Here is a 57,671-nt window from a genome sequence, read left to right on the forward strand (position 1 = left end):
TGGGTATGGACGAGCTGTCTGAAGAAGACAAGCAGACCGTAGCCCGCGCCCGTAAGATCGAGCGTTTCCTGTCCCAGCCGTTCCACGTTGCGGAAATCTTCACCGGTGCACCAGGTAAATACGTTTCCCTGAAAGAAACCATCCGTGGCTTCCAGGGCATCCTGAACGGTGAATATGACCACATGCCGGAACAGGCCTTCTACATGGTGGGAACCATCGACGAAGCTGTGGAAAAAGCCAACAAAGCCAAGGGCTAATCGAGAGAGGCATATACTATGGCCATGACAGTACATTGTGACATTGTCAGCGCCGAGCAGTCTCTCTTCTCCGGGCTGGTAGAGATGGTGATTGTGAGCGGTATCGAAGGTGAGCTGGGGCTCTCCTACGGTCACGCCCAGTTGCTCACCGCTCTGAAAGCCGGTCCGGTGCGCATCATCAAGCCCGGTGGTGAAGAGGAAGTACTGTTCGTCAGCGGTGGCTACGCCGAGGTACAACCTAATATGGTGACTATCCTCGCTGATGTAGCCGAACGTGAGATCGATGAAGACGCCGCGCAGAAGGCCCGCGAAGAAGCGGAACACGCCCTGCACAAGGCACCGTCTGAAGTCGACTACGCGCGCATCTCAGCCCAGCTGGCCGAAGCCGAAGCGCGTCTGCGTACCCTGCAGGCAATTCGCAAGGCGGCCGGTAAGTAAACAGTTCTTACTTTCTCGTAAGGCCTGTTTCCAGGCGACAAAAAAGCAGCTTCGGCTGCTTTTTTTATATCTATTTTTTCGAGTGGCTCTTATAAAGTGAAGGGGGTTAGCTTTCCCGCCTATATATGTGCCGTTACTCCTCTACATCAAAGAGCATTTATGTTGAAAACCTCTTTTAGAAACTACTTATTAATAACCTTCCTGATGTACTTAATGGTTGGATGCGGAGGGGGTTCTTCTTCAGGGGGCAACGACTCTTCGATACCGAAAGAGGAAACCGATAGTGAATACCCAAGCGCAAGTATTATCTTTCCCGCTAGCGACGGGCTATGGAGTGATAAAGAGCAGCTGGTTGTGCGTGGTAGTGCAAATGATAATGTTGGTGTTGCCAGGGTATCAGTAAATGGAATTGACGCAACATCGGATGATGATTTTGCAACCTGGCAGGCTGAAATAACGCTTGAGGAAGGCACTACGACTAGCATTAATATTGAGGTAACAGATATTAATGGGAATACCTCCCCAGCTGCTGCCTCAGTGAGTGTTAATAGCTATGACGGATTTAATAGCTACAGATTTTGCGGTCCGTTGGCATTTGATAGCGATAGAAATCTAGCGTACGCCTTTAACCCTACTAGGGTATTAAATCTGGAAAGCATGCAGGAAGATTATATTTCCTCAGAGTTCTCCGATGTGGTCGGAGCTGAATTTGACCACACTACGGGTAATTTCTTAATAATCCAAAATGACCAGCTAATTTCTATCGATCGTGAATTTAATAGCTTAAATATCATTTCCGAGTCAGGGGATGATTCACTGTCATTTGGGAGAAGACCACAAATTTCTATTGATATCAGTTCTGGTGATATCTATGTGCAAAATTATTTTCCGAGCTATTTAATAAAAGTAGACCCTATCACCGGGGACCGTGAAAAAATATCCTCTTTTAATTATGAAAACGGAAATTCAGTAGGCTATTTCAATCAAGGTTTCGAAATTGTCGACGGACGATTTTTTGTTGTAAGTGAGGATGGATTACTGGAGTTAAATCCTGCTACTTGGCAGGCAACCGAATTATCAGGAGTGAGTGTAGGCTCGGGAGAGTCTCTACAAAACTTGACAGGCTTAACGATTGATTTGGAAGTCAACTTAGCTTATGTCAGTGATACCCACAGCAGGTTGATTGAGATCGACCTAATTAGTGGTGATCGAAAGCTAGTGTCGTCAGAATTAGACATAGGTGATGAAAACCTCAATTTTGATGAAGCGAAGAATGGTATCATTGATACGGGTGAATCAATTCTAATTAGCGCATGCTCAACAGGGCATACTCTTTTGGTTAATAAGGAAAATGGAAGCCGAACACTAGTATCAAAAAGAATAAGAGGAAAAGGTCCCCTACTCTCGACAAATTTTGACCTAACATATGATGAGTACAATCAAAGACTTATTCTACTCAATCATAACTATGCAGAATCCCGATACTCTAAATATGAATATGATGATATTCACCAAGTAATAGCGATAGATCCACAAACTGGTGATCGGGAGATTATATCTGGTCCAAATAATGGAGAAGGGCTAGTCGAGGGTCACTTTCAAGATTTGGCAGTAGATAGTCGAAACGGAAATATCTACGTACAAGAAATAAATTCTCAAAGTATAATTAAAGTAGATCCAGAAACAGGGGAAAGATTGGTTATTTCTGGTCCTGGTGTCGGTATTGGAGAGAATTTTAATGGCCTTACAGGACTATCTATAGATACTACTCGAGATAGAATACTCGCTATTTCTAGTAGCTCACTGATATCGATAGACTTACAGTCTGGCGATCGAACTGAAATCAATTCTTTCCCCGATATGGGGTTCTGGTATCCAAACCATATCTCAATAAATGCAGAATCTACAGAAATATACATTTCAGATATTCATGGGAAAGTTGTTGAGTTTAATCTGGAAAATGAAATAACAAAAATCATATCAAGTAATGAAATTGGCGCTGGAGAAAGTGTCCATGAATTAGGGGATTTGGCGTATAGCAGTGAAGGTAATCTAATATATGTAGAAGATTACAATCACACAGACAGCGATGATGAACCAGTTAACATGGAACTTTTGGCTATAGATAGAGAAACTGGAAATAGAACCCTGCTTTTAAGTGCCATACAACAAGAGTGGGAGGATATGCTGCTTACTCCAGCAGTAGATCAAGCTAAAAATGTTCTGTATATCTCTATGCCAAATCGAGGCGTTGCTGTTTTTGATGTTGAAACAAAACAGTATCTAATGGTGTCACAATAATTTATTTAGCAGGTATAAGCTATATGAGCTAATACCTGCATATAAAGGACGATAAATATAATAACTGTCTCACTTGATAGTTAAGTTCACATATAAAATAGAAAGCTATATAGAGTACCTTGTTGCTACACTAACTAATGAAACTTTATGGATTCATATTAAAGATGTTTTCAACGATGAAGCACTTGGCATTTGGCGTATTGATTTTCACTTTTGTTGTTTTATATGCTCTTTCTAAAAATACACATGCTGAGGGCAGCCCCCCTACTTTGGGCGCTAACTTGAAGCAAACAGAACGCATTTTTTTGCATGGAAACATTGTGTCATCGACAGCTATAAATCCAGGTAATATTGTGCCAGAGCATCTAACGGATTTTGGATTTTTTCATTCCGGTTGGACAATAGATGAAATTGCTCAAGTTGCGTCATTCACCACTTTTGTAGACGTATATTACTATGACATAGATATAATGAAAGAAGCCAGAAGTCATGGATTAAAGCTTTGGATACAACTAGCACCTATATTTTTTGATGGTTATCCTACCTATAGGAAAAGAGAGGATTATCTTGAACGCTGGGAAAGAGCAAAGAGGCAGTTAGAGCCATTTAGCGATATTATAATGGCCTTTGACCCGCTAGATGAACCATTTTATCGCTCAAAATTAAGTAACATAACGCTTAAGCTCTATCTTGAAGAGATCGCTCAACTAGTTAAAGATAGTTTTCCAAAAGCAAAAAGAGCAATTACATTTATGAATGAAACGGTCAGAAGATCACGTTTTGAGGAAATGGTACCAAAAAAATATAATCTATTTGCTGTAAATTATTACGTAGGAGTAAGTTTTCAAAATAAGATAGTCGAAAAACTAATGAGAAGAACATCACATTTAGATGCAAAATATTATCTTATCCCGAGAGCTTTTAAAACATCGAATAGAGCCTTCGGTAGCATTACAGAGCCACAATTAATTAGCCAGGCTAGGCAAGCTTATGACTTTGCGATAGGAAACCCCAAGGTAATTGCCATATACCCTTTTGTTTGGGAGAGTATGTTTGGCGATGGTGAAGAGTACTACCTTGGGGTTGATAACCTAAATCGAATACAAGAAGAATACCGAAAAATAGGTAATGCGATATCAAGTTCTAGATGAACTATTTTCTATTTCCCATTATATATGTGCTATGTATAGCCCTGTCATCACCGAGTACCTGAAGTGCAAATAATTTCTCTTCGAGGGTTCTAGCCGACTTCATTCTAAATTTCATTAAATCGGTGGCTTTTAAATCAATTACGATAAAATCAGCTTCCTTACCCTTCTCAAAACTCCCGACTTTGTCATCAATATCTAATGCCTTGGCAGATCCCAACGTAGCAAGGTAAAGTGCTTTTAATGGAGAGAGGGTTTTCACTCCGGTGTTATTGCCGATGGATTTTTGTAGCTGAATCACCTTATAGGCCTCATCCATAGTCTCTAACATCGAGAAACTGGTGCCAGCTCCTACATCGGTTCCCAGGCCCACACTAACATTGATTTCTTCAGCTTTATTAAGCGGGAATAATCCGCTCCCTAGAAACAGATTAGACGTTGGGCAAAAAGCTATAGCGCTACCTACTGAAGCCATACTTTCCATCTCTTGGTCATCCAGATAAATACCATGAGCAAACACTGAGTGGTCCCGATTTAATCCATATATGTTATAAACATCAAGATAACTGTTTACTTCTGGGAACAATGATTTTACCCAATTAATTTCATCCTTATTTTCGGAAACATGGGTATGCATATACACATCGGGATATTCATCTAGTAACTTAGCTGCCTGCTTAAGCTGTTCAGGAGTACTTGTCGGGGCAAATCTTGGAGTAATGGCATAGCTCAATCGATCCTTATTATGCCAACGTTCGATTAGCTTCTTGCTATCGGAATAAGCACTTTCGGGCGTATCTTGCAGGTATTCTGGAGCATTGCGATCCATCAGTACCTTGCCTGCAATTAGTCGCATGTTTTCCCGTTGGGCAACTTCAAAGAGAGCATCTATAGACTCTGGGTGAACGGTACCAAATACAAGTGCTGATGTTGTGCCATTCTTTAGCAACTGACTAATAAAGAACTCTGCAACTTGCTTCGCGTGTTCTTTGTCGGAAAATTTACTTTCAGTTGGAAAGGTGTATTCTTTAAGCCACTCTAATAATTGCTCGCCATGAGCCGCAATCATCCCCGTCTGTGGATAGTGAATATGAGAATCGATAAAGCCGGGAAGTATTAACTTGCCACGATAATCTACAATCTCTGCGCCTCTTTGTTTTTTCGAAATTTCTTCTTCAGAAATTATCTCGGCAATTATTCCATCTTTGACAATTAATCCACCATTTTCAATATATTCATAAGCTTTACTAGTCTTCGCCGGGTCGGCAGTAAAATGAAGTATGTCACCTTGATATATAGTTGTCTCTGCATAAACAAAGTTGCTAGAGGCTGAGAGTAATAGAAATAATTTAGCTAAATTGGACTTTATATTGCTGCTTAAGGATAAAGTTTCGACCACCAGTTCACTCCGTTAAAACAATAAGCAAATCTATATATTTAGCATTTGAAAGATAATGTGACAAATTTATTTCGGTTGTCTCTAGAAGAGCTGGAATACAAAACAACAAATTAACTTATATATTGAGTAATAATCTACTTAAAAATACAGAAATTTGATTTGTATATTTTGTATTTGGAAAAACCTTAATAAATTCCATCTAAACTTGTACTTAAATCTAGATTGAAGGCTCTCAATCCATGTTTAAACATCCAGATCACGTAACAGTAGTTGTTACGAAATTAGAGGAAAGTGTCAGTTTTTTTGAATTGCTGGGTTTTGAGCTTCTACTCAAAAATTTTCTAACTGGCGAGAAAGCGTCACGGTATCTCCAGGTGGATAATGTAGAAGCAGATCACTTTACGATGGTACTAAAGCAGTCATCTCCGAAATTCGAGATACAGCTACTTCACTACCGAAATCCAGTGGTTAAAACTAATCCATCACTAATTGACTTGGCAAGGCCCGGTTATAACCATTTGTGTTTGAAGGTAGATAATTTGAATGAGGCTTTAGAGTATTTATCGAAGCAAGGAATTAGCACAAGAAGTGGAATATTGGAATATCAAAATAAAAAATTAGCATTTATCTTGGGGCCAGAGAATATAACTGTGGAATTAGCCGAGTGAATTGTCCAAGCAAATAGATAGTACTTCTACTAAACAACTTGACATGTAAAGCTCTCGAATAAATGATACTAGCCTAGCTAAAATTTATGTCTCCATATAAATTCGAGATATTGAAATGGCAAATAAAATCATCTTTTATACGAACCCTCAATCGAGAGGCTGTATTGTTCGATGGATGCTAGAGGAGATATCGGTATCCTATCAAACTAAAGTACTTGAATATGGCGAAGACATGAAATCGCCACAGTATCTTGCTGTGAATCCTATGGGAAAAGTTCCAACACTAGTGCACGACAACAAAATAATAACTGAAGCAGCAGCAATATGTGTCTACTTGGCAGATGTATTTTCCGGTTCAGGTTTGTCTCCGATAAATAACGAAGAGCGTGCCAATTATTACCGGTGGATGTTTTATTCGGCTGGACCTCTGGAGTCCGCCATTGTGAATAAATATATCTTTGATGAAGATGTGGCTAAAGATAAACAGCAAATGTTGGGTTACGATAATTATAAATTGGCACTAGATACGCTATCTAGTGCGATTAAATCAAACCCGTATATTGTTGGAGAACGTTTTACAGCAGCAGATGTATATATTGGTGCACAGCTGGGGTGGGGGTTACAGTTTGGAACTATAGATAAACGTGAAGAGTATCAGGAGTATGTAACTCGTTTATCTCACCGTAAAGCATTTCAGCGAGCTCATGAACTTGATGTAGCTTTGGGAAAAGATATGAATATAAGTCCCGCTTAAATTTAAATATATTTTGTTTGAACTAAAAGGTCAGAAATTATACTTCTGACCTTTCTAATTTATCCCAAATACTAGTTTTCAACTAAAAATTCCGCTTTTTATTTGCCGAACAGCTCTGTTGAATCGAAAACGATCATTTCTGTCTATAGAAGTATTTTCATCCATCATATGCTCATAATCACTTTCAACTACTTTGAGATAATCTAGTGCTTCATCTTTATCCCCTTTCATTGCAATAAGGTATGAGCGAGACAAACACATTCTCAATTTATGAGCATCTGTTAGATGTTCTTTAGGATGATTATCGTGGAGCTTCAAGCATTCCTCTAGGCTAGCCTCGGTGAATGGGTCGTATTCTGCTACTTCCTTAGGAATTGGTTTTTTACACTTATAGATCGAACTTGAAAATACTTGCCCATACCAGTCGAAATAATCTTCAAGATATCCCATGGTTACTTTAATCCATGGTAAACGGTCAAAGAAAAAATCCTGATTAATGAAAAATGATTCTCCCTCAATAAGCTTTGGCATAAACTCTGCTGAAACATGTTTATTTAGGTCCTGAGTTTTACATACGTCAATAAAACAAATTTCAATTGGATTATCAGGCCAGGAAAACTCATTAAAATCACCGATATTTAGTTCTATCAATGACTGAAATGGAGAAATGCTATTTTCTAGAATAGGAACAAAAGATTCTCCAAATTTATAGGTTAGTGAATCACACTCCCAAACACGATCCGAACCATTTGCAGGCTTAGGTAGAAAACCCAATTCATAACTACTAATAGGTTTACTATCCAATATATTTGAGTTTCTGTTGTTTGAAAAATCTGAGTTACTCATCAACCCATGTGCGAGAGAAACCACAGACGCTCCCATAAAGCTTCCGGCATCAACAATATACCCTTTTTGCTGGAAGTTTTTTGACGCCAATGAATAGAGTAATTTACGTTCCGCAATCGAGACCATCCCTGGTGTCTCAAATACGCTCTGGGGAACTTTAGTTTTAGAAAATGAAATTTCTGGGTGTACATAACAACCCCTTGCAATTTCCGCATCATCAATTTCGTACATTATTTTGCTCCGAAAAAAATTGATTACTTAGCGTAAGCTACACAAAAAACAACATTTGTCTTCATTTCATCCAGTGTAATATCAGGAATTTCTTCTCTTACTCTGGTCTCTATTTCCGGAGTTAAACGCTCTAAAACATTACTATGGGAAGGCTGTAGCTCCCAGGTTTCGATATTAAAATACTTACGTGTTAATGCGCGTAATTCATCGATTCGAATTCGATTTAGATGTGTGTGTAAATAGTGATCGTGTGGCAAATGGCGAACAATATTAATATGGTTCCAGTCACAAAACTTAAGATGATCTGGATTTCCCTCGTCTAAAACTGATGGATTATGAGGAGGCATATGGTGCCCACTCCATCCATAAAAGTTGTGATGCAGAAATATAATTTTTCCTCCTTTGGTTAACAACCCCGCAATATCCTCGAATACACCCTCAATTTCCAATAGGTGCTCAGTGACATTGTGTAGGCAAACCGTATCAAAAGTCTTTATACCGACGAGATCGCGGGTAGAGCACTGGCGTAGATCAATATCCGGGATCAAATCCATGATGTCCTGGCCGGACATTGGAGCGTTAACCCACTTTCTTATCCTTTTATTGCGAACCCTCCTGGAGTCTAAAGACATTGCAGGGTCTACACCGGTATAACTGTTCGCCCCAGCACAGAGGTAGCCCATGGCATAGCCGCCAAAACCACAACCGACATCTAAAACATTGCACCCTTGTACATATTTATGTAATTTTCTTGGCCATGAGCAGTAGCCGAGTTCAACGGCACTAGTGATGAGATCCGAATCAAAATTCTTTAGTGCGTGGCGTATATTAGTGCAGTTGTGGAAAAATGCGATTTTAGCCTGCAATTCATGATTGTCCCAATCTTCTAAAGGTTCTATTTTCTTCAGTTGTTTTGCTGCCTTTGAGCGGGAAAGTTTTGAAAATGCAGGGTGAGAACGGGAAGTGTCTAAAATTTCAATCGCTTCCCTGGCGTTATTTTCGATTCGTATCAGTTTGACTTGGTCAAAGACTTTCAGAGCTCGTTTATGTTCTGGGTTGCACTTGATTGCTATTTTTATATCTTTTTCAGCTTGATCTATGTCTCCTTTAGCTATATTTAGCATAGCGGAGATTATTCTCATGCCTACATGGTGTGGATGTCTTGAGATGAAGGTCAGCGCATACTTATCACAATTTAGAATCGAACCATTTTTTGATTCGGCATAGCACAGAAAATAAGTAGCCGGATGAAAAGGGTTGAGATCGGCAATTGGACGCAATAACTCTCTCGCCAGGTCTATTTCTCCAGCTAATGCAGCTTGCTTCCCTTGTTCAAAGTTATCCAGCTGATTGATTTCTAAAGTAGACATTTAATTTTCCAAGTAATGGTAACCAGGTTTTTTGGCGTGGATATTGACTTGCATGCTGCAAATAGGTGCAGTTGCGCTCGATTTAAATCAAATATAATAAGATTGCTTATTATTGAGTACATGCTCGCAGCTAGCACTGATTTTCTTAAGCTATGAAAATATTCATAAATGTGAAAGTTGGAGCTGTCAAATAATAAATTTATTTTCTCTGAGAAAACTATTCAAGGTGCAATCTATAAAAGTTGGCGCGGATGCTAACTCGTATAATCGGTAAAGCTGGAAAGCCTGTGTTATAAATTGGATTTTGTAAGATTCACGTTATCCAATTAAGCAGCAGACGATAACACCTCAATCCTGAATAAATTGATCTGCCAACGGCCTGGTTGGCAAAACTTGTGGAGGTGGCTCTTTGAAACTGATAATAGTCGGTGGCGATGGCTTTTGTGGATGGCCAACCTCATTACATCTGAGTAATTTAGGTCATGAAGTTATTATTATTGACAATTTTTCTAGAAGAAAAATTGATAGTGAGCTCAATGTAGAATCATTAACACCGATTCGAGAACTGAAAGAGCGTATTGATACCTGGTTTGAATTAACGGGAAAGGTTATTCGCTTTGTGGAGTTGGATGTTTCCCAGAAATTTAACGATCTTGTAAATCTCCTAGAGGAGGAAAAGCCAGATAGTATAGTTCATTTTGGTGAGCAGCGCGCTGCGCCCTATTCGATGAAAAGCAGCTCTACTAAAAATTATACGATCGCTAATAATATTTGTGGTACTCATAATATTCTCAATGCGATTGTAGAGACGCAGCTTGATATTCACTTGGTTCACCTCGGTACAATGGGAGTGTATGGTTACGGCCATGAGGAGCCCATACCAATACCTGAAGGTTACTTGGATGTAAAAATAGAGACAGTTGATAATCGTCAAATTTCAGACTCTATCGTTTATCCGCCTAATCCTGGCTCCATTTACCATATGACCAAGACGATGGATTCGCAGATGTTTCAGTATTATGCGAAAAATGACAGGCTTCGTATTACTGACCTTCACCAGGGGATTGTTTGGGGAACGCAGACTGAACTCTCTAGTTTGGATGAGCGTCTGATAAATCGATTTGATTATGACGGGGACTACGGCACAGTCCTAAATAGATTTCTAATGCAAGCGACTGTCGGTTTCCCACTGACTGTTCATGGCACAGGTGGTCAAACTCGCGCATTTATCCATATCTCTGATACTTGCAAATGTATTGAGCAGGCACTTTTACATCCACCGGAGCTCGGTGAACGGCCACTGATTCTCAATCAGATGGCGGAAACGCAAACACTTTCCGATCTTGCACAATTAGTTCAATCACTGACAGACTGTGAAATAAGTTATCTGCCAAACCCGAGGAAGGAGGCAGAGAGAAATGATCTCAATGTAAAAAATGATTTACTTCGTTCATTTGGATGGCAGCCGATTCTTATTAAAGATAGTCTTCTACAAGAAATTACAGATATAACAATGCAATATCAAGATCGGGCTGATCATACAAAAATACCTTGCGTTTCTTATTGGACAAAGGGTAATAAACTTGCCGATATTTCCTATCGGGAAAAAACTAGTGAAGTTACTGAAACCATTTCCTAGTGGGTAGCTTTAGCTATGTCTACGCGAATCCTTATTACTGGTGGATGTGGATTTATAGGTTCAAATTTAGTCAAATATCTCAGTACTTTGAGTTTATATGACGAAATTTTAGTTTTAGATAATGAGGTCACTGGCACTACCGCAGCATTAGCCGGAATACCTCACCAATTTATTAGAGGAGATGTTAGAAATCAACGGGATGTAGATGAAGCTGTAAAGCAAGCTGATGCTGTTATACATTTAGCTGCAGATACACGTGTTATTAATTCAATAAATAACCCCGTCTATAATTTTGAAGTAAATGTACAGGGGACTGTTAATCTTCTGGAAGCAATGCGAAGGTATGAGGTTAAACATCTCATTAATGCTTCTACAGGTGGGGCGATCATTGGAGAAGCTGATCCACCAGTACACGAATTAATGCCAGTGAATCCCGCATCGGCTTATGGTGCGTCTAAGGCTGCAGCAGAGGCCTACTGTTCTGCATATTCTCAAAGTTATGGATTATCAATAACTTCTTTACGATTCTCTAATGTTTATGGTCCGCTTTCCTTTCACAAAGGAAGTGTGATAGCAGCCTTTATTAAAAATATTCTGAAAGGACAGGTCTGTGATGTCTACGGAGATGGCTATCAGACTAGAGACTTTATTTTTGTAGGCGATCTCTGCCAGGGAATAATTAGGGCTCTGGAAAAGAGAGAAAATGGGGTATTTCAGCTGGGTAGCGGCCAGCCGACGTCAATTAACGAAGTAATTAGTTTACTAAGGGATGTCTCGGGCTGCCATGAAGATCTTGAAATAGCTAACCACCCTTTCAGGGCAGGTGAAGTGCGCCATAACTATACGGATATTACTAAAGCAAAACAGTACTTGGGCTTTAGGCCGGAGGTATCATTAAGAGACGGTATTCAAATTACATGGGATTACTTTGTCAATAAGGAGGATGTTCTGAAGCCTAGCCTCTCGCAGAGGGCCCTACAGAATGCAGATTGACAAATTTTCAGTAGATTCATTCCCTGATTTAAATGCTTATGCAGGTTTTGAGTCGGACCAGAAGCTCAGAGTTTGTATAGCCACAGAAGAAATCCTAGGTCCGGTGAGAAATGGAGGGATTGCTTCAACCTACTATCACCTAGCGAAAGGACTGGCAGCACATGGGCACGAAGTACATGTGCTCTACTTAAAAGGTGAAACAGTTGAGAATGAAACACCTGAGTATTGGGTTGAGGAATATTCCAATTTTGGTGTTTCACTGCACTATTTGGTGCACACGGATGAAACAATAATTGGCCCCTCACAGAGTTGGCAGCGACGATATAGTGCGGCATACCGCTGGTTAATTGAACAGAGACGTTTTGATGTTATCCACACTTCCGAATGGCGAGGTGGATTAATTTATGCGTTGATGGTTAAGAAGTTGGGATTGGCGTTTAAAGATACATTATTTATTGTAAAGACATCGTCCCCGCACCTCTGGAATCGCCATTATCAAATGCAGCCATTGGTAAAAAGGGAGCTGTTACCAGCGAGTTTTGCTGAGCAGAAATGTGTTGAATTTGCCGATATGGTAATTGGTGGTAGCGCACATCTACTTTGCTTTATGCGCTATGTCGGTTATAAGCTGCCAACATCAACTTATGTTCAGCCAAATATTCTCGATTTTTCTGAAGTTTCCGTTGATGATAAACGCATTAATCGACAGCCTGGTGATGTAGTTCGCACTAACGAATTGACCTTCTTTGGTCGTTTGGAAATGCGGAAGGGATTGGAGCTCTTTTGTACCGCTCTGGATTTACTTGAGCGGACGGGGAATTGTCCTACCAGAGTTAATTTCCTAGGTAAATATGGTGAAGCCTTACCTAATCAAAACAATGAGAAGGTTGCGGACTATATTGAGCGAAAAGCATCTACTTGGAGTTTTGAAGTCAATTGCATCACAGATTATAACCAGCCGGAAGCTCTCTCGTTTTTATGTTCCAGGGATATGATAGCGGTAATGCCCTCCCTGATTGAAAACTCCACCATGGCAGTATATGAAACACTAGAGAATAATATTCCTTTTATTGCAACGCGAGTAGGGGGAACTCCAGAGCTTATCGCAAAAGAAGACCATGAAAGTTGTCTTATCGCACCCTACGCATTTGAGCTTGCGAAAAGGCTAGCAGAGGTACTGAAGAATGGGCATAAGATTGCGCATTCCAGTTTTGATAACAATTATAACCTTCAAGTTTGGTATGGTTTTCATGCCTACTTAGCAGATCTTTTTAAGCAGTATAGTGGCGCTGAAGCGATCACCAAGATTACAGGCTCTCCCACCTTAACAGCTTCTAATGAGATGGAGCTACCGACCCTAGAAGTGGTTGTTCTATTGCGGGATACTGAGAGTGTTATGGAGTTTTCTGAGGCACTTTTAGTTGATAGACCCGACTCCATCAAATTTTTATTAATTGATCCCTATCTTGAAAATATTGCTGAGAGAGCTTCTAACTTTCTATTGGAAGCCGGTCTCAATTGTAGTTTGGTGGATTTCATTGGATTTCCAGCAGGGATTGCACTGGCAAAAAGTCTTTCTGAAAGTACTCTAGATGCTTGCATTCTCTGTGATGGTACATCCTCTAGATTAGGTGGAAAATTTTGTAGTGAGTTACGCAAAACTCTTCAAATAAATCATGAATTCATAATCACTAGCTTTTTATCTCTACCTGAAAACAAGGTGGTAATGCCGATAGGTGGAGATATCGTCTCTGAGATCAGCTTTGGAAATGCAATAGGCACAAATATTATTTGTATCCCAAAACTGGTATCAAGCAAGGTGGGGTCAATACTCCCTTATGATATTCGCTACGGTTTGGTACAAGAATATATTTTAAGGGCGAACAAAGAATTTGGGTTTGAATTGATGGTTATTCCTGAGTGCCATCTTCGTAGTGATTACTATTTAGAGGAATTGGAAGAATCTCGAAATAACGCTAACTCAGTCTACCTTCGCTCAATGTCGTTGATTGAAAATGATAATATTGCCTATCGTAAACTAGCCCTTCTTCCTTCAGCTCAGCCTATTGGAGCTAAATTAAGACCAGCACTTTATCGGGATAAGAATCGTTTGGATGAGGAACCTGTGTGGCTTTTACATGCCGACCGGCCTCGTAAAATGAAAAATCGTAATCCGAGGGTAGTTGTTGGTTTGGACGAGAGAAATTCCCATTTGCTCTGTGTAGCTAAAGGTCCGGGAAATAGGCAATTAATTGTTAATGGTGAGCCCCAGTCAATTTCTTTGGAGCTACAAGATAATGAACTTACTTTACATAGATTCCCAATTCCAGATAAATGGGAAGAAGGTGAAAAATTTAATATTAAGTTTCTGTTAGAAGATCAAGAAATGACTTACACCCGTTTTATACGGGTTATAAAACTATCTAAAAATGTATTTGCAGCTATCTCTGGAAGTCCAATACTTAATGAGGTAGCTGTTGAGGAGATATTTAACCAAAAATATACCTGGAGTTTCTTCTCTAAATCAGAAAATAACACACCTGAAAACATTCAAGGGATAGATACTGAAGATACCACTTTATATGAGCAAGGTCACGCAGAGGTAGGAGAGTTTGTAGACAAGGATTATACAGTAGAAGGTAAGGATGAGCCTGAACATGATATTGCAAAAATTATCCATGAGCAGGGAAAAATCAATGAAACTGAATTTAAACCCAAGTTTAGTTTTCAGGCTGTGATTCAAAAATCAGGTACTACCTTGCAACGTATATTTAAGGGATATACTGGCTCACCTATTAAGGGGTCAATTCCACCACGAGAGCTTTTTGCACTCGATCCACGGGTTCTTGAGGGATGGGCATGGGATAGAAGCAATATAGCTAAAAATTTAGTGATTGTCTTAGAGGTAAACGGAAACATTGTAGCTGAAGCCACGGCGAATCGTTATGTGGAACGTTTCGGTACTCGAAACCCGAAACTAGCTTGGTATGGATTCCGGTTCTCATTAACCCCTGAAATAAAGCAGGAAAACTCAGAGATTACCGTACGTGTTAAGGAAAATGGACTTGTCTTACGAAATGGCCGATTGCGTTATCTTAAACAAATGCTAGTTGCGATCTAAGGTGGCTTGAATAATGAAAGAGCTTCACGAGGATTTACGCCTTGAAGCTGTTCAGAAACCTAAACGTATATGCATCCTAACGGAGGATATGTTTGGTCCAATAAAAAATGGTGGCATTGGAACGGCTTACTTTCATTTGGCTGTTTTTCTACAGAGATCTGGTCACAAAGTCACCATCTGTTTCGTTAATGGTTTAGCAAAAAATCCTGTGAAAATGAAAATCACAAAAAATTTTTTTGCAAAACTTAATGTTGAATTTCATGGTGTTGCACCGCAGGCACTAGCTAAAACGACAATGGCTCGCACTATGGCAATGCCCTATGCAGCCTATGAGTGGCTCAAGAGAAATGATCGCTTTGATATTGTCCATGTTTCAGAATGGCGTGGAATGGGTTATATAGCATTACTTGCCAAGAGTCTTGGTATTTCATTCCAAGATATACATTTTGCTGTTAAAGGTTCTTCCCCAACACTCTGGTCTGCCGAAGGTAATCAACAATTCCTTAAAGAGGAACGGCAATTGGGGTGGGTATTTATGGAGCGTAGAAGTGCTGAGATGGCAGATACTCTGATCTGTGGGAGTCAGCATTTAGTCTGCTGGATGAAAAATAATAAATACCGCCTGCCTGACCGCAGTTACTATTGGCCAAATGTATTTTTGGACGATCTATTACCTGATAATGAAGCCATAAAAAATAGTAACTTAGAGACAAAAGAATGGGTTTTTTTCGGGCGTCTTGAGCCTCGTAAGGGGATTATTCTTTTTGTGAATGCATTAAACACTCTTGCTAAAAGAGGAGTTAGATTACCATCGATTACTTTTTTGGGAGGGTACTCTTATCGATTTGATGCTCGAAAATTCATAGAGGAAAACCAGAAGCATTGGAGTACAGATGTCTCCTTTATAAGTAATTGTAATGCTATACAGGCTGTAGAGTATTTGAGTGGAGAAGGACGTTTGGCTGTGATCCCAGCTTTGTTAGAGAATTCTCCGATTTCTGTCTACGAATGCCTTGCAACTAAAGTACCATTTATTGCTGCTGATACTGGTGGTACTCGAGAATTACTTGATGACGAAAATGGAAAAAAAATCCTCTTCAAGCCCAATCATATTGCTTTAGCGAGAAAGTTAGAATTACATGCAAAGAAACTGCCTGCGCCGGGTATAAAACACCAGAGGCTTAAGAAGTCGTTAGATGTATGGAATAAATGGCATGGCCAAGAGCATTTAATTATTAAAAACGCCCGATCTTCCAATAGACATGATCCCTTGGTTTCTATATGCGTAACTCATTTTGAGCGTCCAGACTTTCTCTATCAAGCGTTAAAAAGCATTGAAGATCAGACTTATAAGAGCATAGAAGTTATTGTGGTTGATGATGGTAGCCATTCACAAGAAGCGCTACACGCGCTGGAAATTTTAGAAAGTCACTATCAGAAGAATGGCTGGCAGTTTGTATACCAGGAAAACCGATATGTAGGGGCTGCTAGAAATACTGCAGCACAAAATGCAAGCGGAGATTATCTACTTTTTTTTGACGATGACAATGTCATGATGCCGGAAATGGTAGATAAGTTGGTTAGCGCGGCAACTTTTGCAGATATTGATTGCCTGACTTGTAGCTCTATCCGATTTAGCGGCAGGGGCGCACCTAATACTCCAGAAGGTAAGCTCGGAACTCAAATTCGTTTTATGGGGCCAGCTAGAGCTTGGGCAACGAAAGTAAATATAGTCGGTGATGCGACATGTCTGATAAAAGCTACTAAGTTTAGAGATCACGGAGGTTATACAGAGAGATATAGAACAGGTAAGGATGATATTGAATTCTATAGCAAGCTAATTTTAGCAAAGGAAAATGTATCCTATTATCCTGATCCTTTATATTACTATCGCACCGGTGACAACTCTATGAAATCCAGAAATCACCTTCAAGAAGAAGGAGATTTCAGGCAAATAAGTCCTTACCTTGAAGGGCTCGACTCGGAAGAGAAAAGCCTCCTACTACTAAGAAAACAGCAAAAAGAAGCCAAAAAAAATAAAGGGGGAAAATATAAGCCAGGGTTTTTAAAGCGAACGATTCGAAGGCTGCGTAAATTCGCTAGGGTGAAAGTTTGAAAGTAGTTAAGTACATTGAAAGTGCTAGTGAAACACGCTTCCCTCTTATTTGTATCTTCCGAGATGAATTGGATATTCTCCCAGCTTTTCTTGACCATTACCGGTCTTTAGGTGTGACATGTTTCCATTTGGTGGATACGGGAAGTAGCGATAACTCGGTAAGCTATCTACTGAAGCAGAATGATGTCCAGCTATACGAAGTTGATTGTGGCTACCCCCAGGCAAACGCAGGTGTAGATTGGGTTAACCGAATTGCCCGGAATTATTGCCAGGGAAAATGGACTCTTGTGGTTGATGCTGATGAGTTTCTCTGGTTACCTGAAATTTCAGGTAAAACTTCCCTGAAAGTTATGACTCAGCTTATGCAGGGTGAATTAGCTTTTGCTCTATATACTCCACTAATAGATTTCTTTAGCGACAACCTTCAAGGGAATACATATGATATAAGAAATCTTTCCGAGTTAATGGAATCAACGCCTAACTATGTATCTTATAAAAGCTTTAAGAAAAAAAGCATATTAGCTTTTCCTTTTTTTGAAATTCGCTCCAAAGCCAGAGCGCAAATATCTGGTATTTCTGATTACTTTGTTAAATCCTATAAAATTCCGCTGGTTTATTGGCGGACGGGTTTTCAATATTTACGTTCAACCCACTCATGTACGCCGGTTCCTCTCAGTAAAAATTGCGCTCATCTTCTCCATTTCAAATTTCGGTCAGGCTTTCAGCAAAGGCTTAGTCGGGAATTGCAGAACCCTGACCGGATGAATGCTGATGTATATCGTATTTCCAAGGCCATCATTAAAAATCAGATAACTATCCCTCAATACACATCGGATCTGCGCAAGATAGATGGATTCGGGGAAAGCGATTGGCTAACAAAGATGGATTTTGATACTGATTGGCAGAATGAAAATAAGTCCAAAAGCCACTATTTCGAACTACTCACACAGCAAAAGATAGCCTCTGAGAGCTTTCTCGCCGATAACTTAAACCGTATAACCAAGTCTTTTAGTTGGCGACTGAGCCGGCCTTTACGCAGATTTCTGTTTCATCGAGGCATATTACGACACGATCACTATCCAGAAAGGCTCGACCAGGATCATCCATTAGTGGATCAGACGATTGCCATCTATGAGTCATTTTGGTGGTTGGTTACGGGAATCTTTAGACTGCCTGTCGCAATCTATCGCGCCATTCTCTGGCATAAGCTGGGAGGACGTCGCCGGACTAGGTAGGGCTTTATACAAAAAAGGCCGGGGAGGTTTGTCCCTGGCCTTTTGTTTGCATCTCAGTTTGTGCCTGAGGTTAGTGTACCCAGTGGTGGCGTTCCATCTTCTCCTGTACCGCTTCTGCCGTAGGAGCGGGCATAGCGCTGATAGGCAGGCGTTCGTGGAAGAATGCCAAGCGTTCGCTAGCCCCTACTTCGTTCATGGTTTCCGCCTCAAACACACGGCCATTAATTACCGTGTAGGTAATGTTCTCTGACAGGCGCAGGTTATCCAAGGGGTTGCCGTCAACCACGATCAGGTCAGCCAGCTTACCAGCCTCAATGCTGCCGATATCACCGTCCATACCCAAGTAGCGGGCACCATCGATGGTACCGGCGCGGAAGGCTTCCCAGGGAGTAAAGCCGCCCTGCTCCATCATCCACATTTCCCAGTGGGCTCCAAGCCCTTCGCGTTGGCCGTGGGCGCCGATATGTACGGTGACACCTTCGTCGCGCAGCTGCTTGGCCTGACGGGCCACATTAAAGTGGTTGTAGTGGGCATCCGGCGCAGTGGGGCGACGGATAGAGCGGGGGTTAACGATAAAATCGGGGGTAAAGCGGGTCAGGCGCTCGTTCTTCCATACCTCCGTGCGGTCATACCAGTACTCCTCACCCCAGAGACCGCCGTAGGCCACGACGAAGGTCGGTGTATAACCTACTTGGGTTTGGCTCCACAGCTGCTCCACATCGCCGTAGACATTGGCGATCGGTAGTGAGTGCTCGATACCGGTGTGCCCGTCCACAATCATGTTCATATTGTGCTGATACTTACCGCCGCCCTCGGGCACTACCATAATGCCGGCTTCGCGGGCTGCCTGCAGCACTTGCTGGCGCTGGTCGCGGCGGGGCTGGTTGTAGCTCTTCACCGAGATGGCGCCCATTTCCTTGAGGCGGTTCACGTGGAACTGAGCGTCCTCCAGGGAGTTGATCTTGGCTTTGTAGCCTGGACCTTTGGCGCCATAGAGGATGGTGCCGGTGGAGAAAATACGCGGCCCAGTAATCAGGCCGGCCTTTTGCATTTCAGCGGCAGAGAAGATCTCGCTGCTGTCATTGGAGGGGTCGTGAATAGTAGTCACTCCAAATGCCAGGCTGGAGAACAGGTTCCAGTTCTGCTGCGGGATAATTTCTTCGCGACCCTGAGCACCGTGGGCATGAGCGTCAATAAGCCCCGGTAAAACGGTTTTGCCGGTGATATCGATACGCTTCGCTTCGGTGGGAATCTCCACTTCCGTTGCGGGTCCCACGGCGACAATGCGGTTGCCCCGGAACAGAACCACACCATTGTCGATAATTTCACGGGTGTTTTCCGCATCACGCATAGTGACAACCTTGCCGCCGGTGAGGGCAACGAGGCCTGCGCGATTGTCGAAGGACTGTTCAAAGCTCAGGTCGATGCCTTCAGAAACTGGCTCTGGCAGTTCCTCCGGAGCGCCGGCGATAAATTCGAAGGCGTCCTTCAGTTCACGCTCGAACAGTTTGGGGCCGTGTGCCCAGCCCAAAGTGTCGCTATCGGCAGACCAATGCAGGTTTTCACCGGCTCGCTTGGATACCTGGGTGACTTTGACTGCTTTGCTATCGGGGCCGATAACCTCGGATTTGCCAGTATGCATAAAGGGCGCGACAAAGGCTTTGAAGTCCTGGGTGAAGGCAACCCACTTGCCGTCTGGAGACAGGCGGAAGGAAGTAATCTCAGCGCCGTGCAGGTGCTCGCGCTCATCCTTGCCTTCCAGGTTGGTGCTCTTCAGCACGCGCTTGCCGCCGTCAGCGTTTTGGTACTCGGAGAAGTAGATACGATCTTCGCTGGCGCCGAAATGAGGCTCATAGCCAGACTTCACGACCCGGCGTTGCCAGTCGCCGTCGGCGTCTGCCAGGTAAATGCCCGGTTCCAGGGAGTACTCAGGGCTGAGCAGATAGCCACCGGTAAAGCGACGGTAGGCCACTGCGTCACCACTTGGAGAAAAGCTTGGTTCAACGTATAGGCCTGGCTGCTTGGTGATGTTTTTACCGCGACCGTTGCGAGCGGAAACTACCCTCACATGGCCCAGGTTTTGGTCGTCCCAAGAGACATAGGTGATCTCGCGACCATCGCGGGACCAGCTGGGATAGAACTCAAAGTGGTCGTCCTGGCGGGTCAGACGATGGCGCTCACCACTGGCGATATCCTGAATATAAATCTTGCCCAATGCCTGGAAAGCGACTTGCTTGCCGTTGGGGGATTTCTGCGCCCAGCGGATCATCTTCACATCGAAGGTTTCCGGCGCTACGTCTACCGGGAAGCGCACCGCATCTGCTACCTGTTTCTCAACTTTCACATGGGCCGCAATCGGTGCGACGCTGTCGCCGTTGATGGAGATGCGCAGGAACTTTCCGCCAGTCCAAACGACCAATGATTCACCATCGGGCATCCAATCGTATTGAACGTAGTTGCCATGGGGGCCAAAGATTTCCTGCAGGTCGCGTTCGAGGCCGGAGTAAACCGGTGTTTCCAGTCCTGTATCCAAATCTTTCAGGAATAGGGAGGTCTGGTTGTCCTGGCGGCGAATAAAGGCCAGTTTACTGCCATCCGGGGATGGTGCAGGTGCCACTGCGCCACCGGGACCGGAGACAAAGGTCTCCTCTTCACCATCCTGGAGGTCATAGCGGTTGATGGCAAAAATTTCCTGGGTGGAGTTTTTGTTGTACTTCCACACGGTGCCGGGGGTGGTATCGATGGAGTAATAGACATAGCGCCCATCTGGGGAGAAGGCCGGATCGGCAATATTTTTCTGGGCGATATCGCCACCGATGCGCTCTTTCAGTTGGCGACCTTCACCCCCACCGTAGTGGTACATCCAGATTTCACCGGCGGGGATACTGCGGCCAGACATAAAGCCTTTACGCGCTACCAGGTACTGGCCATCGGGGCTCCAGTTGGGCGAGTGCAGCAAGTTTTCCTTCTCTGTCGTGAGCTGGCGAAGGTTGTCGCCATTGCGATCCATCAACCAGATGTTGTCGGCGCCGTCACGGTCGCTGATAAACACGATGGTCTTGCCATCTGGGCTGAAGCGCGGCTGCATATTCCAGGCGATTTCATTGGTCAGGGCTACCGCCTCGCCGCCTGCTACCGGCACTGTGTAGATATCGCCGAGCATATCGAACAGGATGGTTTTGCCATCTGGGCTGATATCCAGGTTGCTCCAGGTGGTCTCGCGGGTGTCCAACTGGATCGGTTTGAATTCGTAGGGTGGCTTGTTGATATCCCAGGGTTGGGCTTCTGCCTTTTCTACTTTCTTTTCTTTGGTAGCTTCGAGAGCGCTTTCGGCTTCTGCCACAGCACCCATCGGCAGGGTCAGTGCCAGGACAGTCAGAGCCAACAAATGGCGGCGCGGCTTGTTCTGCTTGGTGGTGTTCATTGAAATATCCCTCCGCCCGATTCTGTGTTTGGCGGCTATATTTGTTTTGTTGGGTTGAGTAACCGGTTGATTTCACAGGGGGTAAATTACCGGGATCAAAGCGGCGCAGCAATCTTAATGCGTTGAATACCAGGGCCCCGGGGCGAACTGTTGTTCGCTTGAGTAAACCGGGTCTAGTGGCCACAATGCACTCAAATTTTGTAGACGATTGGAATATCGACCCGTTATGACTATCGATGTTGTTATTTTGGCCGCCGGAAAAGGCACCCGCATGCACTCTGACCTGCCTAAAGTGCTGCATCCTATTGGCGGTATTCCCATGCTTGAGCGGGTAATTGATACCGCCATGTTGTTGGGAGAGGTGCAGATTACTGTAGTAATCGGGCATGGTGCAGACCTGATACGTGACCGCTTCGCTGATCGTGGTGTCAGGTTTGTGGAGCAGGAGCAGCAATTGGGTACCGGACATGCAGTTGCCCAGGCCGTGCCCCATTTCCGCGAGGGAGCTACCGTTTTGGTGCTCTATGGCGATGTGCCTCTGGTCAGGGCCGGCAGTTTGCAATCACTGCTATCGGCAGCGGATCACGGACCTGCCCTGCTGTCAGTTGAAATGGCCAATCCCGCCGGTTACGGGCGCATAGTGAGGGATAACAGCGGCTGTGTGCAGTCGATCGTAGAGGAAAAGGATGCCGATGCGGATACCCTGGCTATCCGTGAGGTCAATACCGGCATTTTGGCGACTCCTGGAGCACTGTTGGCTCGCTGGTTACCGGAGTTGTCCTGTGACAATGCTCAAGGTGAATACTACCTGACCGATATTATCGGTCGTTCGGTCAGTGAGGGGATTCCTGTAACGGGAGTAATTGCCAGTGATCCGCTGGAAGTGGCGGGAGTAAATAGCCGTGCGCAGCAGGCTCAGATGGAGCGCGCTTTGCAGCATAACCATGCGACCAGTCTTATGAATGTGGGGGTGACTTTATTGGACCCCATGCGTATAGATGTTCGCGGCAGCCTGGAGTGCGATACCGATGTCTCTATTGATATCAATTGCATTTTCGAAGGGACAGTTTCACTGGGTAAGGGGGTACAAATTGGACCTAATTGCCTGCTAAAAAACTGTCGCCTGGCAGATGGCACCAAGGTAGAGGCCAATTCCATTATCGAAGGCGCTGAGATTGGTGAGGCTTGCACTATTGGTCCCTTTGCACGTTTGCGTCCGGGCACAGAGCTGGCCACCGGTGCCAAGGTGGGTAACTTTGTCGAAACCAAAAAAGCCAAAATTGGTGAGGGCAGTAAGGTTAATCATCTCTCTTATGTCGGTGATGCCCTGGTGGGCGAAGCGGTCAATATCGGTGCTGGCACCATTACCTGTAATTACGACGGTGTGAACAAGTCCCTGACCGAGATCGGCGACAATGCCTTTATAGGTTCTAACACAGCTCTGGTAGCCCCAGTAACTGTGGGCGCCGGAGCCACAGTGGGTGCTGGCTCCACCATTACCCAGGCTGTGGGGAGCAAAGAGTTGGCGGTAGCGCGTAGCAAGCAGCGCAATATTAACGGCTGGCAGCGTCCGACCAAGAAAAGCTAAATAACCCTTACCGTAATTGGGTTGCCCCTCGGAAACTATAATTCCGGCGGGCCTTCCCTCTCCACGCCTGTTGATAGCCACCCTATCCATTAAACTTGCGCTTCGGGAACAAAAGGAATGGCCCGATGCACAAGCCCAGATTACAGCTGCTTGCCAGTTTTGATATTGCTTCGCTGCAATATTTGGATGAACAGGGACAGACGACCCAAGCCCTACCGGAATTTGCCACCCCGGATACCCTGATTGCTTACTACCGCCAGATGACGTTGGCTCGTATGGTGGATGATCGCGCGGTAAAAATGCAGCGTACCGGTCAACTTGGCACCTATCCCTCCAGCCTCGGCCAGGAAGCTATTGGTGTTGGTCTCGCAGCCGCCATGGCCAAAGAGGATATCTACTGCCCCAATTACCGGGAGACAGGCGCTCTTCTGGAGCGGGGCGTTACTATCGAGGAGATCTACGCAATCTGGGGGGGCGATGAGCGGGGGCAGAACTTTCGCCATAGCCGCGAAGATTTGCCCTTGAGTGTGCCTATAGCCACCCAGATGTTGCACGGTGCCGGTGTAGCCTTTGCCCTGAAATATAAACATGAGCATTTCGGTGAACCCATGCGCGTCGCTGTTTCGACCGGCGGCGATGGATCTACTTCGCGGGGAGACTTTTACGAGGCGATAAACCTGGCTGGGGATTGGCACCTGCCTTTAGTGATAGTGATCAACAACAATCAATGGGCCATTTCCCTACCGCGAGATGAGCAAACTGCCTGTAAGACTCTGGCACAGAAGGCTATTGCCGCCGGAATACCCGGCTTGCAGGTAGACGGCAACGATGTGATTGCCGTTCGTGAGGCGGTGGGTGATGCCGTGGAGCGGGCGCGCAGTGGTGCTGGCCCAGCTCTGATCGAGGCGATCAGCTATCGCCTGTGTGACCACACCACCGCCGATGATGCCAGTCGCTACCAGCCCAAAAAAGATGTCAGTGAAGCCTGGTCCCGAGAGCCTCTGCAGCGCCTGCGATCCTACCTGGAAAACTGCGGTGCCTGGGATGATGCACAGGAAGAAGAGCTGCAACGGGAGCTGACCCAGAAGCTGGAGAGAGCGGTCCACATCTACCGGGAAACCCCCAGAGATGCCGCCACAGCAATATTCGACCACCTCTATGCAAAGTTGCCGGAGCCTTTTCTGGAGCAGTATCAACAGTTGCAGGGAGATAGCTAATGGCTGAGATAACTTTGGTCGAGGCTGTCACCCAGGCTCTGGCTTACGAGATGCAAGCAGACCCGATGGTGGTTCTATTTGGTGAAGATGTTGGTCTGAACGGTGGCGTATTCCGCTCTACCGAGGGGTTGCAGGCCAGGTTTGGCCGGGACCGGGTGATGGATACCCCCCTGGCCGAGACCATGATTGCCGGAATGGCTGTCGGTATGGCGGTGCAGGGCCTGCGACCGGTGGCTGAATTCCAGTTTATGGGTTTTATCTATCCCGGTCTCGATCAGATCCTTAGCCACGCCTCGCGCTATCGCAATCGCACCCGCGGCCGTCTCTCCTGTCCGATTGTCTACCGGGCCCCCTATGGAGGTGGAATCCATGCACCGGAGCATCACTCCGAGAGCACCGAGGCCCTGTTCGCCCATATTCCAGGTCTGCGCCTGGTGGTGCCCTCCTCTCCTGCACGGGCCTACGGTTTACTATTGGCGGCGATTAGAGACCCGGACCCGGTAATTTTCCTGGAGCCTAAACGTATTTACCGAGCAGTTCGTCAGGAAGTGCCCGACTCTGGTGAAGCTCTACCGCTGGATCGCGCCTTTGTGTTGCGGGAGGGCTGCGATATTACGCTTATTGCCTGGGGCGCTTCCCTCAAAGAGACCCTGCAAGCCGCAGAGCAGCTCGCAGAGGAAGGGGTAGAGGCTGAGGTTATCGACCCGGCCACTCTGAAACCCCTGGATATCCACACGGTAATAGACTCCCTGGAGAAAACCGGGTGCTGTGTCGTTGTGCACGAGGCGGCCAGGTTCTGTGGCCTGGGTGCCGAGTTGGTCGCACAGATTAATGAGTATGCCTTCGATCTTTTAAAGGCACCGGTACAGAGGGTGACCGGTTTCGATACGGTGATGCCCTACTATCAACTGGAGGATGAGTATCTACCCGGAGTGCCGCGTATTTTGTCGGCCGTACAGGAAGTGCTGGACTACGCCAACGGAGGGCCACAATGAAGACTTTTACCCTTCCGGATCTCGGCGAAGGTCTGCCCGATGCGGTAGTGCGGGAGTGGCATGTCAAAGAGGGAGACACCATAGCCGCCCATGAAACTCTGGTGACAGTGGAAACCGCTAAGGCCTTGGTGGAAGTGCCGGCTCCTTGGGGCGGCACTATTGAGAAGCTATTTGCGGCAGTGGATGAGACTGTGAATGTTGGCGATCCCCTGGTGGGATTTATGGCCGAGGGAGAAGTCGCAGTTGAAAGCCCGCCCACTAAAGCTGAAGAATCGGAACAAGAGATTAGTCCTCGGGCCGACAGCGGCACGGTGGTGGGAAAAATAGAGCAAGGGCAAGGTGTGTTGGGGGCTGAGCGGGGGCCGGAGGTGGGCTTGAAGCGACTGGCCACCCCGAGAGTACGGGCCCTGGCCAGGCGTTTGGGGGTAGATTTACAGTCAATATCACCTGCGGGTGCACTGGTAACGGAAGCTCAGGTACGCACTGCGGCGGGGCCGGGAGCAAAGGCCAAAACTGTGGCGAAGGGGCAGCATCCATCACCTGCCCGCGCTTCTGCCGAACAAACTACAGCCGTTGCCCCTCAATTCGATTATAAGTCTGAAGTCATGACGCCTGCACGTCGCGCAATGGGTTTGTCCATGAGCCGAGCGCGGGATGAAGTAAAGCAGATAACGCTGTGTGACGATGCGGATATTTCCAACTGGTGGGGTAGTGCTCCGGCGCTGCTGCGATTGATTCGTGCAGTACAGGAAGCTTGTGAGGCGGAACCTACCCTCAATGCCCTGTATCAGGATGAGAAGCTTGCGCCACAGGGCAGTATCAATATTGGCTTGGCAGTGGACTCTCCACGAGGGCTTTATGTGCCGGTACTCAGGGATGTCGCCCAGCGTACTGATGAAGATCTGCTCCAGCAGGTGGCGGACTTTAAACACCAGGCCCGCGAGACCGGGATCGCCCAGCGAGACCTTCAGGGGGCAAGCATACTTCTCTCCAACTTCGGCTCCATAGCCGGTCGTTATGCCACTCCGGTAGTCATGCCGCCCACTGTTGCCATTGTCGGTGCCGGGCGGGTGTGCCAGGGAGTTGTGGTGGTCAATCGATGGCCGGCACTTCGCCCCCTACTCCCTCTCTCTATCAGTGCCGATCACCGGGCCGTTACCGGTGGAGAGTTGGCGCGCTTTCTTCAGGCAATGTTGGAAACTTTGTCCCTCTAACAGCCTGGTGAGTCCTATACCGGTATCTAATCAGTTGAGTAATGGTTATTGATAAAAGTTGTGGGAACTTTAGTTTCGTTTTGCTATCTTTAAGTTTCGAAACGAAACTTGTATACCTATGTCCAAACGTAACACCCAACAGCGCCGCCACGGCATTCTCCACTTGCTAAATGAAGTAGGAGAGACCAGTGTCGAGCAATTGGCGCGGCAGTTCGGAACTTCGGAAGTTACGATTCGAAAGGATCTGACGGCAATGGAAAATCACGGCTTGTTGCTGCGTCGCCACGGTGGTGCTATCCCAGTGCCGAGGGAGTTGGTCAATGAAGAAGGGCCCTCAGGGAGCAAGCGGGCCATTGGTCGAGCCGCTGCTGAACTGATACCGGATCACCATCGAATTGTGATCGATTACGGTCGCACCACGGCGGCAATGATTCCTGAGCTTGAAAGCAAGCGCGGCCTAGTGGTGATGACCAACTCGCTGCATGTGGCCAATGCACTGCGCGAACTTGAAAACGAACCGACGCTGTTGATGACCGGAGGCACCTGGGACCCACACTTTGAGGCCTTCCAGGGGCAGGTTGCAGAACAGGTACTGAGGGGATACGACTTCGATCGCGCTTTTATTGGTGCCGATGGAATCGATTTGCAACGCGGTACCTGTACTTTTAATGAACAAATTGGCCTCTCCCGCGTAATGGCGGAAGTTGCGCGGGAAGTGGTTGTACTGGCGGAGTCCAGTAAAGTGGGGAAGCGGATTCCCAATCTGGAATTGTCCTGGGAGCAGGTCGATATCCTGGTAACTGATGATGGCCTGGCGGATGCCGTGGGCCAAAAACTGGAGCAGCTGGGTATCCAGCTCATTTGTGCCGCTGAAGACAGGAGCAGAGGCGCTCAGCCTGAAATGTTAATGGGCGGCGAGACTCCCAGGTTAATGAGGAAATAATTATGTGCGGAATCGTAGGTGCGCTGGCACAGCGCAATGTGACGGGGATTCTTCTGGAAGGGCTGCGCCGCTTGGAGTATCGCGGTTACGACTCAGCCGGAGTCTGCTTAAGCAGTGGAGATGGCCAGCTGCAATTGCGCAAAAGCCTGGGCAAGGTCGCAGATTTGGAAGCCAAATTAAGTGAGGAGAGCGCCGAGGGTCATATTGGCATTGCCCATACCCGTTGGGCTACCCACGGTGTTCCCTCCGATGAAAATGCCCATCCCCATCTGTCTGGCCATATCGCTCTGGTTCACAACGGCATTATCGAAAACCATCAGGAATTGCGTTCAGAGCTTCAGGGAAAAGGCTATGAGTTTGAGTCTGAAACCGATACTGAAGTTGTGGTTCACCTTATTCACTCATTAAGTGCCGAGGGCCGCAGCCTGGTCGACTCAGTGACTGAAGCCACGCATATACTGGAAGGTGCCTACGCCCTCGCGGTTGTTAGTCATGAAGAGCCAGAAGTTTTGGCCTGTGCCCGCTCTGGTAGTCCGCTGGTCCTGGGGGTGGGCATTGAAGAGAACTTTATTGCATCTGATCCCATGGCCCTGCGCCAGGTGACTGATCGCTTTATATTCCTCGAAGAGGGCGATGTGGCGGAAGTACGTCGCGGTGGCATCGCAGTTCGAGACAAGTTGGGAGAGGAAGTCAGTCGCCCGGTGCACAAATTGACCGGCGGTCATGAAGCTACCGATAAAGGGCGCTATCGCCACTTTATGCAGAAAGAGATTTTCGAGCAGCCCCAGGTGGTTGCAGCCACTCTGGCGGGCCGTATCGGTGAGCGCTCAGTGTTGGCCCAGGCCCTTGGTGCCCGCGCCCAGGAGATTTTGCCCAAGGTGCAGCAGGTACAAATAGTAGCCTGTGGCACCAGTTACCATGCGGGCATGGTAGCCCGCTATTGGCTGGAGGACTGGGCCGGTATTCCCTGCTCGGTGGAAGTGGCCAGTGAACTGCGCTATCGCAAGAAAGTGGTGCGTCCGGGAACGCTGTTTGTGAGTATTTCCCAATCCGGGGAAACGGCCGATACCCTCGCCGCCCTGCGCCAGGGCAAGGACCTGGGCTACCTGGCCTCCATGACCATCTGCAATGTGCCCAATAGCTCATTGGTGCGAGAATCTGAGCTATCGCTAATGACTGAGGCGGGCCCTGAGATTGGTGTGGCCTCAACCAAGGCCTTTACGACCCAATTGGTAGCATTACAACTGTTCTGTATCGCCCTCGCCAAGGTCAACGGCCTGTCGGCGGAGCGTGAAGCTGAACTGGTCAGCGCCTTGCACCAGTTACCTGAGCTTATGGAGAGTTTTACCGGTCTGGATAAGGTGGTTAAAAACACCAGCAAGGCCTTTGCAGAGAAGAATCACGCGCTTTTCTTGGGGCGTGGTGTCGAATTCCCCATTGCTCTGGAAGGCGCTCTAAAACTGAAGGAAATTTCCTATATCCACGCAGAGGCCTATCCCGCCGGCGAATTGAAGCACGGCCCCCTGGCACTGGTGGACGGCGATATGCCCGTGGTTGTCGTTGCCCCCAATGATGAGCTGCTGGAAAAACTCAAATCCAATTTACAGGAAGTCCGTGCGCGGGGTGGGCAACTGTTTGTTTTCGCCAGCCCCAAGGCCGGATTTACCAGTGAAGAAGGTGTTACCGTGGTGGAAGTTCCAGATTCCCCAGAGAGTCTGGCGCCGATTCTCTACACCGTGCCGCTGCAGCTATTGAGTTACCATGTGGCGTTGCTAAAAGGTACGGATGTGGATCAACCCAGAAACCTGGCTAAATCAGTCACGGTTGAATAACCGTTCACCTGCCGCAAAAGGTTTATGCACAAGCGAGTAAAGCTGTGTGAATTTACTACCTCTGATAGCGTCACCCTGCGCTATCTAGAGGCCGGCAGCGGCCCCATATTATTGATGCTACACGGCTGGTCCCAGGGGGCGGTGTTGTATAAACATCAGCTCGCAGGGCTCAGCGATCAGTTTCGTGTGATCGCGCTGGATATGCGTGGTCATGGTCAGTCTGACAAGCCCAATCATGGCTATCGAATTTCCCGCCTCGCCAAGGACTTGCAAGAGCTGATCTCAAGTCTGCAACAGGAACCCCTTCATTTACTCGGCCACTCCGCCGGCTGCTCGGTGATATGGAGCTACCTGGAAATGTTTGGTGGGGATAGGGTCAGTGCACTAGTGCTAATCGATGAACCCCCCTGTCTACTGGCAGATCCCGCCTGGAGTGAAGCGGAGCGATTGGCAGCTGGAGGCATACTGACCCCGGAGAGCCTCTTCCAGTTTGTGGATAACTTGGTTGGAAAAAAAGGTGCTGAGGCCACCCGCCAAATTCTTATGTCTATGGTCACGCCTTTAATGGGGAAAACCCAACGGGATGAGCTGGTTGCGGTTAACCTGCAGTGTCCCCGTCGCTGGGCTGCAAAGCTTTTTGTGGATAACGTAACAAAGGACTGGCGGGATTTTATCCCCAGGATTGATAAGCCGACGCTAGTGGCTTTCGGTCGTGCCAGTCCACACCCAATAGAGTGCCAGCAGTGGATTCACCAGCAAGTTGCGGGTTCCAGGCTTGAGATCTTTGATGTGGCGGAAGGAGGAAGCCATTTCCTGTTTCTGGAAGCAGCGCAAAGATTTAATGCCTTGGTGAGTAAATTTCTTCTCAAGTTTTCCACAGATAGCCATTTCCCCGTGCCCTAGTTCAGCTTTGTGGATAACTGTGGATAGAGTTATCCATAGACACTGGAATTTAAAAAAATAATTGAAACAGCTTCTGCGAGAAGGCAGTTTTTCCTGTGGATATTCCTTTTTAAGATACCTTCACACTAGTTACCCCATTTGGAAAAGGATAAAACTGATGATGAAGGCCGTCGGTTATCAACAGTCTCTGCCAAGCAGTGATAAAGAAGCGCTACAGGATATAACCCTCCCCATACCGCAAGTCTCCGGCCGGGATCTGCTTGTAGAAGTACAGGCCGTTTCAGTTAACCCGGTAGATACTAAGGTGAGGCAGCGGGCCAGCCCGGATACCGGTCAGTGGAAGGTACTTGGCTGGGATGCTGTGGGCATAGTGAAAGCGGTAGGCCCGGAAGCGGGACTCTTTAAGGTTGGCGATCGGGTTTGGTATGCGGGCGATATCTCCCGTTCGGGCAGCAATGCCCAGTACCAGCTGGTGGATGAGAGAATCGTTGGTACTGCCCCCAAGACGGTTGGCTGTGCCGAGGCAGCGGCGCTGCCTCTCACTGCGATTACCGCTTGGGAAATGCTATTCGACCGCCTGCAAGTTGCGGTGGGTAAAGGGGCAAACAACAAGTCACTGCTGATCATTGGTGCCGCTGGTGGCGTGGGTTCGATTATGATCCAGTTGGCCCGTCGTCTGACCAATTTGACTGTGATAGGTACTGCTTCCCGCCCCGAAACCAAAAGCTGGCTTGAAGAGCTTGGAAGCCACCATGTGATCAATCATCGGCAGTCTCTTAGCGAACAGTTAAGCCGCGAAGGCATCGATGGCGTCGACTATGTCGTTAGCCTCACTAATACCGAAGAGCACTTGGCGGAAATTATCAAAAGTATCAGACCTCAAGGGAAGTTTGGTTTGATTGACGACCCCGCCTCCTTGGATGTTATGGCACTGAAGCAGAAGAGTGTGTCTCTTCACTGGGAGTTTATGTTTACTCGCGCGCTGTTTTCTACCGAGGATATGGTTGCCCAGCATGTTCTGTTGAATGAACTTGCGGAATTAATTGACCAGGGATTAATTAAAACCACTATGGGGCAGAATTTTGGGAAAATAAACGCAAACAATCTTTTAAAAGCGCATCAGCTTATCGAATCCCAGGCTGCAAAAGGAAAGATAGTCCTGGAAGGTTTTTGATAGAGTAAACTCTCTCCTACTCAGGGTCATATCTATGACATCTGGGTGGGAATTTACTTTGAGTAAGCAGTCCTAATTATTCGATAAAAGAAACTAAGTGCAAGATACTTATTTTTCATTATTTGGCAGTAAATTTTTGCTTATATTTCTACCGCGCGAAAATAAACTGATAGAAAAGACATCAAAGTCACTTTTATATTTTTCCGCATTAAGCAGTCACCATTTTATTAAGTTATTAATCCTCGCATAGAAAATAAAAGTCATGCTATAACCATGCCTCGGCATTTTCCAAAGATGAGAGGGCCGCTAGGTGGCTACAACAGAAAAAAATAAAACAAAAACCGGTATTGATGCTGCTGTTATGAATGGCGACATCAATATGTTGCTTGGCGAGCCAACCCAGCCGCCAGAACAAGTTCGTGAAGAGCGTAAGAGAAAGCTGACGGCGGCTTTTCGCCTGTTTGGAAAATTTGGATTTGATGAAGGTGTAGCCGGTCATATCACTGTCCGTGACCCGGAATATGACGATCACTTTTGGGTCAACCCTATGGGGGTTTCCTTTAAACAGATGACGATGTCACAACTGTTGCTGGTCAATCATCAAGGAGAGGTGGTTGAGGGGGATGGTTACCTTAATGGCGCTGCCTTTACTATTCATTCTCACATTCATAAAACCCGCCCGGATGTGGTAGCCGCTGCGCACGCCCATTCCCTTTATGGGAAAAGTTGGTCTACTCTCGGGCGTCTTCTGGATCCCATTACCCAGGATGCTTGTGCCTTTTATCAGGACCACGGTTTGTTGGATACTTTTTCCGGCGTGGTATTGGAAATGGGAGAAGGCGCAGCCCTTGCTAAAGCCTTGGGTAACCACAAAGCACTGATATTGCAGAATCACGGCTTGCTGACGGTGGGTAAATCCGTCGATGAAGCTGCCTGGTGGTATATCACTATGGAAAAAAGCTGCCAGGCTCAGTTACTGGCGGAAGCAGCTGGGCAGCCTATTTTGATCGATCCAGAGGTGGCAATACGAACCAGGGCGGTTGTGGGAACTGAACTGGCGGGATTATTTAGCTTTCAGCCTCTCTACAATGTAATTGCAAAAGAACAGCCGGACATGTTTGAGTAAAGAAACCCCAAAAACGCTGCCAAATTTGCAGAGTAATTTTTTGGAGCGCTGCAAAGTGCCGGCACGTTTTCTCAGAATTTATTCCCTGTTTTCTATTCTCGCATAAACTTCCTGATATTGAGTGAACAGCATTACGGAGTTATTCAGAGGCTCCCTAGTTACTCGATAGAGATCTATTTCAATAAGGCGTCACAGGGAACTGTAGCGAGTAATGCACTATCTGGTTATTGCGCTGGTGCTGTTGTTAGTTGTGGCCATTACCCTGGTTATTGCACGCCTGTTGCCTTTACCTATTCCACTGCCTCTATTGCAAATTGCTGCGGGAGCAATACTGGGTAGCTTTTTGGGAATAGAAATACCCCTCGAGCCAGAAATTTTTTTCCTGCTGTTTGTTCCGCCCTTATTGTTTATTGCCGGTTGGCGAATACCGAAAGGCGCTCTGTTTCGAGATATCGGTGCCATTGTTACCTTGGCTATTGGATTGGTGCTTTTTACCGTTGTGGGTATGGGATATTTTATTTCCTGGTTGGTGCCGGTCATGCCAATGGCGGTGGCTTTTGCAGTAGCGGCAATTTTGGCACCGACCGATCCCGTGGCGGTATCGGTGGTCCACGGTGGAACTTCTATGCCACCACGGCTGGAGCATATCCTCGCCGGAGAGTCCCTGTTTAATGATGCCTCGGGATTGGATATTTTCCGTTTTGCAGTGATTGCTGCCCTCACTGGGACCTTTTCATTTCCCCACGCACTGGCTGGTTTTTTCTGGGTCGCTATCGGCGGTGTGGTTATTGGTGCTGGAGCGGCATTTGCCTGTGGATATATTTTGCGCCTGCTGGTCAGAATTGGCGGTGAGGACACTACTGTACAAGTTCTAGTGAGCTTATTAGTGCCCTTTGCGGCATATATCGCCGCCCATACTTTACAGGTATCGGGTATTTTGGCGGCTGCCAGTGCTGGAATTGCGACTCACTATACCACCTTACACGGCGCGGAAATGTCGACTACACGGATGGACCGCCGTGCAGTATGGAAAACAGTACAAGCAGTTCTTGACGGTATTATTTTTGTTTTGTTGGGAGAGCAATTGGTTCGAATTACCGGAGCCGATTTCTCCGGCGCGCGCCACACCGGTGACTTAACAATTATTTTTTATGTCCTGGCAATATTTGTTGTACTACTTCTCCTGAGATTTGTGTGGGTATGGGTATCACTATATCTCTCACGTTTTGGGCAGAAAGTAGAATCTTTTGGTACCCATTTTTTATTGGTTAGCGTGTTGACTATCGCCGGGGTAAGAGGGGCGATTACATTGGCGGGAGCCTTTTCCCTTCCCCTCGCTATGACAGATGGAAAGCCGTTGCCCGGCCGTGATTTAGCCCTGATTATTGCAATGGGCGTTATCTTGCTTTCCTTATTGCTGGCAAGTTTTTTATTGCCTGTTCTACTGCGCCGTTTACCCGAAGCCCCCAATTTTGCCGCTATCGGTGATGAAAAAGGTGCGCGAATATCTGCTGCCACAGCAGCAGTGAATCAACTAATGAATATGCGTCATGATATTGATCGAGGCGAAAAAGATCGCGATCTCGCTTTTGAGGCGGTGGATCACCTTTTGGCTATTTATCGGCGACGCATAACCCTAGGAGAAGATGAAAGCGAGGATATTATCTGGATGCGTTCCAGGGTTGAGCGTCATTACCACCTTGCCGCACTTTCCGCTGAGCGCGAACAACTGTTGGAATTGCGTGTCTCCAGGAAGATTGATGATGAACTCCACCGCAAATTGGTTTTGGAGGTCGATCTGGTAGAGGCGAGCTTAATTAACAAAGAATAAATTTTCTCTTGTAATAGACACGCTTAAATTGGTGAAAACTTGATATGGAGTTTGTAGAGCTGTGTTCAGTTAATGGGGTTTCCCGTTTTCAGAAAAGAAAAATAGACAGTCCCCAGCGCGAGCCCCTGGGTAATTACTCAATCCCCTATCCCGCCAAGCAGGTGCAGTTCCGGGAGTTTAGCGAGGGGCAGCGTTTTGATTGGCACTGTGCCCCGCAGGCGCAGTTTATTCTTTATCTTGAAGGCAGGGTGAAGCTCACGACCAGCTCCGGTGAACAATATATCTTTGCTCCCGGAGATATCTTATTAGCCAATGATTTACACGGAGAGGGGCACATCAGCGAGAGTCTGAGTCCGGGCAGGGCTGCCATTGTCGTGCTTAATGACAGCCCCTAGGGCCAATAACTGGCCTATTGTTTTTCCATCTCGGGCTTGGCTTCTTCCCAATAGTGATCCAAGTGCAGGTCCTTGTCGCGGCGGTCTTGTTGTAACGCCTGTAAAAGCTGCTCGCGATAGATTCGGCTTTGCGCAATATGCTGGGACTCATCGCGCCAGTAGGGGAAAAGTGCCTCCAGCATACGCTGGTCGTGCTGCTTGAATTTCAAGGCGGCGCGGCGCGCCTGTATGGGACTGAGTCCCAATAGTTCCAGCGCCTTTTCGCCGATGGTCAGGGCCGAGTCCACGGTCTCGCGGAAGATATAGCGGACCCCGGCTTCCATCAAAGCATATTGGTGCATACGGTTGCGGGCCCGGGCGAGGATGGTCACATTGGGGAAGTGTTTTTGCAGCTGGGCCACAATTTCCAGACAGGCGGCCTGGTCGCTCAAGGTCAGGATAACCAGCTTTGCGTTTTGGGCTCCGGCGGCGCGCAGCAGATCCTCTCGCGAGGCATCCCCGTAGTAAGCCTTGATACCATAGCGGCGCACCAGATCCAGCTGTTCTGCATTGCGTTCGAGCAAAGTGGTATTGAAACCGCAGGCATTTAGAAGTCGCCCGGCGATCTGCCCAAAGCGCCCGTAGCCAATAATGATTACCGGTGAGCCGGAATCCACAGGCGGTGATGTATCTATGTTGGCGGGAACCTCTGGGCCGGTGACAAACCGCGGCTGGATAAACTGTTCGTAGATCAGCAGCAGCACTGGTGTCAGGGCCATGGTCAGAGCAATTTGAGCTACTAACAGGTTGCCGACGTCCGCACTCAGGACCTGAAGCTGGGTAGAGAACGCTACCAGTACAAAACCGAATTCACCGGCTTGCGCCAATGACAGAGCGAACAACCAATCCTCGCCCTTTGACATTCGCAAGGTGCGCGCCAGGGCAAACAGCACGGTAAATTTAACCAGCACCAACGCCAATGCTAATCCGATTAGCACCAGCGGGTTGTCCGCGATCAGGGAGAAATTCAGGCTGGCACCCACGGCGATAAAGAAGAGGCCCAACAGCAGGCCCTTAAAAGGCTGTATATCCGCTTCCAGCTCATGGCGGAACTCGCTCTCGGCCAGCAGTACCCCGGCGAGGAAAGTACCCAGTGCCGGCGATAGGTCCAGCCAGGTCATTACCGCAGCTGCGGCAAATACGATAAGTAGCGCGCTCACGGTAAACAGTTCGCGCACTTGGCTGCCTGCCATTAGACGCAGTAAGGGACCGAGCAGGTAACGCCCGGCGAAAATAAAAGCCAGCATGGTGCCGATAACTGCCGATGCGTAATACCAACCACTCAAGCCACTTTCATGGGGGCTGGCAGCGGTACCTGCCAGCAGTGGCAATAGCGCGAGGATGGGAATAACAGCGATATCCTGGAACAAAAGTACCGCAAATGCAGCGCGCCCGCCCTGGCTTTTCAGCAGGCCCTTTTCACTGAGGGATTGCAATACGATCGCAGTTGAGGACAGTGCCAGGATCAGCCCGATAGCCACCGAAGAGCGCCAATCCATCTCGGAAAAGGCGAGAACCAATCCAGCGATGGCCGCAGCGGAAAACAGTAGTTGGGCACTGCCGGTGCCGAGGATAGCACCGCGCATTTTCCACAATTTCTTCGGCTGCAGTTCCAAGCCGATCAGGAACAGCATGAGTGCAACACCAAACTCGGCAACGTGCATTTCATCGCTGGCATCGCCGACTAAGCCTAGGGCACTTGGGCCTATGGCCACACCGGCGAGTAAGTAACCGAGGACTGAGCCCAGGCCCAGGCGGGTGGCAATGGGTACCGCAATCACTGCGGCAGCCATGAAAATTACTGCCTCAATAAGGAAGCCGGAGTGTTCCATTTAATCGTTATCGCTATTTGGCTGTCGGTTGCTGGGGCTCGTCGCGTTCGGGCTCAGAAAACTCCCGGCTGCGACGAATCAATGGCGCTATGGTAGAGCCCTGTACGACGATAGAAAAGAGCACCACGCCATAGGTCATGACCACCCACAGGTAGCGAAGGTCCTGTCCCTGGACGAAGGCACTGCCGGCGGGAATCGACATCGCCAGCGCCAATGCCAGACCACCTTTCAACCCTCCCCAGATCAAAATCCGGTTGGTATAGGGGTGGTACTTGCGGCGACTTTTTAAATACAGGAAGGGTATGCCGACAGCGAAAACTCGGGCGGTGAGAACAATGACAATGCCCACTGCCATCAGTAGGTAGTCGGAGGGGCGCAGGTCGATAGTAATCAGGAACAGGCCCACCAGCAGGAAGAGCAAACCGTTGAGGAAGTCCTCGGTGATGCTCCAGAAATTATCCAGCTCGTGTTGGCTCACCCGGGAAAAGCCGCGCTCGCGGGTAAAGTTGCCAATAATAATGCCACTCACCACCATTGCCAGGGCGCCGGAGACCCCGAGCACATTGGCCAGGGAAAAACCGGCAGTGGGAATAACCATGGTCAGCATCAATTCCAGGCTGTGATCATTGGTACAACAAATAGCCCAGTGGAAAACGCCACCAATGATCAGTCCCAGCAATATGCCCCCCAGTGCCTCGATAGCGAATAGCTCAGCCACTGCCGGTACTGTAGGTTGGCCGCCTTCGAAAGCGAGTGCGTAAATCACCGCGAAGATCACGATACCGAAGCCATCGTTGAACAGGGACTCACCTTCCACCTGAATGGAAACCTGCTCCGGGGCTTTCAGGTTTTTCATTATTGCCAGTACGGCGATAGGATCGGTGGGAGAGATCAATGCACCAAATAACAGGCAGTAAACAAAAGCCACCGGCATATTGATCAGCATCAGGAACCAGTAAAGAAGGGCCCCGACCACAAAGGTGGAAATGAGGGTACCGACAATGGCGAGAAGACCGATCTCCAGTTTCTGGTTGCGCAGCTCCAACAGATCGATATGCAAACTGCCGGCAAAAAGCAGAAACCCGAGCATTCCCTTGAGCAGAATATCCTCAAGGTTGAGGAGCGGCAGAAGCTGATCTGCCCAGGTGCGCAACTCTACCACCCCCAACTTGCCGAGGGCGGTGACCAATAGTGATAAGGCCAGGGCACCGGCGGTAATAGCGATCGTGGTTTGGGCGCGCAATACGTATTGGTTCAAGAAACCCAGAAAAACTGATACGGCGGCAAGAAAACAAAAGGTGTAATAAACTTCCATGCCGTGTGTGGACTCCAGCGCTGAAATATTCTCGGATGGTTTAATGCCATTTTGGGGAGCGCCCCGGCGGCAATTTATATGATGGTGAGTGTGCCGTTATTGTAGTCGTGCAGAGGCTGCTCGATTTCCCTTGGAGTGGATCTAGGGCAACAGGATTACACCGGGGCGGGCCGCGCGGGCACAAGCGGCCAACTCCCTTTTATATGGGCGCGCAATTGTAGCGGCTCTAGGGCGCCAGACAACTGCATTTTTCAGTTTTGCGCTCAAACGGATCGACTTCCCCTACCCACTAAAATTCATTAATGCCTTAGCTTTTTAAACATTACTTCATTACTTACTAACTGCCAATTAGTAGATTCCTACTGACTATTGAAAATAAAAAGGATGATTGTCACGCCAATCTAGTAGTTTTTATCCCTCCTGAGTAAAGGCAGCTACCGACTATCTCATGAATTTTTACGACAGTGTCTACACTGGTTGATAGTCCATACCCATAAATGCGCAATTGAGGAAGTAGTAGTGAAGCATTCGATATTGTGCGACACCTCTAAGCTGATCGGTCGGGTACTGATGTCGCTGATCTTTATATTTGCCGGCTGGAATAAAATTGGCGGCTACGAAATGACAGAGGCCTTTATGGTTTCCATGGGGATACCCGGCTTCATTTTGCCCCTGGTCATCGTTATAGAGTTGGTGGGAGGACTCGCGGTGTTACTGGGGATATTCACCCGGATATCTGCTTTTGTTCTTTTCCTGTTCTGTCTCGCTTCGGCCTTCCTGGTACACCTATCCCCTGGTGATGCAACAGAAATGACCAGCTTTATGAAAAATATCACGATTGCCGGCGGTTTCCTGATTCTTACCTGTGCCGGTGCCGGTCGCTTTAGCCTGGACCATTGGATACGCGGTAAGTAGATTTCAGCAACAGTTGTATAGAGGAATTCAAGCCAATTGCAATCGTGCTTCATTGGGGAGAAATAAGCCGGGCCTATACTGCTGGGATATAGGTAATGACTCTACAGGATTACCATGAAGCTTTTTTATGCACCGGGTGTTTGCTCTCTATCGCCTCATATTGTTGCTTGTGAAGCAGGGATCAATCTGGGCCTGCAAAAGGTCAATCTAAAAACCCACGAGCTGGAAAACGGCGACGACTTTACAAGGATTAGTCCTAAAGGGTACGTGCCGGCACTGCAACTGGAAGGCGGAGAAGTACTGACAGAAGGTCCGGCAATCGTCCAGTTTTTGGCGGAACAAAAGCCCGACGCGCAACTGGCGCCACCAGTGGGCACCCTGGCCCATTACCGGCTTCTCGAGTGGCTCAACTTCCTCAGTGCTGAAGTCCACAAGCTATTTAAACCACTGTTCTGGCATGGTACAGAAGAGGAGCAGGAGGGTTCCCGGGTTAGGCTTATCCGCTGGTTTGACTATATCGAAGGGCAGCTTGATAAAGACTACTTAATGGGAGACGGTTTCACGGTTGCCGATGCCTACCTGTATGTTCTCTCTCGCTGGCTGAAACATCAGCAGTTTGATATGCCCCGGTGGCCCCGGCTTCAAGCATTCCAAAAGAGAATGGAAGGAAGGCCCGCAGTGCAGCGGGCGCTTCAGGAGGAAAGTTTAGAACCGGTGTAAAGAGCTGCCGTTAACGCGGGGTAAAGCGCCGGGTTGCAGGGATATCGGACTCGATCGGTTGGCGAACCTTCGCGACGAATAGTGCAGAGAGTAGTGCCACAAAAGCACAGCCCGCCATAGATCCTGCAATAGGTGTCAGGGTTCCGGTGTGCAGGCTGCTCGCCAGTCCACCCAGTATCCCCCCGGTAATAAACAGAGCGGCGCCGTATAGCGCGTTGGCACTACCGCTGATTTTGGGGAAGAACTCCAAATAACAGGCGGCGGCATTGGGGCCGGTAATACCGATACAGCTCATCACCAGTACCAGGGGAATCATCCACAGGGTAAGTTCTTTGACTCCTGTCATAGTTCCCAGCAGCAGCAGGCCGCAACCCAATAGCTGCAACACAATACCCGCCAGCAGGATATTGCGCGGCTCAAAAAAGTTCAGTAGGCGGATATTCACCTGAACCATGCAAATTAGCCCGAGTACGCAGATACCAAAAAACAGTGGGAACTGATTCGCGCTAACACCGAAGTAATCCATAAACACAAAGGGCGCGGTGGTGATGTAGATAAACATCGAACCGCTGACACAGGCCTGTGCAATCAGGAACCCAATAGCGCGGGGATTGCGCAAAACCTGGCCGTAGCTGCCCACGAGAGACTTTAGCGGCATCATCTGGCGGCGTGCGCGGGTAAAGCGGGAGACGGTCTCCGGTAACAGCAACTGTACTAGTACGAGCATTGCCAAAGCGTACAGTAACAAAAAGACGAATATACTCTGCCAGCCGCCAACGGCTAGTAGTGCGGAGCCGATCACCGGGGCGATCAGTGGTGCAATCAGCATGATGGTGCTAATCAGGGAAATAATTTTTGCCGCCTCACGGCCACTGTGTAGGTCGCGCACAATTGCAGCACATATTACTGTGGCAAAGCCGCCGCCAACTGCCTGGCAGAAGCGCAGGATAATCAGTTGGTCTACATGGTCGGTAAACAGGACTAACAGGGAGCTGGCTATATAGATACTGAGGCCGATGGTTCCTACAAGGCGCCGTCCCCAGCGATCTGATAATGGTCCGCCAAACAGTTGTCCGAGGGCAAAGCCCAGCAGAAAACTGGACACTGAGTACTGCATCCGCTCGACTTCTGTATCCAGGGCCGCCGCCATCGCCGGAATGGCCGGCAGGTAGCTGTCGATGGAAAAAGGTGTCAGAGAAACGAGTGCGGCCAGCCACACCACTAGCCAGCGCGGGGCTTTCTCGTCCGGGTTAGAAGCGATGGATGTCATTATGTTGCTCAGGTACAGCCTGGAAGGATCTTCCCGGCAAAGCCCAATTGGCGGGAAATGGCTTTGGTAGAAACGGGCGGGCACATTGTCCCTTGCCCGCTTTGGATATCAGGGAGTTTAGTGCTTGTCTTCCCGCAATGTGTACAGTCCCTGTTTCAGTTTCAACAGGTGCTCCTGTAGCTGAGGACCTTTGCGCTGGGCTACGCCGATAGCGAGGACATCGATTACCACCAGATGAGCGATGCGCGAGGACAGCGGCGTATAGATCTCAATATCCTCTTCTACATCCACTTCCAGTGGGATGCTGGCTTGCTGTGCCACCGGCGAGCCGCTGGGTGCCAAACCAACCACCAGAGCGCCCTGCTCTTTTGCCATGCTCATGGAGCGAAGTAACGCCTTGGTGCGACCGCTCTGGGAGATAGCTACTACTACATCCCCCGCTTGCATGGACATGGCCGACATATTCTGGATGTGGTGGTCCGAGTGAGCAGCGGTGGCTAACTGTAGGCGGAAGAACTTGTGCTGGGCATCGGCGGCGACGGCACCGGAGGCGCCAAAACCGAAGAATTCCACCCGCTTGGAAGCGGCCATCGCAGTGACAGCGGCCTCGAGGGCACGGTCGTCAATTCTATCGCGGACTTTCAGCAGGGTATCCACCGTGGAGTCGAAAACCTTGCGCTTGTATTCGGCAATGGTATCCGTTTCCGTAACCGCAATCTGGCCGAAGCTGGGGCTGGAAGCCAGCTGCTGCGCCAGGTTCAGCTTGAACTCCTGGAATCCGGAGCAGCCCACGGCGCGACAAAAGCGCACCACGGTAGGTTCACTCACCTGGGCTTCAGTAGCCAGGTCGACGATGCGCATATGAATGATTTCATCGGGGTTGGCGAGAATATACTCCGCCACCTTGCGCTCTGATTTGCGCATGGATGACAGTTGTTCACTGATTCGTTGCGTTACTTCCGCCGGTTTCACAGGACTTCCTTCTCTATGCCAGATGGCGCAGTTTAGCCGCTGTGCCCTCCGCTGGCGAGCGACATTACATTGTCAGGCAGGGCAAAATCCTGTTTATTTACACAGGTCTTGTGCATCAGCTCTGGTACAATCTTCGCCCATGGACGTATCTCAGATTTTAGACCCCCTCAACGACGCCCAGCGCGAAGCAGTAGCTGCCGCGCCCGGCAATCAATTGGTTCTGGCCGGTGCCGGCTCGGGCAAGACCCGGGTGCTGGTACACCGCATCGCCTGGCTGATGCAGGTGGAGGGCGCCTCGCCCTACTCCATTATGGCGGTAACCTTTACCAACAAGGCGGCCCGCGAGATGCGCGCCCGTATCGAAGAACTGCTGGGGGTGAATACCTTTGGCATGTGGGTGGGCACCTTCCACGGCCTGGCTCACCGCCTGCTCAAAGCTCACTGGCAAGAAGCCAAGTTGCCGCAGAATTTCCAGATCCTGGATTCCGACGACCAGCTTCGCCTGATCAAGCGGGTACAGGCAGATCTTGGGCTGGATGATAAAAAGTGGTCACCGCGGGAAACTCAGTGGTGGATTGGCGCGCAGAAAGATGAAGGTCTGCGGCCGCAATATATCAATGCCGGCGCGGATCCCTGGTTGCAGACCATGGTGCGAATCTATTTCGCCTATGAAGAGGCCTGTCAGCGCGGTGGATTGGTGGATTTCGGCGAGCTGCTGCTGCGCGCCCACGAGCTCTGGCTAAATAACGACGCTATTCTGGCCCACTACCGCCGGCGTTTTCCCCATATCCTGGTGGATGAGTTCCAGGACACCAACACGATTCAATATGCCTGGTTGCGCCTACTTGCCGGTGAGCAGTGCCATATCACCGCCGTGGGTGACGATGACCAGTCCATCTACGGTTGGCGCGGTGCCAAGATCGAGAATATCCAGCACTTTTCCACAGATTTACGAGAAGTGCAGACGGTGCGACTGGAGCAGAACTACAGATCCACCTCCACCATTCTGAACGCGGCCAATGCGGTGATCGCCAATAACAGTGGTCGCTTGGGCAAAGAGTTGTGGACCAAGGGTGAAGAGGGTGAGCCCATCGCCGTCTACGCGGCCTACAACGAACAGGATGAATCGCGCTTTATTGTCGAGCGAATCAATGACTGGGTGCGCGACGGTAATCGCCGCGACAGCATCGCCATCCTCTACCGTTCCAATGCCCAATCCCGGGTACTTGAAGAGGGGCTTTTGCGCGAGCAGGTTCCCTACCGTATCTATGGCGGCCAGCGCTTCTACGAGCGCCTGGAAATCAAGAATGCCCTGTCTTATTTACGCCTGATTACCAACCGCGATGATGATACTGCGTTTGAACGGGTAGTGAATACGCCCACCCGTGGCATCGGCGCGCGCACTGTAGAGATGGTCCGCTCTTATGCTCGGGAGCAGGGCTGCTCCCTGTGGCAGGCGGCCAAGCTGATGTTGCAGCAGCGGGTATTGGCTGCTCGCGCCGGCAATGCCCTGCAGAGCTTCCTGGACCTGATTAACCAGCTGGCAGCGAATGCAGAAGATAAAGAGTTGGATGCTATTGCTGAGGATGTGATCGAAAACAGCGGTTTGTTGGAGTTTCACGGCAAAGAGAAAGGCGAGAAAGGTCAAACACGGGTGGAGAACTTGCAGGAACTGGTCACTGCCTGTCGCGGCTTTACCGGTGCAGGTCTGCCCGAGGGAGAGGAAGATGAGGAGGAAATCCCGCTTCTTAACCAGTTCCTCGACAGCGCTGCCCTCGATGCCGGTGAAGGTCAGGCGGATGAGTTTGAGGATGCCGTCCAGCTGATGACCCTGCACTCCGCCAAAGGCTTGGAGTTTCCCCTGGTATTTATGGCGGGTGTGGAGGAAAACCTGTTCCCCCACAAGATGTCGGCGCAGGAGCCCGGCCGCATGGAGGAGGAGAGACGCCTCTGCTACGTGGGTATCACCCGCGCCATGCGCAAGCTATACATTACCTACGCGGAAAACCGGCGTCTGTTTGGCAGTGAAACCTATAACAGCCCTTCCCGCTTTATCGGCGAAATTCCACCTAATTTGGTGCAAGAAGTGCGCCTGAAGACCGAAATTTCCCGTCCTCTCTATCAGGCGGACTACGGCAAGGTAGGCCAGTTTTCCGACCCGGCGCCAGACTTCGATGATTTGCCCCCGCTGGTCCTGGGCGGGCGAGTGGACCATGCCAAGTTTGGTGAAGGAACTGTCATTGAGTTTGAGGGAACGGGTCCTCGAATGCGGGTGCTGGTTAATTTTGACGATGTTGGCGACAAGAGGCTGATACTTTCAATGGCCAAGTTGCAGCCGCTTTAAGTGATGGCTTGAGCTGACACTAAGCATTAAATACTGAGTGCCGGAGCATGTCGGTACTGAGAGGCATGCAGAATTGAAAGTTAGATAGTGGTGAATGGATTCCAGCGATAGCGGGAATCCATCCAAAATACCAGGGTCAGATCACAGAGGACTTCCCCTGAAGACCTAAGTTGGCGACCAAAGCGTCTGCCGATAATTTGTACAATACAAAAATAACGATAAATTAGTAGCAATGAAAAAACTCAATTGGTACCCGGCCATCATTCTCGGGCTCTTAGCCCTGCTCGCCATTACCTTCGCCGCCCTGGTAGCTTCCCGTGCAGCGATGGGCCCTGCCCAGCACTTTTCCGCAGAGGGCAATAAAGAGCTGTTCGAGTGGAAATTAGTTACTACCTGGCCCAAGAATTTCCCTGGCCTCGGCAGTGCGCCGGAGCGTTTTGCCAAGAAAGTCGAGGCGATGTCAGCCGGGCGTCTCAGGATCAAAGTGTACGGTGCCGGTGAGTTGGTACCTGCCCTGGGCGTATTTGGTGCTGTATCGGAAGGCGCGGCGCAAATGGGACACGGCGCGGCCTATTACTGGAAAGGCAAGGTGCCTGCAGCCCAGTTTTTTACTGCGGTGCCTTTTGGCTTGAATGCCCAGGAAATGAATGGTTGGTTGCATCACGGCGGTGGTCTCGAACTCTGGGAGGAGATCTACGAGCCCTTTAACCTGATTCCACTTGCGGGGGGCTCCACCGGTGTACAGATGGCCGGCTGGTTCAACAAACCTATCAAGTCGGTGAAGGATTTACAGGGTCTTAAGATGCGTATTCCCGGCCTGGGCGGAGAGGTTTTAAACCGCGCCGGTGGCACGGCGGTGACCATTCCCGGTGGAGAACTCTACACCGCCCTACAGACTGGAGTGATCGATGCTACCGAATGGGTGGGCCCCTACAACGATCTCGCTTTTGGTTTCCACCAGGTTGCCGAATATTACTACTACCCCGGGTGGCATGAGCCGGGTTCTATCCTGGAATTTATCGTCAATAAAAAGGCGTTCGAAAAACTGCCCACCGATTTGCAGGAAATAGTGCGAGTCGCCGCCCGTGAAGCCAACCAGGATATGCTCGACGAATACACGGCACGCAATAACCGGGCCCTCAAGGAGCTGGTAGAAGAGCACGGGGTAAAAGTGGAGCGCTTGCCGGAAGATGTTCTGTCTCACCTGAAGAAGATCAACAACGAAATCATGCAGGAGACGGCGCAGCGGGACCCGGAGTTTGCCCGTGTTTACAAAGCCTTTAAGGAATTTGAACGGGATGTGAAGCCCTACCACGAGATCAGTGAAGAAGCTTACTACCAAGCGCGAGAAGTAAAAGAAGATTAGCGCCCATCTACTAGGCAAATGAAGGTGCCGGCTGTGTTGCTCTACAGCCGGGGAACCCAATATCTACAGTCAGGGCAGCGGCCTGGTACGGCCGGCATCGTCAATAGCGACAAATACAAACTCACCCTCGGTGACCTTGACCTGCTCACCAGAATCCACCCGCGTCAGCCAAACCTCGACCATGGTGCGAATCGAGGAGCGCCCTTCTTCAATGGCTTCTGCATAACAGCTGACGGTTGAGCCAACCGGAACCGGGCGCAGGAAAACCATACTGCCCACTGCAACGGTTGTGACACGGCCGCGCGCCATGGTTTGTGCGAGAATGGCGCCAGCGAGGTCCATCTGCGACATCAGCCAACCGGCAAAAACATCCCCCTGCGGATTGGTATCGCGGGGCATAGCCAGGGTTTGCAGGGTTAGCGTGCCTGTGGGTTGCGGATCTTCATCGAGAGCTGACAGTGCGGACATCGGGTACTCACAGATTGTTAGAGTTATTGGTTTCCACTACTGGAATGGTGGCGCATTCTAGCACAATTTGGCCAGTAATTGACCAGAATAAATTTCGGCCTTTAGTCGACCGTAGACGCGTTTTTGGCCGTTGGTGCTGCCTCTCAGCCCTGGACGGCTCTCTACATGACGCAGATCACTATTGCTGAACCACCCCCGGCAACCAAGTGGCCAGGGCCGGCCATATCGCCAGCAGGCAGAGCAGTAAAAGTTGAATGGCAATAAAAGGTGCTACCCCGCGATAGATGGCCGATGTCGCGACAGAACTGGGGGCCACCCCGCGCAGGTAAAAGAGGGCAAACCCAAATGGAGGCGTTAGGAAAGAGGTTTGCAAATTGATGGCAATCATAATGCCGAGCCACACCGGATCGACGCCCATTGCCAGCAGTACCGGGCCCACAATTGGTACCACTACAAAGGTGATCTCGATAAAGTCGAGGATAAAGCCCAGCAGGAAGATTACCAGCATCACCAACAGGGTCGCGCCGATTACCCCTCCGGGCAAGCTGTGGAAAAATCCTGTCACCAATTCTTCACCGTTGTAACCGCGAAATACCAGAGAAAATAATGAAGCGCCAATCAATATGGCGAAAACCATTGCCGAGACCTGAAGTGTACTGCGGCCGATTTCCCCGGCGCGCTTAAAGCTTAGTGCTCCGCGACTGGATGCCAGTAACGCCGCCCCCAGTGCGCCGACGGCGGCCGCTTCTGTAGGGGTGGCAGCGCCAACGATGATTGATCCGAGCACAATCAGCATTAAGGCAATCGGGGGCAAAAGACTGCGAAGCAGCTGGGCCTTATCCACTTCTGGAGGCTCGCTGGTCTCTGTGGGTTTGGGGCGACGGGCGATAAATAATAGATAAATGATATAGGCGGCCACCAGCAGTAAGCCGGGAATAATTGCCCCCACAAACAGATCCCCCACGCTGACCGGCTTGGGATTAAAAATGCCCGCAGATAGCTGTGCCTGTTGGTAGGCATTGGAGAGGGTGTCACCCAACAGAACCAAGGCAATAGAGGGAGGGATAATTTGCCCGAGGGTACCAGTGGCGCAGATAGTGCCGGTAGCCAGTTTGGGGGAGTAGCCATTTTTTAACATGGTGGGCAGTGACATCAGCCCCATGGTGACTACAGTTGCACCGACGATGCCAGTACTGGCGGCGAGCAGCGCGCCCACTACCACTACGGAAATGGCGAGTCCCGAGGGAGCCCCCATAAAGGCTTTGCTCAGATTAACCAACAAATCCTCGGCAATCTTGGCTCGCTCCAGTATTACCCCCATCAGCACAAATAGCGGAACGGCAACCAGAGTGCCGTTTTGCATAATGCCGTAGAGGCGATCGGGGAAAGCGCGCAGCAACTCAGCATCAAATACGCCATACACAATACCCAGGCCCGCTGATAGCAGGGCGGTACCCGCGAGGGTAAAAGCTACTGGGTAGCCGAACATAAGCAGAGCGCAGACGGCTGCAAACATCAGAAAGGGGATTAGCTCAATCACACTTCGGCCCCTTCTACCTGCTTCAGTACTGCTTTTGACGACGACATTGGAATGGACTGTTGTTGGGGCAGCATCAATTGCACCAGCGCGCGAATAAACTGGGCCAGCCCCGCCAGAGCCAAGGTGACCGCAGACAGAGGAATCAAGCTCTTCAGTAAAAATACCCCGGGCAGGCCGCCGGCGTTCGCACTGTCTTCAAAAACTGACCAGCTATTCAGTACAAAGTGCCAGCTGCTTATAAATAGAAAGACGCAAAGCGGTAAGAGAAATATCAGATAGCCAATTGCATTGATCCAGGCTTTGGCCCTGGCGCTCATCTTGCGGTAGAAGACATCCACCCGCACATGGGCATCGGTCTGTAACGCATAGGCCAGCCCCAGCATAAAGGCGGCACCGTGCAGGTAAATCACGGATTCCTGTAGGGCGATAGAACCGGTATTGAAGCCGTGGCGCATCACCACAACACAGCTTTGTAACAGGACCATGGCCCAGGTGAACCAGGACAGCAGTTGCCCGGTATGACTGGTCAGGCGCTCGAGTGCCTGCGCGCTGCACAGCAGAAAACGCATGGGGGCTTCTCTCTTTACATCTTATTGTTATTTATGTTGCTCGAAGGTTAACCCTTTGCCCGCTCTCATGCCAGCAGGGTAAAAATACAGCTGTAACCTTTTTGTAATCTTTTATTCATAGAATCGTCACCCGTTGTTCCTAGCATCGCCGCGTGAAATAAAAACACTCATCGGAGTTACACAATGAACAAGCAAATTCTGGCGACTTCTCTGGCAGCCCTGACCCTGGCAACTTCACAGGTTGCTATGGCAGCGCGCGATTACATTAGTGTTGTAGGTTCCTCTACTGTTTACCCGTTTACTACGACTGTGGCGGAGCGTTTTAGCCGCGCAACCCAGTTTAAAACTCCAGTCGTTGAGTCCACTGGTACTGGTGGTGGCATGAAGTTGTTCTGCCAGGGTGTTGGAGAAAGCACTGCGGATATCACCGGTGCCTCCCGTCGCATCAAGCAATCCGAACTGGAAATGTGTAACAGCAACGGTGTTGATGTTGTTGAAGTACAGATCGGTTACGACGGCATCGTTCTTGCAAATGCTAAGAAAGCGGCTCCCTTTAAGCTGACTCGTAAGGACATCTTTCTGGCCCTGGCTAAGGAAGTTCCTAACCCAGACGGTTCTGAAACTCTGGTAGCCAACCCCTACAAGACCTGGAAGGACGTAAACCCAGCTCTGCCCAACACCAAAATCGAAGTTTTGGGTCCGCCCCCCACTTCCGGTACTCGCGATGCTTTTGCCGAGCTGGCAATGGAAGGTGGCTGTAAGAAGTTTGGCTGGATCAAAGCCATGAAGAAAACAGACAAGAACGCTTACAAAGCGATCTGTCACAACGTTCGTGAAGACGGCGCTTATGTTGAAGCCGGTGAGAACGACAACCTGATCGTGAACAAGCTGGTTGCCAACCCCAACGCCCTGGGTATCTTCGGCTTTAGTTTCCTCGACCAGAATGCTGACAAGGTACAGGGCTCCCTGATCGAAGATCAGGCCCCTACTTTCGACTCCATCGCTGACCAGAGCTACCCGGTTTCCCGTCCGCTGTTTATCTACGTTAAGAAGCAGCACGCTGACGTGGTTCCCGGTGTTAAGCAGTTCCTGGCTGAATTCACCAATGAGCGCGCTTGGGGTGAAGATGGCTACCTGGCTGACAAAGGTATGATTCCTCTACCTACCGAGAAGCGTCAAAAGATTGCTACTGATGTGCGCAAGCTGAACGCACTGAGTAATCTCGCAGCCAAGTAAAAAAATTCTGGAGTTGTACTGTCAAAGGGAATTGACGGCCAAGCTCGAAAGGGCTTGGCCGTTCTTTATAAGAAGACTCACAAATTGTCGTCCCCCCTGTGATGGAACGCGGGGATAAAGTCTGGATAATGCCAGCGACGATATTTTTAGTACGGTAATTCAATGCAAACCCCCACACTGTTCGCACTTTTGCTGCTCCTGATATTAGTGGCCTACGGCACTGGCTTTCGCCGTGCAGTGAACGCTGCTCGCAGTCTTGGCGGCGTTCGCAATCTGGCCGCCCTGCCCAGTTACTACGGATTACTCACCGCCCTTTGGTGTGGTTTGCCAGCACTGATATTACTCTGTGGCTGGTTGGTATTTGACGATTCGATCATCCGTGCGATGGTCATGAATAGTATTGCCGATAAGCCGGAGAGCATCTCCGGGCAGAACCTTCTCTACGCGCAGATCCAGAATCTCGCGGCGGGCCACCTGATAGGTGAAAAGTCCCCACAATTGCAGAGTGCTGCGGACTACCTCAGTCAGTTGCGTTCCAGTTCCAATAATTTACAGGCCTTCCTGAGTTTGGTGTTGGCCAGCGGCCTTGCCGCTTTTGCACTGCTGCGCTTTTCTCCCAAGCTGCGCGCTCGCGAAAAAGTTGAAAAAGTGCTGCGCACGGTGCTGATTGCCTGTGCCAGCGCCGCGATTCTAACCACTGTCGGTATTTTGTTATCGGTATTGTTTGAATCCCTGCGTTTCTTCCAGTCCGTGCCGGTGAGTGAATTTCTGTTTGGATTGCACTGGAGCCCACAGATGGCCCTGCGCGCAGACCAGGTGGGATCGAGCGGTGCTTTTGGTGCTGTCCCGCTGTTTACCGGAACCCTGATGGTGTCCGCGATCGCCATGTTTGTGGCGGTACCTGTGGGATTGATGGCGGCTATTTATCTGGCGGAGTACGCCAGTAAGCGCGTGCGTTCCCTGGCCAAGCCAGTACTCGAAATTCTCGCCGGTGTACCCACCGTGGTATACGGCTTTTTTGCTGCCTTAACCGTTGCTCCATTTATTCGCGAGTTGGCCACCTCTATGGGCCTACAGGCCTCCAGTGAAAGCGCACTGGCCGCTGGCCTGGTGATGGGAATCATGATCATTCCCTTTGTTTCCTCTCTGTCCGATGACGTGATCAATGCGGTGCCCCAGTCCCTTCGCGATGGTGCCCTGGGCTTGGGTTCCACCCAGTCCGAGACGGTGCGCAAAGTTGTGATTCCTGCGGCACTACCCGGCATCGTTGGCGGTGTATTGTTGGCGGTTTCCCGCGCAATTGGTGAAACCATGATTGTGGTGATGGCCGCCGGACTCGCGGCGAACCTCACCGCAAACCCGCTCGAATCGGTCACGACTGTGACGGTGCAGATTGTGACTCTGTTGGTTGGCGACCAGGAATTTGACAGTCCCAAGACCCTCGCCGCTTTTGCTTTGGGCCTGATGTTGTTTATCTCCACTTTGGTGCTGAACTTTATTGCCTTGCACGTAGTGAAAAAATACCGGGAGCAGTATGACTGATCTTACTCAGGCGCAGGTTCGCGAGCGCATAGAAAAAAGCCTCGCCAGCCGTCATCGCAAAGAAAAGCTGTTTCGTGGGTTGGGTATCGGCAGTATTGCCTTTGGTGTACTCGCCGTACTGATTTTGTTCACTGACATTATCAGCAAAGGCAGTGGTGCCTTTGTGCAGACAGCTATCCAACTGGAGGTGCACTACGACGAGCAGGTTCTGGGCATCGATAAGGTCGATGATGAAAGTCTGACCTGGGCAAACTTCACCGGTGTTATTCGTCAGTCCCTGCGCGAACGCTTTCCCACTGTGACTGGTCGCAGTGACAAGCGCGAGCTCTACAGCCTGGTCTCCTCCGGAGCACCTTTTACCCTGCGCGATCGCTTAGCTGCGAATCCGGAACTGTTGGGTAAATCCGAGAAAGTCTGGCTGTCAGTCGATGACGATGTGGATACTTTCGTCAAAAGCCTGAAGGACTCCAAAGAGGGATTCCGTGGTCGTACCTCGGACCAGAAGGCCGGTTGGATTGAACAGCTGTTGGACAGCGGTGAACTGAAGAAGCGGTTCAATACCATCTTCTTTACCAATGGCGACTCCCGTGAACCAGAGCAGGCGGGCATCCGCGCAGCCTTGATGGGCTCCCTGTTTACCCTGTTGGTAACTCTCGCACTGTCATTCCCTATCGGTGTGGCGGCGGCGATTTACTTGGAAGAGTATGCGCCCAAAAACCGTTGGACCGATTTGATTGAGGTGAATATCAATAACCTCGCGGCAGTGCCTTCTATTGTTTTCGGTCTTTTGGGCCTGGCGATATTTATTAATTTCTTTGAGTTGCCGCGTTCGGCACCCCTGGTAGGGGGCTTGGTACTGACGCTGATGACCTTGCCCACGATTATTATTTCCAGCCGCGCGGCTTTGAAGGCGGTGCCACCCTCAATTCGCGAGGCGGCAATGGGTATGGGGGCTTCACGTATGCAGGTGGTTTTCCACCATGTGCTGCCCCTGGCGATGCCGGGTATGTTGACCGGCGCGATTATCGGTATGGCCCAGGCCCTCGGTGAGACGGCGCCCCTATTGATGATTGGTATGGTCGCTTTTATTGTCGACGTACCTGCTGGGGTAACCGACCCGGCCACCGTGCTGCCTGTGCAGATTTTCTTGTGGGCAGACAGCCCGGAGCGCGCCTTTGTCGAGCGCACCTCCGCAGCCATTATGGTGTTGCTGAGTGTGTTGATTGTGATGAATACCAGCGCGGTATTGCTGCGCAAGAAACTTGAGCGCCGCTGGTAACAGAGCGCGGATTATCAGAAAGCGGGATATTATATGAGTACCATGACCCTGGATGCCGCCAGCCAAACTGATGCGGCGCAATCCGATGTTGCGGGTAGGCAAATGATGAATGATCGGGCTGATGTTAGAGAAACAGTTGGCCAACCCTTCTGTGACACCGCCAAGTTGCGTATGCGCAATGTGAATGTTTTCTATGGTGAAACCCAGGCGATCCACTCGGTCGGCCTCGATATTGGAAAAAATGAAGTGGTTGCCATGATCGGCCCTTCCGGCTGTGGTAAGTCGACGTTTTTGCGTTGCCTCAACCGCATGAATGACACCATTGAAGGTTGTCGCGTCGAGGGCGAGTTAAGTCTGGATGGTGACCCCATCTATGGCCCCAAAGTGGATGTGGTACCCCTGCGCGCCCGCGTCGGTATGGTATTCCAGAAACCAAACCCTTTTCCCAAGTCCATATACGAGAATGTGGCCTACGGCCCAAAAATCCACGGTATTGCCAGCCGCCGTGCCGATCTGGATGAGATCGTAGAAAACAGCCTGCGCCGCGCCGGTCTGTGGAATGAGGTTAAAGATCGTTTGGACAAGCCGGGCACGGGTCTGTCCGGTGGTCAGCAGCAGCGTCTGTGTATCGCCCGCGCAATTGCGGTGAGTCCGGAAGTGATCCTGATGGATGAGCCCTGCTCTGCCCTGGACCCAATTGCGACGGCGCGAATCGAAGAGCTGATTGATGAGCTGCGCCAGAACTACACTATCGCAATCGTTACTCACTCGATGCAGCAGGCTGCGCGGGTGAGTCAGCGTACGGCTTACTTCCATTTGGGGCATTTGGTGGAAGTTAACGATACTGAAACGGTGTTCACCAACCCCGAGCACGAACTCACTGAAGCCTATATCACTGGCCGCTTCGGCTAAGGTTCCTGCTCGGAGGGAAAACTATGGAAATGCATTTCGATCAACATATCTCACGCCAATTTAATGAAGACCTGGAAAGCCTAAAGACAGAGATGCTGGAAATGGGCGGCATGGTCGCCCGCCAGGTTGCCGATGCGGTTGATGCCTTGGCTAATGCTGACAGTGAGTTGGCCGAAGAAGTGCTGCGTATTGAAGAAGTCATCGATAAGAGTGAGATGGCCCTGGATGAGCACGCCACGCTAATTATAGCCAAGCGCCAACCGGCGGCATCCGATCTCCGTATGGTGCTGTCTGTCATTCGAATTGCCCGCGACCTGGAGCGAATTGGAGATGAGGCGAGCAAGATTGCCAAGATGGCCATAGCGCTGACAGATGAAGGTACGTCGCCGCGCGGGTATACCGAAATCCGTCATATTGCCAATGCTGTGCGCAAAATGCTCAATGACGCCCTGGATGCCTATACTCGTTTCGATGTGCAGTCGGCTCTGCAAACTCTTGCTGAGGATCAGCAGGTTGATATGGATTACCGTACGGCCGTACGTGAACTGGTAACTTACATGATGGAGGACCCGCGCAGTATTTCCCGGGTCATTAATGTGTTGTGGACCCTGCGCTCACTGGAGCGGATCGGTGACCATGCGAAGAATATTTGTGAACAGGTTGTTTACTTGGTGGAGGGTGCTGATATCCGGCACGGGCACCAGGAAAATCTGCGCAAGTCCTAAAGGGTTTTGCTAATTTAAAAAGGCCGCCTAGTGCGGCCTTTTTTTTTACGGAAAACTATTTGTTAGTCGTTAGGTAATACAGAGCATGAAATTTATCTTCGAGGTTCATCTACAAAATGGGTTTAAAGCTGAGGATTATGCCGATGCCTGGATGCGCGCTTCTGAGATTATCCAGCGCTCCCCGGGAGCGATGGGCACAGAGCTTCATCAAAAAATTGATGACCCCAATGTATTGATAGCCATTGCTAGCTGGCGATGTAAAAAAGATCGGGATGCTATGCAAGCTGAGCACAGTAAAAAAATTGATGAAATCATTGCCAGCGTGGCCCCTTTTGTAAAAATTAATCCAATAGGGGAGTTTTATGACCCGCAATGGGTCGTAAATATTAATAGTGATTGATGTTAATCAATTGAACCTGAACGCAGCCTGAATAAATATATGTTCGAATAAAAAATAAAATTTTTTATTTTATTGTTTTTAGCTGGAATTTATTTATTTGGTACATTACAGCCAATTACAGCATTTGTTTTTTCTTGTTGATACATTTTTTGTCGAAAAAAATATTCGCTTTACCGAAAATTTGGCTCTAATTGCTTATCGTGTAATTTGCTGTCGTTGCGCACCAAAAAACTTTTGCTACAATCCGCAGCCCAATTTGGATCGCTACGTTAACGAAGGATTTATCAAATGAGATTCAAGCTTGCTGCTCTTCCCCTGATGCTTGTTGCCACTACTGCTGGTGCCGAGGAATATAACTCTATTACTAAAGCTACCTACTCTGATATCGAAGTTGGTAGTGTTGATGCTGATCGATTTAATCTCGATACGACTTATTATTTCGGTGCTAAGGAAACCCTTGGTCCTCTGAAAGAGTTTGAGTATATCAATAAGGTTAGCAATGTATCTGCTGGATATTCTCACTACAATGTATCGAGCTATGATTCAGACGCTTTTGCCGTGGGCGGTGAATATTTTGCCTCCAATGGGATTGTACTGGGTGCAAGCGTATACGACCTTGGAGATGAGAATCTTGACTCATTGTCAGTAGGTTATCTGTTTAACCCCAATTTCCTGATTACTCTGAATCATGTTGATGATGATAGTGACAATGAGTTTTCAGTAAATGCTCGTTACAACCATCAGTTAAATTCTACTGATTACATTGGTTTCAACCTGTTTGTAGATGAAGAGTTTGATACTCGCTCATTGTCCTCCAAGTATTTCACTCATTTGGGCGGCGATCAGTACTTGACAGCAGAGCTGGCTTATACCAATTATGACGAAGGTGATGATTACTGGCGGCTTGCTACCGAGTACTTCTTTACTAAGCGTACTTCTGTAGGGTTTAGCTTTGATGAGGATGAAAATTATTGGTTGGGTACGACCCACTTCTTCAGCAATAATGTTGCTGTTGACGCAGGTTATGTATCCAATACTGATAGTGATATAGATTACGATGCTTTTCAGCTCGGCTTGACAGTTCAGCTGTAATTTGACATAGAAAAAGGGCTATCGTTGATAGCCCTTTTTATGTCCATAGGCTTCTGAGAAAATAGGCAAATAAAATTTCTTGCCTAAAATTTAACCTTTGCCGGCTATCGCCTTAATTCTATTTTGCGCCATGGCGCCAATTTCCCCTCCCGCACTTGCCGCTTCCTGATAATGTTTGTAAGCACTTTGCTTTTTTCCCTGCCTTTCGTAAGTTTGACCGAGATAATAGTGGGCATAAGCCGTCTCTAAATACCGCAAGGATCTGTTTAAATCGCCTTCCGCAGAATTATAGTTTTTCAATTTAAGGTTAGTAGTTCCCCGCTTTAGCCAATACGAAAATAGCGCCGGATTCTTTTGAATGGCACTATCGTATGCCTTTCGGGCATTTTTATATTGTTTCTTTTGGCTGAGTAAATCGCCTTCTAGCGCAAAAAAGGCAGCTTCTTTGGGTTGCTGTTTTTGAGCTTTTCTTACCAGCGTTAGTGCAGAATTGAACTTTTTATTATTGGCTGCAGCAACCGCATCGTCGTAATTCTTGTAGGCATCGGCATCGCGCTTTAATTGCGCTATGGCTTTTTGATAGGCGGCCCGGTTGGTGATTCCCCCTTTGGGGAGAAATTGACTGTGATTGATATTAGCGCTGACACGGGATTGGGAAGGGGGGTGGCTGGCAAAGAGTGCTTCCAGTCCACCAGTTTGCCGCCCCTCCGACAGTTCAACAAATTTTCTTTGCAGGCGTACGGCCCCCTGGGGGTCATATCCCGCAGCGGCCATATATTTCATGCCGTACTGATCTGACTCTAACTCATTGCCGCGACTGTAGCGGGCAATATAGGCGGAGCCCCCCAGTTGAGTTCCGGTGGAGATCAAGTCAGAGTAGCCAGAGTCCTGGGTGGCAGCTCCCACAATTGCCAGGCCTGCGCCCAGTAATTGTTGTTGGGACATCGCAGTTGCGGAATGTCGCGCAGCAGCATGAACTATCTCATGGCTCAGTACGGCGGCGAGCTCAGCTTCGTCATCGAGTAGTACCAGCAGGCCTCGATTGATGGCAATTTTGCCGCCGGGCAGGGCCCAAGCGTTGGGAACCGAATTGTTCAGAACCACAAACTCGTAAGGTAGCTGGGGGCGGTCTGAGGCCCGCGCCAGCTTTTGGCCAACCTGATTGATGTAGTTTTGCAGGGCCGGATCAATGGTGTATTGGCCGCCCTGTTGCTGTTGGTTGGCAGCATAGTGCTGTTGCCCCAGTTGAACCTCCTGCTGCGGAGATATCAGCGAAACCTGTTTCTCACCGGTGACTGGATTGACAACGCATCCTCCGAGAATCGTGGTTGTCCAAAACGCGACACATGCCGTAAGCGCTTGGGTACGCGAGATCATTGCCTCCCTCCCTGTATAATGTTGAGTCATTAGAATGGTTACTCATTGTACACAGTACGGGAACTGAGGTTTATGACGGCACTTCAAGTCATTGAGTTATTTGCGGGCAACAACCCCGAAGGTGAGCCCGTGGTGGAACGGCTACAGGTTCGTGTGAGCGAGGATGATAGCTGCCAATTGGTGCGATCCCCTGTCTTTATTAAGGGAATCGCCAGTGGGGATTACATTAAGGTCGATAAAGACACCCAGCAATTTGAGTTGGTAAAGCGCTCGGGGAATTTGGCGGTGCGTATTTTTTGTCGCGGCGATAGCACGGAACTGTCTGATAAGTTGACCCCACAGCTGGAGAAGCTCGGGGGCGATTTGGATCTGGAGGCTCCGCGCGTATTGGTCTACAGCATTCATGTCAGTTGTGGATTCGATAAGATTGAGGAGATCCTCAACAGTGCCTGCGATGGGGCTAACAGCGTTTGGTATTACGGCAATGTTTATGACCCTAAGGACGGGCAGACTCCACTCAATTGGTGGCAGGACGTCCTAAAGCCAGAGTAAACATCCGCGATATATTTGGGTCAGCCACAATAGCTTGGTAGTGTGTGG

Annotated in this window: 46 protein-coding genes (1 of these 46 cut by a window edge); 34 read left to right on the forward strand and 12 right to left on the reverse strand. The window is 48.9% G+C overall.

The genetic code is table 11. From position 1 onward, the window contains the following. From atpD to ACJJI3_RS16925, 4 genes are all read left to right on the forward strand, one after another. Positions 1 to 257: the end of a F0F1 ATP synthase subunit beta gene (gene atpD / locus ACJJI3_RS16910; RefSeq protein ID WP_282930574.1), read on the forward strand. Its footprint begins 1,147 nt before the window's first position; 257 of the gene's 1,404 nt are visible here — the last part of the coding sequence; its start codon lies beyond the left edge, outside the window; the stop codon is at positions 255 to 257. 18 nt (positions 258 to 275) lie between these two features. Next, positions 276 to 695: a F0F1 ATP synthase subunit epsilon gene (locus ACJJI3_RS16915; RefSeq protein ID WP_108735087.1), complete on the forward strand. Its 420-nt coding sequence runs from the start codon at positions 276 to 278 to the stop codon at positions 693 to 695. A 159-nt stretch (positions 696 to 854) separates the two neighbouring features. After that, positions 855 to 2,996, forward strand: coding sequence for an NHL repeat-containing protein (locus ACJJI3_RS16920; RefSeq protein ID WP_444940365.1), 2,142 nt, complete (start codon positions 855 to 857; stop codon positions 2,994 to 2,996). Positions 2,997 to 3,160: 164 nt separating this feature from the next. Next, positions 3,161 to 4,147 (forward strand): hypothetical protein, encoded by a 987-nt coding sequence (locus ACJJI3_RS16925; RefSeq protein WP_444940366.1) that lies wholly within the window; start codon positions 3,161 to 3,163, stop codon positions 4,145 to 4,147. A 1-nt stretch (position 4,148) separates the two neighbouring features. On the opposite strand, the gene guaD is transcribed toward ACJJI3_RS16925, so the two are convergent. Beyond that, entirely contained in the window at positions 4,149 to 5,543 is a 1,395-nt protein-coding gene (gene guaD / locus ACJJI3_RS16930) for a guanine deaminase (protein ID WP_444940367.1), read from the reverse strand. Between the two features lie 239 nt (positions 5,544 to 5,782). On the opposite strand from guaD, the gene ACJJI3_RS16935 reads away from it, so the two are divergent. Both ACJJI3_RS16935 and ACJJI3_RS16940 read left to right on the forward strand, forming a co-directional pair. After that, entirely contained in the window at positions 5,783 to 6,211 is a 429-nt protein-coding gene (locus tag ACJJI3_RS16935) for a VOC family protein (protein WP_444934527.1), read from the forward strand. 115 nt (positions 6,212 to 6,326) lie between these two features. Next, entirely contained in the window at positions 6,327 to 6,965 is a 639-nt protein-coding gene (locus ACJJI3_RS16940) for a glutathione S-transferase family protein (RefSeq protein ID WP_444940368.1), read from the forward strand. Between the two features lie 78 nt (positions 6,966 to 7,043). Here ACJJI3_RS16940 and ACJJI3_RS16945 read toward each other — a convergent pair whose 3' ends face one another. Together ACJJI3_RS16945 and ACJJI3_RS16950 are read right to left on the reverse strand one after the other, a co-directional pair. Continuing rightward, complete coding sequence (locus ACJJI3_RS16945; protein ID WP_444911828.1) at positions 7,044 to 8,042, reverse strand: hypothetical protein; 999 nt, start codon at positions 8,040 to 8,042, stop codon at positions 7,044 to 7,046. Between the two features lie 23 nt (positions 8,043 to 8,065). Further along, positions 8,066 to 9,412 carry a methyltransferase gene (locus ACJJI3_RS16950; protein WP_413663866.1) on the reverse strand — a complete coding sequence of 449 codons (1,347 nt, stop codon included), beginning with the start codon at positions 9,410 to 9,412 and terminating at the stop codon, positions 8,066 to 8,068. A gap of 409 nt (positions 9,413 to 9,821) precedes the next feature. Here ACJJI3_RS16950 and ACJJI3_RS16955 point away from each other — a divergent pair, with 409 nt between their 5' ends. From ACJJI3_RS16955 to ACJJI3_RS16975, 5 genes are read left to right on the forward strand one after another with little or no spacing between them, the layout of a single operon-like run. Beyond that, positions 9,822 to 11,051: an NAD-dependent epimerase/dehydratase family protein gene (locus ACJJI3_RS16955; RefSeq protein ID WP_413663865.1), complete on the forward strand. Its 1,230-nt coding sequence runs from the start codon at positions 9,822 to 9,824 to the stop codon at positions 11,049 to 11,051. A gap of 15 nt (positions 11,052 to 11,066) precedes the next feature. Further along, a complete protein-coding gene (locus tag ACJJI3_RS16960; RefSeq protein WP_444911827.1) occupies positions 11,067 to 12,044 on the forward strand; it encodes an NAD-dependent epimerase/dehydratase family protein in 978 nt (325 codons plus the stop codon). Next, on the forward strand, positions 12,034 to 15,165 hold the full coding sequence (locus tag ACJJI3_RS16965; RefSeq protein WP_444940369.1) for a glycosyltransferase family 4 protein: 3,132 nt from the start codon (positions 12,034 to 12,036) through the stop codon (positions 15,163 to 15,165). Before ACJJI3_RS16960 ends, ACJJI3_RS16965 begins: the two co-directional genes overlap by 11 nt. A 13-nt stretch (positions 15,166 to 15,178) precedes the next feature. Further along, positions 15,179 to 17,281: a glycosyltransferase gene (locus ACJJI3_RS16970; protein WP_444940370.1), complete on the forward strand. Its 2,103-nt coding sequence runs from the start codon at positions 15,179 to 15,181 to the stop codon at positions 17,279 to 17,281. Next, positions 17,278 to 18,516, forward strand: coding sequence for a glycosyltransferase family 2 protein (locus ACJJI3_RS16975; protein WP_444940371.1), 1,239 nt, complete (start codon positions 17,278 to 17,280; stop codon positions 18,514 to 18,516). Before ACJJI3_RS16970 ends, ACJJI3_RS16975 begins: the two co-directional genes overlap by 4 nt. A 70-nt stretch (positions 18,517 to 18,586) precedes the next feature. Here the strand turns inward: ACJJI3_RS16975 and ACJJI3_RS16980 are convergent, their stop codons facing one another. Next, the gene (locus ACJJI3_RS16980; protein WP_444940372.1) at positions 18,587 to 21,940 is read right to left on the reverse strand and encodes an amidohydrolase family protein; all 3,354 of its coding nucleotides are present in this window, start codon (positions 21,938 to 21,940) and stop codon (positions 18,587 to 18,589) included. Between the two features lie 226 nt (positions 21,941 to 22,166). Between ACJJI3_RS16980 and glmU the strand changes: the two genes are divergently transcribed. The 11 genes from glmU (at position 22,167) to ACJJI3_RS17035 (ending at position 35,158) form a co-directional block, all read left to right on the forward strand. After that, the gene (glmU, locus tag ACJJI3_RS16985; RefSeq protein ID WP_444940373.1) at positions 22,167 to 23,528 is read left to right on the forward strand and encodes a bifunctional UDP-N-acetylglucosamine diphosphorylase/glucosamine-1-phosphate N-acetyltransferase GlmU; all 1,362 of its coding nucleotides are present in this window, start codon (positions 22,167 to 22,169) and stop codon (positions 23,526 to 23,528) included. 125 nt (positions 23,529 to 23,653) lie between these two features. Continuing rightward, positions 23,654 to 24,745, forward strand: coding sequence for a pyruvate dehydrogenase (acetyl-transferring) E1 component subunit alpha (pdhA, locus tag ACJJI3_RS16990; RefSeq protein ID WP_282930588.1), 1,092 nt, complete (start codon positions 23,654 to 23,656; stop codon positions 24,743 to 24,745). Continuing rightward, entirely contained in the window at positions 24,745 to 25,740 is a 996-nt protein-coding gene (locus tag ACJJI3_RS16995) for an alpha-ketoacid dehydrogenase subunit beta (protein ID WP_444918629.1), read from the forward strand. The genes pdhA and ACJJI3_RS16995 overlap by 1 nt, the downstream gene beginning before the upstream one ends. Then, positions 25,737 to 26,954, forward strand: a complete 1,218-nt coding sequence (locus tag ACJJI3_RS17000; protein WP_444940374.1) for a dihydrolipoamide acetyltransferase family protein — start codon at positions 25,737 to 25,739, stop codon at positions 26,952 to 26,954. Before ACJJI3_RS16995 ends, ACJJI3_RS17000 begins: the two co-directional genes overlap by 4 nt. A gap of 118 nt (positions 26,955 to 27,072) precedes the next feature. Then, positions 27,073 to 27,897 carry a DeoR/GlpR family DNA-binding transcription regulator gene (locus ACJJI3_RS17005; RefSeq protein WP_282930591.1) on the forward strand — a complete coding sequence of 275 codons (825 nt, stop codon included), beginning with the start codon at positions 27,073 to 27,075 and terminating at the stop codon, positions 27,895 to 27,897. A gap of 2 nt (positions 27,898 to 27,899) precedes the next feature. Continuing rightward, positions 27,900 to 29,729, forward strand: a complete 1,830-nt coding sequence (gene glmS, locus ACJJI3_RS17010) for a glutamine--fructose-6-phosphate transaminase (isomerizing) (protein WP_444892405.1) — start codon at positions 27,900 to 27,902, stop codon at positions 29,727 to 29,729. Between the two features lie 24 nt (positions 29,730 to 29,753). Then, complete coding sequence (locus ACJJI3_RS17015) at positions 29,754 to 30,632, forward strand: alpha/beta fold hydrolase (RefSeq protein ID WP_444940375.1); 879 nt, start codon at positions 29,754 to 29,756, stop codon at positions 30,630 to 30,632. Positions 30,633 to 30,789: 157 nt separating this feature from the next. Beyond that, positions 30,790 to 31,806: a zinc-binding alcohol dehydrogenase family protein gene (locus ACJJI3_RS17020; protein WP_444940376.1), complete on the forward strand. Its 1,017-nt coding sequence runs from the start codon at positions 30,790 to 30,792 to the stop codon at positions 31,804 to 31,806. A gap of 310 nt (positions 31,807 to 32,116) precedes the next feature. Next, entirely contained in the window at positions 32,117 to 32,932 is an 816-nt protein-coding gene (locus tag ACJJI3_RS17025; RefSeq protein ID WP_413663852.1) for a class II aldolase/adducin family protein, read from the forward strand. Positions 32,933 to 33,143: 211 nt separating this feature from the next. Next, positions 33,144 to 34,763: a Na+/H+ antiporter gene (locus tag ACJJI3_RS17030; protein ID WP_282930595.1), complete on the forward strand. Its 1,620-nt coding sequence runs from the start codon at positions 33,144 to 33,146 to the stop codon at positions 34,761 to 34,763. A gap of 44 nt (positions 34,764 to 34,807) precedes the next feature. Beyond that, positions 34,808 to 35,158, forward strand: a complete 351-nt coding sequence (locus ACJJI3_RS17035) for an AraC family ligand binding domain-containing protein (RefSeq protein ID WP_444940377.1) — start codon at positions 34,808 to 34,810, stop codon at positions 35,156 to 35,158. Between the two features lie 14 nt (positions 35,159 to 35,172). Here ACJJI3_RS17035 and ACJJI3_RS17040 read toward each other — a convergent pair whose 3' ends face one another. Together ACJJI3_RS17040 and ACJJI3_RS17045 are read right to left on the reverse strand one after the other, a co-directional pair. Then, positions 35,173 to 37,029, reverse strand: coding sequence for a monovalent cation:proton antiporter-2 (CPA2) family protein (locus ACJJI3_RS17040; RefSeq protein WP_444940378.1), 1,857 nt, complete (start codon positions 37,027 to 37,029; stop codon positions 35,173 to 35,175). A 13-nt stretch (positions 37,030 to 37,042) separates the two neighbouring features. Then, the gene (locus ACJJI3_RS17045) at positions 37,043 to 38,344 is read right to left on the reverse strand and encodes a cation:proton antiporter (protein ID WP_282930598.1); all 1,302 of its coding nucleotides are present in this window, start codon (positions 38,342 to 38,344) and stop codon (positions 37,043 to 37,045) included. A gap of 519 nt (positions 38,345 to 38,863) precedes the next feature. On the opposite strand from ACJJI3_RS17045, the gene ACJJI3_RS17050 reads away from it, so the two are divergent. Next, positions 38,864 to 39,259, forward strand: a complete 396-nt coding sequence (locus ACJJI3_RS17050) for a DoxX family protein (RefSeq protein ID WP_282930599.1) — start codon at positions 38,864 to 38,866, stop codon at positions 39,257 to 39,259. Between the two features lie 114 nt (positions 39,260 to 39,373). Then, complete coding sequence (gene gstA / locus ACJJI3_RS17055) at positions 39,374 to 39,979, forward strand: glutathione transferase GstA (protein WP_444940379.1); 606 nt, start codon at positions 39,374 to 39,376, stop codon at positions 39,977 to 39,979. Between the two features lie 10 nt (positions 39,980 to 39,989). Here gstA and ACJJI3_RS17060 read toward each other — a convergent pair whose 3' ends face one another. Both ACJJI3_RS17060 and hexR read right to left on the reverse strand, forming a co-directional pair. Next, the gene (locus tag ACJJI3_RS17060; RefSeq protein WP_282930601.1) at positions 39,990 to 41,249 is read right to left on the reverse strand and encodes a multidrug effflux MFS transporter; all 1,260 of its coding nucleotides are present in this window, start codon (positions 41,247 to 41,249) and stop codon (positions 39,990 to 39,992) included. 117 nt (positions 41,250 to 41,366) lie between these two features. After that, positions 41,367 to 42,221 carry a transcriptional regulator HexR gene (hexR, locus tag ACJJI3_RS17065; RefSeq protein WP_282930602.1) on the reverse strand — a complete coding sequence of 285 codons (855 nt, stop codon included), beginning with the start codon at positions 42,219 to 42,221 and terminating at the stop codon, positions 41,367 to 41,369. A gap of 139 nt (positions 42,222 to 42,360) precedes the next feature. Here hexR and uvrD point away from each other — a divergent pair, with 139 nt between their 5' ends. Together uvrD and ACJJI3_RS17075 are read left to right on the forward strand one after the other, a co-directional pair. Further along, entirely contained in the window at positions 42,361 to 44,565 is a 2,205-nt protein-coding gene (gene uvrD / locus ACJJI3_RS17070) for a DNA helicase II (RefSeq protein ID WP_282930603.1), read from the forward strand. A gap of 232 nt (positions 44,566 to 44,797) precedes the next feature. Continuing rightward, positions 44,798 to 45,931 (forward strand): TRAP transporter substrate-binding protein, encoded by a 1,134-nt coding sequence (locus tag ACJJI3_RS17075; protein WP_282930604.1) that lies wholly within the window; start codon positions 44,798 to 44,800, stop codon positions 45,929 to 45,931. 69 nt (positions 45,932 to 46,000) lie between these two features. On the opposite strand, the gene ACJJI3_RS17080 is transcribed toward ACJJI3_RS17075, so the two are convergent. From ACJJI3_RS17080 to ACJJI3_RS17090, 3 genes are all read right to left on the reverse strand, one after another. Next, a complete protein-coding gene (locus ACJJI3_RS17080; RefSeq protein WP_108735392.1) occupies positions 46,001 to 46,390 on the reverse strand; it encodes an acyl-CoA thioesterase in 390 nt (129 codons plus the stop codon). A 187-nt stretch (positions 46,391 to 46,577) separates the two neighbouring features. Continuing rightward, positions 46,578 to 47,939 (reverse strand): TRAP transporter large permease, encoded by a 1,362-nt coding sequence (locus tag ACJJI3_RS17085; RefSeq protein ID WP_282930605.1) that lies wholly within the window; start codon positions 47,937 to 47,939, stop codon positions 46,578 to 46,580. After that, positions 47,936 to 48,508 carry a TRAP transporter small permease subunit gene (locus ACJJI3_RS17090; RefSeq protein WP_413663844.1) on the reverse strand — a complete coding sequence of 191 codons (573 nt, stop codon included), beginning with the start codon at positions 48,506 to 48,508 and terminating at the stop codon, positions 47,936 to 47,938. Before ACJJI3_RS17090 ends, ACJJI3_RS17085 begins: the two co-directional genes overlap by 4 nt. 183 nt (positions 48,509 to 48,691) lie before the next feature. Here ACJJI3_RS17090 and ACJJI3_RS17095 point away from each other — a divergent pair, with 183 nt between their 5' ends. The 7 genes from ACJJI3_RS17095 to ACJJI3_RS17125 all read left to right on the forward strand — a co-directional run bounded on the left by ACJJI3_RS17095 (position 48,692) and on the right by ACJJI3_RS17125 (position 55,694). Next, positions 48,692 to 49,744, forward strand: a complete 1,053-nt coding sequence (locus ACJJI3_RS17095) for a PstS family phosphate ABC transporter substrate-binding protein (RefSeq protein WP_444940380.1) — start codon at positions 48,692 to 48,694, stop codon at positions 49,742 to 49,744. 162 nt (positions 49,745 to 49,906) lie between these two features. Beyond that, positions 49,907 to 51,286, forward strand: a complete 1,380-nt coding sequence (gene pstC / locus ACJJI3_RS17100; RefSeq protein ID WP_444892394.1) for a phosphate ABC transporter permease subunit PstC — start codon at positions 49,907 to 49,909, stop codon at positions 51,284 to 51,286. Then, on the forward strand, positions 51,279 to 52,565 hold the full coding sequence (pstA, locus tag ACJJI3_RS17105) for a phosphate ABC transporter permease PstA (protein WP_282930609.1): 1,287 nt from the start codon (positions 51,279 to 51,281) through the stop codon (positions 52,563 to 52,565). Before pstC ends, pstA begins: the two co-directional genes overlap by 8 nt. A 102-nt stretch (positions 52,566 to 52,667) precedes the next feature. Beyond that, positions 52,668 to 53,477, forward strand: a complete 810-nt coding sequence (gene pstB / locus ACJJI3_RS17110) for a phosphate ABC transporter ATP-binding protein PstB (RefSeq protein ID WP_282934617.1) — start codon at positions 52,668 to 52,670, stop codon at positions 53,475 to 53,477. A 23-nt stretch (positions 53,478 to 53,500) separates the two neighbouring features. Beyond that, positions 53,501 to 54,202 (forward strand): phosphate signaling complex protein PhoU, encoded by a 702-nt coding sequence (gene phoU, locus ACJJI3_RS17115; protein WP_282930610.1) that lies wholly within the window; start codon positions 53,501 to 53,503, stop codon positions 54,200 to 54,202. Between the two features lie 85 nt (positions 54,203 to 54,287). Beyond that, on the forward strand, positions 54,288 to 54,602 hold the full coding sequence (locus ACJJI3_RS17120; RefSeq protein WP_444940381.1) for an antibiotic biosynthesis monooxygenase family protein: 315 nt from the start codon (positions 54,288 to 54,290) through the stop codon (positions 54,600 to 54,602). A gap of 288 nt (positions 54,603 to 54,890) precedes the next feature. After that, on the forward strand, positions 54,891 to 55,694 hold the full coding sequence (locus tag ACJJI3_RS17125; protein WP_444940382.1) for a putative porin: 804 nt from the start codon (positions 54,891 to 54,893) through the stop codon (positions 55,692 to 55,694). 90 nt (positions 55,695 to 55,784) lie between these two features. On the opposite strand, the gene ACJJI3_RS17130 is transcribed toward ACJJI3_RS17125, so the two are convergent. Further along, positions 55,785 to 57,071: a M48 family metalloprotease gene (locus ACJJI3_RS17130; RefSeq protein WP_444940383.1), complete on the reverse strand. Its 1,287-nt coding sequence runs from the start codon at positions 57,069 to 57,071 to the stop codon at positions 55,785 to 55,787. 72 nt (positions 57,072 to 57,143) lie between these two features. Here ACJJI3_RS17130 and ACJJI3_RS17135 point away from each other — a divergent pair, with 72 nt between their 5' ends. Next, positions 57,144 to 57,623 carry a DUF4265 domain-containing protein gene (locus tag ACJJI3_RS17135; RefSeq protein WP_282930616.1) on the forward strand — a complete coding sequence of 160 codons (480 nt, stop codon included), beginning with the start codon at positions 57,144 to 57,146 and terminating at the stop codon, positions 57,621 to 57,623. Positions 57,624 to 57,671: the final 48 nt, after the last annotated feature.

The sequence above is a fragment of the Microbulbifer maximicatervae (SeqCode) genome, assembly GCF_052466985.1.

Bases quoted from the DNA above. Each gene is read 5' to 3' on its own strand.
- pstC (WP_444892394.1), top strand. From the start codon at position 49,907: ATGCAAACCCCCACACTGTTCGCACTTTTGCTGCTCCTGATATTAGTG.
- pstB (WP_282934617.1), top strand. From the start codon at position 52,668: ATGATGAATGATCGGGCTGATGTTAGAGAAACAGTTGGCCAACCCTTC.
- ACJJI3_RS16970 (WP_444940370.1), top strand. From the start codon at position 15,179: ATGAAAGAGCTTCACGAGGATTTACGCCTTGAAGCTGTTCAGAAACCT.
- ACJJI3_RS17040 (WP_444940378.1), bottom strand. From the start codon at position 37,029: ATGGAACACTCCGGCTTCCTTATTGAGGCAGTAATTTTCATGGCTGCC.
- ACJJI3_RS17095 (WP_444940380.1), top strand. From the start codon at position 48,692: ATGAACAAGCAAATTCTGGCGACTTCTCTGGCAGCCCTGACCCTGGCA.
- ACJJI3_RS16925 (WP_444940366.1), top strand. From the start codon at position 3,161: ATGTTTTCAACGATGAAGCACTTGGCATTTGGCGTATTGATTTTCACT.
- ACJJI3_RS16935 (WP_444934527.1), top strand. From the start codon at position 5,783: ATGTTTAAACATCCAGATCACGTAACAGTAGTTGTTACGAAATTAGAG.
- ACJJI3_RS16920 (WP_444940365.1), top strand. From the start codon at position 855: ATGTTGAAAACCTCTTTTAGAAACTACTTATTAATAACCTTCCTGATG.
- ACJJI3_RS16950 (WP_413663866.1), bottom strand. From the start codon at position 9,412: ATGTCTACTTTAGAAATCAATCAGCTGGATAACTTTGAACAAGGGAAG.
- ACJJI3_RS17035 (WP_444940377.1), top strand. From the start codon at position 34,808: ATGGAGTTTGTAGAGCTGTGTTCAGTTAATGGGGTTTCCCGTTTTCAG.
- uvrD (WP_282930603.1), top strand. From the start codon at position 42,361: ATGGACGTATCTCAGATTTTAGACCCCCTCAACGACGCCCAGCGCGAA.
- ACJJI3_RS16940 (WP_444940368.1), top strand. From the start codon at position 6,327: ATGGCAAATAAAATCATCTTTTATACGAACCCTCAATCGAGAGGCTGT.
- glmS (WP_444892405.1), top strand. From the start codon at position 27,900: ATGTGCGGAATCGTAGGTGCGCTGGCACAGCGCAATGTGACGGGGATT.
- ACJJI3_RS17020 (WP_444940376.1), top strand. From the start codon at position 30,790: ATGATGAAGGCCGTCGGTTATCAACAGTCTCTGCCAAGCAGTGATAAA.
- ACJJI3_RS17075 (WP_282930604.1), top strand. From the start codon at position 44,798: ATGAAAAAACTCAATTGGTACCCGGCCATCATTCTCGGGCTCTTAGCC.
- phoU (WP_282930610.1), top strand. From the start codon at position 53,501: ATGGAAATGCATTTCGATCAACATATCTCACGCCAATTTAATGAAGAC.
- ACJJI3_RS17015 (WP_444940375.1), top strand. From the start codon at position 29,754: ATGCACAAGCGAGTAAAGCTGTGTGAATTTACTACCTCTGATAGCGTC.
- pstA (WP_282930609.1), top strand. From the start codon at position 51,279: ATGACTGATCTTACTCAGGCGCAGGTTCGCGAGCGCATAGAAAAAAGC.
- ACJJI3_RS17120 (WP_444940381.1), top strand. From the start codon at position 54,288: ATGAAATTTATCTTCGAGGTTCATCTACAAAATGGGTTTAAAGCTGAG.
- ACJJI3_RS17000 (WP_444940374.1), top strand. From the start codon at position 25,737: ATGAAGACTTTTACCCTTCCGGATCTCGGCGAAGGTCTGCCCGATGCG.
- ACJJI3_RS16945 (WP_444911828.1), bottom strand. From the start codon at position 8,042: ATGTACGAAATTGATGATGCGGAAATTGCAAGGGGTTGTTATGTACAC.
- ACJJI3_RS17135 (WP_282930616.1), top strand. From the start codon at position 57,144: ATGACGGCACTTCAAGTCATTGAGTTATTTGCGGGCAACAACCCCGAA.
- ACJJI3_RS17030 (WP_282930595.1), top strand. From the start codon at position 33,144: ATGCACTATCTGGTTATTGCGCTGGTGCTGTTGTTAGTTGTGGCCATT.
- ACJJI3_RS16995 (WP_444918629.1), top strand. From the start codon at position 24,745: ATGGCTGAGATAACTTTGGTCGAGGCTGTCACCCAGGCTCTGGCTTAC.
- ACJJI3_RS17005 (WP_282930591.1), top strand. From the start codon at position 27,073: ATGTCCAAACGTAACACCCAACAGCGCCGCCACGGCATTCTCCACTTG.
- gstA (WP_444940379.1), top strand. From the start codon at position 39,374: ATGAAGCTTTTTTATGCACCGGGTGTTTGCTCTCTATCGCCTCATATT.
- pdhA (WP_282930588.1), top strand. From the start codon at position 23,654: ATGCACAAGCCCAGATTACAGCTGCTTGCCAGTTTTGATATTGCTTCG.
- ACJJI3_RS17125 (WP_444940382.1), top strand. From the start codon at position 54,891: ATGAGATTCAAGCTTGCTGCTCTTCCCCTGATGCTTGTTGCCACTACT.
- ACJJI3_RS16915 (WP_108735087.1), top strand. From the start codon at position 276: ATGGCCATGACAGTACATTGTGACATTGTCAGCGCCGAGCAGTCTCTC.
- ACJJI3_RS16960 (WP_444911827.1), top strand. From the start codon at position 11,067: ATGTCTACGCGAATCCTTATTACTGGTGGATGTGGATTTATAGGTTCA.
- ACJJI3_RS17130 (WP_444940383.1), bottom strand. From the start codon at position 57,071: ATGATCTCGCGTACCCAAGCGCTTACGGCATGTGTCGCGTTTTGGACA.
- ACJJI3_RS16980 (WP_444940372.1), bottom strand. From the start codon at position 21,940: ATGAACACCACCAAGCAGAACAAGCCGCGCCGCCATTTGTTGGCTCTG.
- ACJJI3_RS17045 (WP_282930598.1), bottom strand. From the start codon at position 38,344: ATGGAAGTTTATTACACCTTTTGTTTTCTTGCCGCCGTATCAGTTTTT.
- ACJJI3_RS16965 (WP_444940369.1), top strand. From the start codon at position 12,034: ATGCAGATTGACAAATTTTCAGTAGATTCATTCCCTGATTTAAATGCT.
- ACJJI3_RS17090 (WP_413663844.1), bottom strand. From the start codon at position 48,508: ATGCGTTTTCTGCTGTGCAGCGCGCAGGCACTCGAGCGCCTGACCAGT.
- ACJJI3_RS17060 (WP_282930601.1), bottom strand. From the start codon at position 41,249: ATGACATCCATCGCTTCTAACCCGGACGAGAAAGCCCCGCGCTGGCTA.
- glmU (WP_444940373.1), top strand. From the start codon at position 22,167: ATGACTATCGATGTTGTTATTTTGGCCGCCGGAAAAGGCACCCGCATG.